The 57,671-nt window shown below is 40.0% G+C and carries 52 protein-coding genes and 2 pseudogenes (2 of these 54 cut by a window edge); 24 read left to right on the top strand and 30 right to left on the bottom strand.

What is annotated here, in order from left to right:
• Positions 1-2,008, bottom strand: the 5' portion of a protein-coding gene (locus tag I8751_RS22665; protein WP_214441353.1) for a thioredoxin domain-containing protein. It extends 71 nt beyond the left edge of the window; 2,008 of the gene's 2,079 nt are visible here — the first part of the coding sequence; it begins with the start codon at positions 2,006-2,008; its stop codon lies off the left edge, out of view.
• Between the two features lie 742 nt (positions 2,009-2,750).
• On the opposite strand from I8751_RS22665, the gene clpP reads away from it, so the two are divergent.
• Positions 2,751-3,362: an ATP-dependent Clp endopeptidase proteolytic subunit ClpP gene (gene clpP, locus I8751_RS22660; protein ID WP_214441352.1), complete on the top strand. Its 612-nt coding sequence runs from the start codon at positions 2,751-2,753 to the stop codon at positions 3,360-3,362.
• A 97-nt stretch (positions 3,363-3,459) separates the two neighbouring features.
• Here clpP and I8751_RS22655 read toward each other — a convergent pair whose 3' ends face one another.
• Entirely contained in the window at positions 3,460-4,320 is an 861-nt protein-coding gene (locus I8751_RS22655) for a hypothetical protein (RefSeq protein ID WP_214441351.1), read from the bottom strand.
• Positions 4,321-5,212: 892 nt separating this feature from the next.
• Here I8751_RS22655 and I8751_RS22650 point away from each other — a divergent pair.
• The 3 genes from I8751_RS22650 (at position 5,213) to I8751_RS22640 (ending at position 9,015) form a co-directional block, all read left to right on the top strand.
• Complete coding sequence (locus I8751_RS22650; RefSeq protein ID WP_214441350.1) at positions 5,213-7,567, top strand: ribonuclease R family protein; 2,355 nt, start codon at positions 5,213-5,215, stop codon at positions 7,565-7,567.
• A gap of 17 nt (positions 7,568-7,584) precedes the next feature.
• Positions 7,585-8,205, top strand: a complete 621-nt coding sequence (locus I8751_RS22645; RefSeq protein WP_214441349.1) for a flavin prenyltransferase UbiX — start codon at positions 7,585-7,587, stop codon at positions 8,203-8,205.
• Between the two features lie 93 nt (positions 8,206-8,298).
• Positions 8,299-9,015, top strand: a complete 717-nt coding sequence (locus I8751_RS22640) for a LapA family protein (protein ID WP_214441348.1) — start codon at positions 8,299-8,301, stop codon at positions 9,013-9,015.
• Positions 9,016-9,029: 14 nt separating this feature from the next.
• On the opposite strand, the gene I8751_RS22635 is transcribed toward I8751_RS22640, so the two are convergent.
• Positions 9,030-9,224: a hypothetical protein gene (locus I8751_RS22635; RefSeq protein ID WP_214441347.1), complete on the bottom strand. Its 195-nt coding sequence runs from the start codon at positions 9,222-9,224 to the stop codon at positions 9,030-9,032.
• 466 nt (positions 9,225-9,690) lie between these two features.
• On the opposite strand from I8751_RS22635, the gene I8751_RS22630 reads away from it, so the two are divergent.
• Entirely contained in the window at positions 9,691-11,256 is a 1,566-nt protein-coding gene (locus tag I8751_RS22630; protein ID WP_318780358.1) for a helix-turn-helix transcriptional regulator, read from the top strand.
• A 162-nt stretch (positions 11,257-11,418) separates the two neighbouring features.
• Positions 11,419-11,964 (top strand): shikimate kinase, encoded by a 546-nt coding sequence (locus I8751_RS22625; protein WP_214441346.1) that lies wholly within the window; start codon positions 11,419-11,421, stop codon positions 11,962-11,964.
• Between the two features lie 16 nt (positions 11,965-11,980).
• On the opposite strand, the gene I8751_RS22620 is transcribed toward I8751_RS22625, so the two are convergent.
• Positions 11,981-12,583 (bottom strand): Uma2 family endonuclease, encoded by a 603-nt coding sequence (locus tag I8751_RS22620; RefSeq protein WP_214441345.1) that lies wholly within the window; start codon positions 12,581-12,583, stop codon positions 11,981-11,983.
• Between the two features lie 126 nt (positions 12,584-12,709).
• Between I8751_RS22620 and I8751_RS22615 the strand changes: the two genes are divergently transcribed.
• The 4 genes from I8751_RS22615 (at position 12,710) to argB (ending at position 14,487) form a co-directional block, all read left to right on the top strand.
• Entirely contained in the window at positions 12,710-12,904 is a 195-nt protein-coding gene (locus I8751_RS22615; protein WP_214441344.1) for a type II toxin-antitoxin system HicB family antitoxin, read from the top strand.
• A gap of 2 nt (positions 12,905-12,906) precedes the next feature.
• Positions 12,907-13,119 (top strand): type II toxin-antitoxin system HicA family toxin, encoded by a 213-nt coding sequence (locus I8751_RS22610; protein WP_214441343.1) that lies wholly within the window; start codon positions 12,907-12,909, stop codon positions 13,117-13,119.
• Between the two features lie 75 nt (positions 13,120-13,194).
• Positions 13,195-13,470, top strand: a complete 276-nt coding sequence (locus I8751_RS22605) for a hypothetical protein (protein ID WP_214441342.1) — start codon at positions 13,195-13,197, stop codon at positions 13,468-13,470.
• A 114-nt stretch (positions 13,471-13,584) separates the two neighbouring features.
• Positions 13,585-14,487 carry an acetylglutamate kinase gene (gene argB / locus I8751_RS22600; protein WP_214441341.1) on the top strand — a complete coding sequence of 301 codons (903 nt, stop codon included), beginning with the start codon at positions 13,585-13,587 and terminating at the stop codon, positions 14,485-14,487.
• Between the two features lie 36 nt (positions 14,488-14,523).
• Here argB and I8751_RS22595 read toward each other — a convergent pair whose 3' ends face one another.
• From I8751_RS22595 to I8751_RS22580, 4 genes are all read right to left on the bottom strand, one after another.
• Positions 14,524-14,928 (bottom strand): hypothetical protein, encoded by a 405-nt coding sequence (locus tag I8751_RS22595; protein ID WP_214441340.1) that lies wholly within the window; start codon positions 14,926-14,928, stop codon positions 14,524-14,526.
• A 56-nt stretch (positions 14,929-14,984) separates the two neighbouring features.
• Positions 14,985-15,230: a regulatory protein SipA gene (gene sipA, locus I8751_RS22590; RefSeq protein WP_214441339.1), complete on the bottom strand. Its 246-nt coding sequence runs from the start codon at positions 15,228-15,230 to the stop codon at positions 14,985-14,987.
• Between the two features lie 158 nt (positions 15,231-15,388).
• Positions 15,389-15,568: a hypothetical protein gene (locus I8751_RS22585; RefSeq protein WP_214441338.1), complete on the bottom strand. Its 180-nt coding sequence runs from the start codon at positions 15,566-15,568 to the stop codon at positions 15,389-15,391.
• A 71-nt stretch (positions 15,569-15,639) separates the two neighbouring features.
• Positions 15,640-16,110, bottom strand: coding sequence for a Spy/CpxP family protein refolding chaperone (locus I8751_RS22580; protein WP_214441337.1), 471 nt, complete (start codon positions 16,108-16,110; stop codon positions 15,640-15,642).
• A gap of 262 nt (positions 16,111-16,372) precedes the next feature.
• Here I8751_RS22580 and I8751_RS22575 point away from each other — a divergent pair, with 262 nt between their 5' ends.
• Positions 16,373-17,575 (top strand): sensor histidine kinase, encoded by a 1,203-nt coding sequence (locus I8751_RS22575; RefSeq protein WP_214441336.1) that lies wholly within the window; start codon positions 16,373-16,375, stop codon positions 17,573-17,575.
• Entirely contained in the window at positions 17,575-18,231 is a 657-nt protein-coding gene (locus I8751_RS22570; RefSeq protein WP_214441335.1) for a response regulator, read from the top strand. The genes I8751_RS22575 and I8751_RS22570 overlap by 1 nt, the downstream gene beginning before the upstream one ends.
• 4 nt (positions 18,232-18,235) lie before the next feature.
• Here the strand turns inward: I8751_RS22570 and I8751_RS22565 are convergent, their stop codons facing one another.
• Positions 18,236-18,664, bottom strand: coding sequence for a nucleoside deaminase (locus tag I8751_RS22565; RefSeq protein ID WP_214441334.1), 429 nt, complete (start codon positions 18,662-18,664; stop codon positions 18,236-18,238).
• Between the two features lie 90 nt (positions 18,665-18,754).
• Between I8751_RS22565 and I8751_RS22560 the strand changes: the two are divergent.
• Positions 18,755-19,547 (top strand): annotated as a pseudogene (locus I8751_RS22560) (ion transporter).
• Between the two features lie 84 nt (positions 19,548-19,631).
• Here I8751_RS22560 and I8751_RS22555 read toward each other — a convergent pair.
• Both I8751_RS22555 and I8751_RS22550 read right to left on the bottom strand, forming a co-directional pair.
• Complete coding sequence (locus I8751_RS22555; protein WP_214441333.1) at positions 19,632-21,263, bottom strand: ArnT family glycosyltransferase; 1,632 nt, start codon at positions 21,261-21,263, stop codon at positions 19,632-19,634.
• 141 nt (positions 21,264-21,404) lie between these two features.
• Complete coding sequence (locus I8751_RS22550) at positions 21,405-24,011, bottom strand: MASE1 domain-containing protein (RefSeq protein WP_214441332.1); 2,607 nt, start codon at positions 24,009-24,011, stop codon at positions 21,405-21,407.
• Between the two features lie 61 nt (positions 24,012-24,072).
• Between I8751_RS22550 and I8751_RS22545 the strand changes: the two genes are divergently transcribed.
• Entirely contained in the window at positions 24,073-25,476 is a 1,404-nt protein-coding gene (locus tag I8751_RS22545) for an aromatic ring-hydroxylating dioxygenase subunit alpha (RefSeq protein WP_214441331.1), read from the top strand.
• Positions 25,477-25,708: 232 nt separating this feature from the next.
• On the opposite strand, the gene I8751_RS22540 is transcribed toward I8751_RS22545, so the two are convergent.
• The 3 genes from I8751_RS22540 to psb34 form a co-directional block, all read right to left on the bottom strand.
• Positions 25,709-26,482 (bottom strand): MlaE family ABC transporter permease, encoded by a 774-nt coding sequence (locus I8751_RS22540; protein ID WP_214441330.1) that lies wholly within the window; start codon positions 26,480-26,482, stop codon positions 25,709-25,711.
• Positions 26,483-26,668: 186 nt separating this feature from the next.
• A complete protein-coding gene (locus tag I8751_RS22535; RefSeq protein WP_214441329.1) occupies positions 26,669-27,397 on the bottom strand; it encodes a phytanoyl-CoA dioxygenase family protein in 729 nt (242 codons plus the stop codon).
• Positions 27,398-27,607: 210 nt separating this feature from the next.
• Positions 27,608-27,778 carry a photosystem II assembly protein Psb34 gene (gene psb34, locus I8751_RS22530; RefSeq protein ID WP_214441328.1) on the bottom strand — a complete coding sequence of 57 codons (171 nt, stop codon included), beginning with the start codon at positions 27,776-27,778 and terminating at the stop codon, positions 27,608-27,610.
• A gap of 693 nt (positions 27,779-28,471) precedes the next feature.
• On the opposite strand from psb34, the gene I8751_RS22525 reads away from it, so the two are divergent.
• From I8751_RS22525 to I8751_RS22515, 3 genes are all read left to right on the top strand, one after another.
• A complete protein-coding gene (locus I8751_RS22525; RefSeq protein ID WP_214441327.1) occupies positions 28,472-29,422 on the top strand; it encodes an ABC transporter ATP-binding protein in 951 nt (316 codons plus the stop codon).
• A 42-nt stretch (positions 29,423-29,464) separates the two neighbouring features.
• Positions 29,465-31,357, top strand: a complete 1,893-nt coding sequence (locus I8751_RS22520; protein WP_214441326.1) for an ABC transporter permease subunit — start codon at positions 29,465-29,467, stop codon at positions 31,355-31,357.
• 79 nt (positions 31,358-31,436) lie between these two features.
• Positions 31,437-33,140, top strand: a complete 1,704-nt coding sequence (locus I8751_RS22515) for a hypothetical protein (RefSeq protein ID WP_214441325.1) — start codon at positions 31,437-31,439, stop codon at positions 33,138-33,140.
• A gap of 123 nt (positions 33,141-33,263) precedes the next feature.
• Here the strand turns inward: I8751_RS22515 and I8751_RS22510 are convergent, their stop codons facing one another.
• From I8751_RS22510 to I8751_RS22480, 7 genes are all read right to left on the bottom strand, one after another.
• Entirely contained in the window at positions 33,264-33,680 is a 417-nt protein-coding gene (locus tag I8751_RS22510) for a PIN domain-containing protein (protein WP_214441324.1), read from the bottom strand.
• Entirely contained in the window at positions 33,677-33,982 is a 306-nt protein-coding gene (locus I8751_RS22505; RefSeq protein WP_214441323.1) for a ribbon-helix-helix protein, CopG family, read from the bottom strand. Before I8751_RS22505 ends, I8751_RS22510 begins: the two co-directional genes overlap by 4 nt.
• Positions 33,983-34,277: 295 nt before the next feature.
• A complete protein-coding gene (locus I8751_RS22500; protein ID WP_214441322.1) occupies positions 34,278-36,029 on the bottom strand; it encodes an ABC-three component system protein in 1,752 nt (583 codons plus the stop codon).
• The gene (locus tag I8751_RS22495) at positions 36,029-36,253 is read right to left on the bottom strand and encodes an ABC-three component system middle component 6 (RefSeq protein WP_214441321.1); all 225 of its coding nucleotides are present in this window, start codon (positions 36,251-36,253) and stop codon (positions 36,029-36,031) included. Before I8751_RS22495 ends, I8751_RS22500 begins: the two co-directional genes overlap by 1 nt.
• Positions 36,250-36,882: a hypothetical protein gene (locus tag I8751_RS22490; RefSeq protein WP_214441320.1), complete on the bottom strand. Its 633-nt coding sequence runs from the start codon at positions 36,880-36,882 to the stop codon at positions 36,250-36,252. Before I8751_RS22490 ends, I8751_RS22495 begins: the two co-directional genes overlap by 4 nt.
• A gap of 2 nt (positions 36,883-36,884) precedes the next feature.
• Complete coding sequence (locus tag I8751_RS22485) at positions 36,885-37,598, bottom strand: hypothetical protein (protein WP_214441319.1); 714 nt, start codon at positions 37,596-37,598, stop codon at positions 36,885-36,887.
• Between the two features lie 180 nt (positions 37,599-37,778).
• Positions 37,779-39,992, bottom strand: a complete 2,214-nt coding sequence (locus I8751_RS22480; protein WP_214441318.1) for a phosphoketolase family protein — start codon at positions 39,990-39,992, stop codon at positions 37,779-37,781.
• A gap of 196 nt (positions 39,993-40,188) precedes the next feature.
• On the opposite strand from I8751_RS22480, the gene I8751_RS22475 reads away from it, so the two are divergent.
• The 7 genes and pseudogenes from I8751_RS22475 to I8751_RS30290 all read left to right on the top strand — a co-directional run.
• Positions 40,189-41,559, top strand: a complete 1,371-nt coding sequence (locus I8751_RS22475; RefSeq protein WP_214441317.1) for a cytochrome P450 — start codon at positions 40,189-40,191, stop codon at positions 41,557-41,559.
• A 217-nt stretch (positions 41,560-41,776) separates the two neighbouring features.
• Positions 41,777-42,301, top strand: a complete 525-nt coding sequence (locus I8751_RS22470; RefSeq protein ID WP_214441316.1) for a copper amine oxidase N-terminal domain-containing protein — start codon at positions 41,777-41,779, stop codon at positions 42,299-42,301.
• A gap of 212 nt (positions 42,302-42,513) precedes the next feature.
• Positions 42,514-42,768, top strand: coding sequence for a DUF4212 domain-containing protein (locus tag I8751_RS22465; RefSeq protein ID WP_214441315.1), 255 nt, complete (start codon positions 42,514-42,516; stop codon positions 42,766-42,768).
• Positions 42,769-42,777: 9 nt separating this feature from the next.
• Positions 42,778-44,445: a sodium:solute symporter family protein gene (locus tag I8751_RS22460; RefSeq protein ID WP_214441314.1), complete on the top strand. Its 1,668-nt coding sequence runs from the start codon at positions 42,778-42,780 to the stop codon at positions 44,443-44,445.
• Between the two features lie 204 nt (positions 44,446-44,649).
• Positions 44,650-45,528: a tRNA pseudouridine(55) synthase TruB gene (truB, locus tag I8751_RS22455; RefSeq protein WP_214441483.1), complete on the top strand. Its 879-nt coding sequence runs from the start codon at positions 44,650-44,652 to the stop codon at positions 45,526-45,528.
• Between the two features lie 643 nt (positions 45,529-46,171).
• Positions 46,172-46,357 carry a CopG family transcriptional regulator gene (locus I8751_RS22450; protein ID WP_214441313.1) on the top strand — a complete coding sequence of 62 codons (186 nt, stop codon included), beginning with the start codon at positions 46,172-46,174 and terminating at the stop codon, positions 46,355-46,357.
• A 405-nt stretch (positions 46,358-46,762) separates the two neighbouring features.
• Positions 46,763-46,837 (top strand): annotated as a pseudogene (locus tag I8751_RS30290) (CopG family transcriptional regulator); the annotation flags it as partial.
• Positions 46,838-47,029: 192 nt separating this feature from the next.
• On the opposite strand, the gene I8751_RS22445 reads toward I8751_RS30290, so the two are convergent.
• The 9 genes from I8751_RS22445 to I8751_RS22405 all read right to left on the bottom strand — a co-directional run.
• Entirely contained in the window at positions 47,030-48,415 is a 1,386-nt protein-coding gene (locus I8751_RS22445; RefSeq protein ID WP_214441312.1) for a PP2C family protein-serine/threonine phosphatase, read from the bottom strand.
• Between the two features lie 992 nt (positions 48,416-49,407).
• Positions 49,408-51,108, bottom strand: coding sequence for a signal recognition particle-docking protein FtsY (gene ftsY / locus I8751_RS22440; RefSeq protein ID WP_214441311.1), 1,701 nt, complete (start codon positions 51,106-51,108; stop codon positions 49,408-49,410).
• A gap of 572 nt (positions 51,109-51,680) precedes the next feature.
• On the bottom strand, positions 51,681-52,310 hold the full coding sequence (gene nusB, locus I8751_RS22435) for a transcription antitermination factor NusB (protein ID WP_214441310.1): 630 nt from the start codon (positions 52,308-52,310) through the stop codon (positions 51,681-51,683).
• Positions 52,311-52,422: 112 nt separating this feature from the next.
• The gene (locus I8751_RS22430; RefSeq protein ID WP_214441309.1) at positions 52,423-53,199 is read right to left on the bottom strand and encodes a DUF502 domain-containing protein; all 777 of its coding nucleotides are present in this window, start codon (positions 53,197-53,199) and stop codon (positions 52,423-52,425) included.
• 464 nt (positions 53,200-53,663) lie between these two features.
• Positions 53,664-54,560 carry a glycosyltransferase family 2 protein gene (locus I8751_RS22425; RefSeq protein ID WP_214441308.1) on the bottom strand — a complete coding sequence of 299 codons (897 nt, stop codon included), beginning with the start codon at positions 54,558-54,560 and terminating at the stop codon, positions 53,664-53,666.
• Between the two features lie 96 nt (positions 54,561-54,656).
• Entirely contained in the window at positions 54,657-55,499 is an 843-nt protein-coding gene (gene hpsJ-B, locus I8751_RS22420) for a hormogonium polysaccharide biosynthesis protein HpsJ (protein WP_214441307.1), read from the bottom strand.
• Between the two features lie 286 nt (positions 55,500-55,785).
• Positions 55,786-56,433 (bottom strand): TIGR04282 family arsenosugar biosynthesis glycosyltransferase, encoded by a 648-nt coding sequence (locus I8751_RS22415; protein ID WP_214441306.1) that lies wholly within the window; start codon positions 56,431-56,433, stop codon positions 55,786-55,788.
• Positions 56,434-56,465: 32 nt separating this feature from the next.
• Positions 56,466-57,035 (bottom strand): type II secretion system protein, encoded by a 570-nt coding sequence (locus tag I8751_RS22410; RefSeq protein WP_214441305.1) that lies wholly within the window; start codon positions 57,033-57,035, stop codon positions 56,466-56,468.
• A gap of 37 nt (positions 57,036-57,072) precedes the next feature.
• A protein-coding gene (locus tag I8751_RS22405) for a glycosyltransferase (RefSeq protein WP_214441304.1) crosses the window boundary here: on the bottom strand, positions 57,073-57,671 show its 3' portion. The gene runs 400 nt beyond the window's last position; the window shows 599 of its 999 coding nt (coding positions 401-999); the start codon falls outside the window, past its right edge; the stop codon is at positions 57,073-57,075.

Below are 57,671 nucleotides of genomic sequence, written 5' to 3'. Positions count from 1 at the left end.
TCAAACCTTGACAAACTAAGGCAATGCTTCCTGCTGGTAAATTTGAGACGATACTAAACGCTGCTACAGGTAAATATTGAGGAATGAGAGATTTAATTTGCTCAATGGTACTACGAATTAAGGTAGAGTTACGATACCAATCTAAGGCGGTGAACAAGCTAGGACATGCTTGGGGAGCGCTATCCATGACACTGCTAAAAGCTTTTAAACCTTGTTCGGCTAAATCTAAGTAATGTAGATTATCGGTAAGTAAAGCTAGACGGACTAAATTAGCGATCGCGACTCCGTTGGCTGATGGTGTAGCATTATCTGCATAGCTACGCTCACGTACAATTAAATCTTGACTAGCATCACTGGAGGTATTGTAGTAGCCACCTAATTCTACACTCCAAAGAAATTCATCAAACTCATCTTGGAGAGCGATCGCTTGTTCTAACCAGTCTTTTTGGTCAGGACAACAAGCTTGTAAATCCAACAGCGCTTTAATAAATAAAGCGTAATCTTCTGACTGCGCCAGCACAGTTGCTTGGCCTTGATAATTAAGTCGATGGAAACGCCCATCAACAAATTGATGCTGCAAGATGAAAGTCGCTGCTCGTGCAGCTATTTCCACATACAAATGTTCTTGGAACACTCCAGCAGCTCTTGCTAACCCAGAAATCATCAAGCTATTCCAGGCCACAATCATTTTTGTATCTGTCACCGAAGGAATGCGACCTGGCCAGTCATGAGTTTTTGCTTCCTGATTGTTAGCAGCAGGAGGAAAAGTCTTCAGTACATTTGGTGCATCACCATAACGAGCAGTAAACAACTTGCTCAATGCGATTTCTAATGTTGCACTTAATTGTCCCGAATCACGTCTTTGGAGGACATTCTTACCTTCAAAGTTGCCATTAGGAGTTACTGTAAACTTTTGTTGTAATTCCGTTAGTTCCTCTGGCGTTAACAGTTGTTCTAGTTCGCTGTAACTCCAGACATAAAATGCTCCTTCTTCTGGCTCTACTGCGGTGGGGCTAAGAAAGCTATCGGCATCTTGAGCAGCATAAAAGTAACCTTCCGGGGCAGTCATCTCTCGTTGTAGCCATTCAACAGTACCCGCAACTGCTCGTTTAAACGCTGCTTCTTGAACTCCAGTACTCCATAAGTTCGCTAAATACTCAACAATCTGACCATTGTCATAGAGCATCTTTTCAAAGTGAGGCACTGTCCAAGTAGCGTCAACAGTATAACGATGAAAACCGCCGCCTACATGATCATAAATGCCTCCCAAGGCTAAATCTAGTCCCCTTTGAGTACAAATTTGCTTGCCATCATCCTGAAATTCCCGTTCCCAATCAGAGCCACGGAACAAAAACCGAGTTCCCCGCAGCGCTAATTCTGCATAAGGAATCATGGGAAAACTATTACCGTATTGATTCGGAGTAATTATGCTCGTGCTGGTTTTCCAGCCTTGCTTGAGCAATTCATTTGTTTGAGCTTCTTGAGTAGCACCGTTTTGCAATACCGCAGAAGTCAGTAGCGATTCGATAATCAAGGCTTTGCGTTGGCGCAAGTCCTCTTTTTCTGTATCGTAGTAGCGGCGAAGAGCTTGCAACACTTGCAAAAAACCGGGACGACCATAGCGGGGATCAATGGGAAAGTAAGTACCGGCGTAAAACGGTACTAAATCGTCAGGAGAAAGAAAAATGTTTAAAGGCCAACCTCCTTGACCACTCATCATCTGCAAAGCCTGCATGTAAATGCTGTCGAGGTCGGGTCTTTCTTCTCTATCTACTTTGATGGGCAAGAAATTAGCATTCATGTACTCGGCAATAGCTAAATTCGAGAAAGCCTCGCCTTCCATGACAGTACACCAGTGACAACTAGAGTAACCAATGGAGAGAAAGATGGGCTTATTTTGTGCCCTTGCAGTTGCGAGAGCTTCATCACACCAAGGCCACCAATCAATTGGGTTGTCGGCGTGTTTGCGGAGGTAGAGACTCTTAGCTTCAGCAAGGCGATTAGTCATGATTAGGATGCAGATAGTTGCCTTCTTAGCCCAGTCTACCCTGTTCCTCAAGGTGTTAGCCTAGATGTTTAAATACATGCACAAGAAACGCAACAAACAACTTATACTCTTGAGTCAAAAGTTTTTTTAGTTTTTTCGTGTAGAAAGATATTTTTACTTAAACGGTCGCCACAGAAAACTGACGAGCGTTGCAGGCGTTTCTTGGGTAGGTGATATTACTCTTGTCTGAATTCTGGAATGGTTTGGGCTAAGTCCTGCTATCAGATGGAGCAAGAAAGTAATGATGGCGGCTTGCACAAGTTTTTCGGGCATGGCAGGTCTCCCTTGGTTGATAGCATTGCAAGTAGGATGAACTACTGTAAATACACGCCGTACTATTGGTTTACCGGATTTTGAGATTAATAACCGGATAACTGATCACAAAAAAGCTAAATAAATGTTGAAAAAGTTACCAATAGCTGACGAAAATTTACTAGCACTTATGTAGTCATTGGTCTGGTCGCTAGGCTACCAAAATGGTGTAGCAAACCCCATTTTCAGGTTTGACGACGCTAGGGATTTCGTGATTGTTTTTTCCCTAACCAAATGAGCTTATTTCTTAAGACGCTTTTCCTTATAAAAAGTGCCCAGAGAGATTTATGCATCTGCCAAGTAGAGAATAAATTAGCTTACCTTGGGGAGAGGACAACAATCAGCCGTTGTCATAGATAAAATGGATGTAAAATAGCTACAAGCACGCTGCATGATTCCTATCGTCATTGAACAATCGGGTCGGGGCGAACGCGCCTTTGATATCTACTCACGCCTGTTGCGTGAGCGCATCATCTTTTTAGGACAACAGGTTGATAGCAATTTAGCTAACTTAATTGTTGCCCAACTACTGTTTTTAGATGCTGATGACTCGGAGAAAGACATTTACATGTACATCAATTCTCCTGGTGGTTCGGTAACTGCTGGTATGGGCATTTTCGACACGATGAAGCACATCCGTCCTGATGTTTGTACTATTTGTACCGGGCTAGCAGCAAGTATGGGAGCTTTTCTTCTCAGTGCTGGTGCTAAGGGTAAACGGATGAGTCTACCCCATTCTCGGATTATGATTCATCAACCTTTAGGTGGCGCTCAAGGACAAGCAACTGATATTGAAATTCAGGCGCGGGAAATTCTTTATCACAAACGTAAGCTAAACAGCTATTTAGCTGAACACACAGGTCAACCAATTGAGCGTATTGCTGAAGATACTGAACGCGACTTTTTTATGTCGCCAGAGGAAGCTAAAGATTATGGTTTGATTGACCAAGTGATTGACCGTCACGCTGCTGGTAGTCGTCCAGTAGTTGCTGCTGTCAGTTAGTATTCAATAAGTTCACTCCCAATACGATTCGTGTACGTGTGACCTTCATCCTAAAGGTGAAAGCTACACGAACCGTATTGCATCCACTCTGAACTCATTAAAATCCCGCTAGCGGGTCTGGTTGAGATTCCAAATATCTTAAGAAATCCAATAACTCTTCTTCACTCAGCAAAGAGCGTCCTAACTTACCATAGGTTTTTTTGAGATATTCCCTTCCCTGATCTTTCGTCCAACCTAAGCGCTCGATTTGAACATCGGTTTTTGCAATTACATCAGATAAATTTACTGGTTCATTTTTCTTCTTTTTTTTGCCTACCCCTGATAAAGTACTTACATTCTCTTGCTGATTGAAACTGCGGGGTGTAAACGGTGTGACATTACTAGGAGATGAAATTTCCGGAAAGAGTGGAATTTCTGACTGATTTTCAGAGGTCGTTTCCAAGTTTTCTCTTGGGGTTTCAAATTCTGATTCTTGATTGTTAGTTATAGGAAAGTTCTGATTTAAATCCTGGCTATAAGTATTGTTGTTGCTTGTTTTTAACGTATCATTTTCTACCAAATTTGGTTGGATATTTTGTTCACGAACAGGTGGTATGGATATTTCTTGGTTACTAGTTGACCACTGAGTACCGCTAAAATCCTCATCTGTTGCAGAAGCAAAGGTAGTCTCATTCAATCCTGCTGTTGTGTTCACGGCAGGATTTAGCTGTGCCTGGGATGTGGTTTTTGGAGAAAATACTGTTGCTGGTGGTGAACTAGTTATACCCAAAACTATTAGTGCCCTAGTTCTGGCTTGGTCTTCTGCCACTTCCACTGTTTCTGCCGCTGCCATACCTGTAGCGCGGGTTTCGCCTGCAATTTGCACGCTGGCCCGGACAATATATTTTCCTTGAAAAATTTCTACTAATTCGGATGTAAGACTGCCGTTGGGATACAATCTCTGGAATTGAGCCAACATAATAATGCCACCAATCTAAGTCTGCTGAATAATGGGTTGATGCTAACTGTCTGCCCCAGTGACAGATTGCCCCCCGTTTTTATATCTTCTTCCATCCCAGTTACAAAAAGGCTTTGCTGGATTTGCAACCACATTGGGAGATGACAAACCCTGCCCACAGTGTATCTATGGAGGTATTTTAATTCTAACTGTGTCCTGATTGTAGCAGTAGCGATATGTTGAGCCAATTTTGGACTTTTGCTGAAAAACTGTATTACTTTTTAAAATTTTCCGCGTCTTCGTATCCCCGCGTCAGTCCTAAACCGTCAATTTTGGGTCGGTCGAGTACTAGGTGGGCTCACCTTCAATGCTATACTGATTACCCAATTCTATATCCGGAACTATTTCCTAGAAGTACGCTCTAAATCTACAATAATGGAGATAAGGTTCGCCCTCACTGCTTGTTAAGCTGCTTATCTAATTGTTACCGATTCTACATGTGGCAAAATTAGGTTGATCAGCAGTTTCTCCTAGTTAAAGATCAGAGTCTAATGGCGTAAAAGTACCTTCAAGCTAGACAATCAAACACCTGTGGTTTCCCCTGATAGCGCTTTTGGGCAGCGTGGAGAGTTACACTAACCCAGGCTCTCAAAAACCCTTCGCGTAATTACCTAGTGGGGTAAAATTTCAATCAGGCGTACTGTTTCAGTTTGCTTAGGTGAAGAGACTTAAACGCAGGCAAACTCTGAGATTGTCGTGCAGTGAGAATTTCTAAGGTTGGTTTCCTTCTTTGGAATAGGAACCCTGCCTCAGGGCAAGTCGTTTCCAGCTAGTGTCTGTAAGCCATGAGGGTCTACAGGAAAGAACCAGATTAAACCAAAAATGATGTTTTGACCAAAGGTCGGTTCACTGCATGGAATTTTCAATCGCTACACTATTAGCCAATTTCACGGATGACAAATTGGTAGCTCGTAAAGTTTTAGAAAAGAAACTTGGTTGCGAGGACGAAAACAGTTTACAAAAACTTCACATTGCCTTAGAAGTACTGGAGAAAATTGGGCTTTTGGTGAAAGAACGGGGCAAGTATCGCCGCGTCACAGAAGAAGGCATGATCGAAGCCAAACTTCGGTGTTCTAGCAAAGGTTTTTGCTTTGCTATTCAAGATGTGGAAGGAGCCGAGGATATTTATATCCGCGAAAGTCACCTGAGTAATGCTTGGAATGGCGATCGCGTTTTGGTGAGAGTTCTCAAAGAAGGTAGTCGTCGCCGATCTCCAGAAGGAGAAGTCAAGCTCATTCTAGAACGTTCTAATCACACTTTATTAGCTCGCATCAAGCAGATAGAAGGTGGTTTTCGAGCAGTACCTTTGGATGATCGACTGCTGTTTGAACTGAAAATCCAAACCAACGGCATGAAATTAGAAGAAGCCCTCGATCACCTTGCCCATGTAGAAGTATTGCGTTACCCCTTAGCACAATATCCCCCATTGGGTCGGGTAGTGCAAATTCTCGGTAGTGATGCCGAAGCTGCTGCTGATATCGATTTAGTTACATGTAAACACGATCTTTCCCGTAATTTCCCAGACGCAGTTTTAGAAGCAGCAGCCAAATTACCGAAAAGACTACTAAAAGCCGATCTCAAAAACAAGTTAGATTTACGTAATTTATTTACCGTTACGATCGCTGGAGTCAACGGTGATCTCAAAGCAGTAGAAAATGCTTTGAGCTTAGAAACAACTGCCTCTGGTAATTGGCGTTTAGGCTTTCACATTGCCGATGTTTCTCATTATGTACAACCTGACGAACACCTAGATAGAGAAGCATTTAAACGGGGTAAATCAGTGTATTTGGGAGAACTAGTGCTGCCAATGCTACCTGAAACTGTAGCAGAACGCTGCGCCTTATTACCCGGAAGCGATCGCTTAGCTATTTCTTTTTTAATCACCATTGATCCCCAATCGGGAGAAGTGTTGGAGTGGGAAATTCAACCCAGTGTGATCAACGTAGACACTGCCCTTAGCAGGCAAAAAGCAGAAGCAATTCTCACCGATGAATCTCAAAATGCATCTGAGCAAGTAGTTCAACTGCTGCAAAATTTAGAAAAATTGCAAAAAGCAGTCAAACAGGTGCGTTTAGCTCGTGGAAGCTTGCAGTTGAATCTACCTTCTAGCCAAAATCCTTACCATGATGAGGGAATTTTGGGGGCTGTGGTGGTGAATGATTTACCAGTGCGATCGCTATTAACAGAATTGGTACTATTGGTTAACGAACTGATGGCTAACCACTTAAGCGCCTTAGGTATTCCTGCGATTTGGCGAGTTCAAGGCACACCCGATCCCGAAGATGTCCAGGAAATGCTGAAATTGGCCATCAACTTAGGTGTGGAACTGTCATTAGAACCAGAAGTAGAGATCCAGCCCCTGGATTATCAACACTTAACTAGGGCTTTTGCAGAATCTCCATCGGAGCAAGTGCTGACATATTTATTACAGGACACACTCAAACCATCTACGTACAGTACCACTAAAGGAATGCACTTTGGTTTGGCACTAGAGCAATACACTCACTGTAGTTCCCCCTTGCGGCGTTACCCAGATTTACTGATGCAGCGAGTGTACTATAGGCTGATAGAACACGGACGCGATCGCCGCAATACCCGTGTAAAAGAGCGAGTTAACCTGCGACACTCTTCTTCTCACACAGAAATTAACTGGAATGTTTTACCCCCAGAATTGCAACAAGAAATCCAAACTGACTTGAATCGGGTAATTATTCAGATTAACGATAGAGAAAAAGAAGTCCAAGAAGCTGAAGCCGATTTAGCTGGATTACAAAAAGCCCAACTCATGAAACAGCGCATTGGGCAGGTGTTTCAAGGGGTAATTACTGGTGTTCAATCTTATGGCTTCTTTGTGGAAATTGAAGTACCAGCAGCAGAAGCAAAAGCTGGTAGCAATCCTGGCGTACCTTTACGGGTGGAAGGACTGGTACATGTCAGTTCCCTCAAAGATGATTGGTATGAATACCGCGCCAGACAACAAGCACTCTTTGGCCGCAAAAATCGCGCTTCTTATAGACTAGGCGATCGTGTAGCTGTACAAGTTAAAAGCGTCGATTACTATCGCCAGCAAATTGATTTAGTCACTGTCGGTAGTGATGGTATTGCTAAAGGATCGACTGTCACTGATGTCAATGACGATGATGCATCAGACATCTACTTAGACGATATGGAGTCTGACGATTTAGAATCTTATGCTGACGATGAATAAACTTTGCTAATAATCGCGTGTCACATCATCCCAATCCCCTGATATTAGGCGTAACAGGTGCATCTGGTCTAATTTACGCTGTTCGCGCTCTCAAATATTTGCTCGCAGCTGATTATGAGATTGAACTAGTTGCCTCTAAATCAACATACATGGTTTGGCAAGCAGAACAGGATACTCGAATGCCAGCAGAACCAACTGCTCAAGAGCAATTCTGGCGGGAACAAGTTGGAGTCCCCGTTGGTGGGAAACTTAACTGTCATCCTTGGAGTGATGTCGGAGCTGGGATTGCTAGTGGTTCCTTTCGCACCTTGGGGATGATTATTATGCCGTGTAGCATGAGTACCGTGGCCAAGCTAGCAAATGGCTTGAGTTCCGACTTATTAGAACGAGCAGCAGATGTTCAACTTAAAGAAGGGCGCAAGCTGGTTATCGTTCCTCGTGAAACACCTTTTAGCCTGATTCATCTGCGAAACTTAACTACTTTGGCAGAAGCCGGAGTCAGAGTTGTACCTGCTATTCCTGCTTGGTATCACAATCCTCAAACCATTGAAGATTTAGTTGATTTTGTAGTAGCCCGTGCTTTAGATCAGCTGGATATTGATTGCATCCCTATTCAGCGTTGGCAAGGTCATCGTTAAAGTATGAAGTATGAAGTGTGAAGTATGAAGTAAAAATTTTCATCTATCATCCTTTATCCTTCATCCTTTATTCTTTATCCTTCATCCTTTTTTATGGCTGTAATTCGCTTAATTCTGTTAGTGGCTGTACTAGGAGGACTAACACTGTTGTTAGTTCAAAACTGGTCGCCTGTCCTACCGCTAGTGTTTTTGGGGATGCGGACTCAACCATTACCACTAGCAATGTGGATATTGTTCAGTATTGCCACTGGAGCTTTTACATCTGTACTAATCAGTGCCTTGTTCAAATTATCAAATTACTTTGGGGGACAGCAACGTCAAACTCCTTTAAAGTCGGGGACGGCTTCACCTCGTGCAAGAGCCGCCCGGCGGGAAGAACCTATACCTCCCCCTTCCAGTCCGCCACCGCGAGCTAGTAGAACAGAGTACGCTGCTAGTGATGCTAGTGAAGAATTTGACGATTGGGAAACAAGCAACAATACAGATGATGATTGGAACTTGGACGATAAGCCAACAGAAACGCCTACCCCTAATCCTAAAACTCAACCGTTTCAAGACTCTCAAACTTATGAACGTCAACAAGAACCCAAAAGTGGTTCTCAGTCTGGCTCAGTCTACTCCTACAGCTACCGCGAACCCAAAAATACTGCGGTAGGAAAAACAGAATCTGTCTACGATGCTGATTACCGGGTAATTATTCCCCCTTATCAACCACCAGCTAGTAATCAAGCTGATAATAGCGATGATGATGACTGGGAATTTTTTGAGGACGATGATTTTGAAGATGAAGACAAGCCCTCTCGTCCGTAAAGCTCTAATTATGGCTATCTTATACTACACCTTTCACGGGACTCTTGCCTGACTTTACCGTTCATAGCAGCTTCCTGCAAAGTCATGAAAGCATTTAAATCTTCCAAGTCATACGGGGTGGTCAACAGATGCCGTAGTTGGTTTTCTGCTTCAACCGTCAGATAACCAGTTGTCAAAGCTTGTTGCACAACGTCACGAATTCGAGTCATGGTTGATGCCTCTTACATACCACATTGATTGATTTGGTCTTACTCCGGTGGAATATGCAGTAGTTTTTGTGCTTAAGCCTTCAAGTTACCAAACCTTTTTTGGAAAATAATCAGAATTGAAGTCATTTTTTACACCTTCATTTGCAACATTTTGTTGATTGAAGCTTGCTATAGCGAAGTTTTAGAAGTTGATATACTGTGTAGTTAAAACACAGTATTATGTACAACTAAATCCGCCCACCAGAGTAAAGAGTCCTGTTAGTTTGTATTGACAGAATTTGTTCACTTAAAGTTTCAAACAAGCCTTATGAAATTTCCGTTAAGCCAACGATACCTAAGCAACAACTGCCAAGTCACCTAACGAAAGTTATTAAATTCGTTATAAATTCATCTTTTATTTATTCTGATTTCATTGAAGAATCGTTAGGATCTTGCCTGAGTTACAATAAATACATAAATAACGATAATGGCAGCAACTGATTCCAATCAAATAGAAGAGGAATTTATAGAGGCTAAAAGTAATTGGGAATTAGAAAAGTTATACATAGATTTAGCGTCAACTAAAGGAAAAGCCCTAACACCTGTAGAAAAAAAATTTCTCAGAGGTTTACTTTGTGGTTATAGCCCTGCTGAAATTGCCACTATAGTGTATCAAAGTCGTAGCAGTAGTACAGTAAGGGTTTATCTATCAAATGGGTTATATAAATACATAGAAGAACTGCTGAGTAACCAAATAGAACACTCAGTCAAGGTAAAAAATTGGAGTCGTGTGACTCATTTACTAGAAAAAGCAGGGTATAAAAAAGGAAGATTACAACTACAACCAGCAATTAACCCTAAAAAAACACTTCAAGAACCAGAAACTGATTTAGTAAAAATAAAATCAACCCAGATTCAAGATTGGGGTGAAGCAATAGATGTCAGTGTGTTTCACGGACGCAAAACAGAACTAGCAAAAATTCAAAAATGGATTGTGCAAGAACGCTGCCGCTTAGTGCTAGTCTTGGGTATGGTTGGCATTGGTAAAACCGCTTTTTCTGTCAAACTGGCACAAGAAATTCAAGATCAGTTTCAATATGTTATTTGGCGATCGCTACGTCTTGCCCCCTCCCTAGAGGAGATATTGAATCAGCTAATTAAGACTTTATCTCCACAACCAGAGACAAAAATTGCCAAAACAATAGAAAGCAAAATTTCCCAACTGATAGATTGCTTACGTTCTTCACGCTGTCTAATTGTCTTAGATCATTTTGACTCGATTTTGAACAGTAGCGACGAGTATGTACAAGTAGAAAATCATACTAACTACACTACCACCACAAGCATAAAAAATACTTCTAGCATTTCTCTACTTTCTCAGATTCAATATAGTCAAGGATATGAGATGTATGGAGAGTTGATTCGACGGGTAGGAGAGTTACAACATCAAAGTTGCTTAATATTAACGAGTCGGGAAAAAACTTCAGAGATTGCTGCTTTAGAGGGAGATCAACTACCTGTTCATTCTTTAAAATTGAATGGTTTAAATGAACAAGAAGGAATATTAGTTATCAAAGATAAAAGCTTAATTGGTGTGTCAAAAGAGACATCTAAATTATTGTTTGACTGGTATGCAGGCAACCCATTATTTTTAAAATTAATTGCTAGCGCTATTCAAGAACTATTTTTTGGCAATATTAATGAATTTATAGAACAGAAAATTGTAGTTTTTGGAGATATTAGAGCGAGTTTAGCTCAGCAATTCAATCGTTTGTCTCAACTAGAAAAGCATATACTTTATTTGTTAACAGTGAAGCAAGATCTTGTTTCCGTAAAGGAATTGCAACAGCATAATATACCGGGTTTATCGCCACGGCTATCGCAAAGATTAATACTAGAGTCTATAGAGTTATTACAAAGGCGATCTCTAATCGAGAAGGCTTCGCCTACGCTAATTGAAAGGCAGGCATCTAGCTTTTGCCTAAGCCATGTGTTGAGGGAATATATAATTGAACATTTAATAGAAGAAAATTTTAAATTAAGTGAAGAATAAGAAAACTATCTATTAAGCAATCATACAATTTTGGTTGCACAATTAAAAAATTACACCAGAGAAAGTCATATCAATGCGGAGATTTAAAGTAAAGTAAAGAGTTAGAAGTTAAGATAACTCATAACTCAGTACTCATAATTTATCACTGGAGTGAAGTGACTAGTGAGCAGTTTATTGCAAGGAGTCAACCTATACTTAATTGGAATGATGGGCGCTGGTAAGACTACAGTAGGACAGTTACTAGCAAAGCAATTAAGTTATGGATTTGTAGATACCGATAATGTAATTGCCCAAGCAGCAGGAAAATCTATCAATCAACTATTTGCCGAAGCAGGGGAAGCAGCATTTCGTCAGCTAGAAAGTGATGTACTAGCCCAAGTTTGTGCTTATACCAAGCTGACTATAGCCACAGGTGGGGGAATTGTGATGCGACAAGAAAACTGGAGTTACCTGCATCACGGTTTGATTGTGTGGCTAGATGTACCAGTGGAGCTACTCTACAACCGTTTGGCAGAAGATACCACAAGACCACTATTACAAGATGTTGACCCTAAAGGCAAACTGCGATCGCTCATAGAAGAACGCACACCACTTTATTCCCAAGCTGATCTCAAAATTACCGTGAATCATGAAGAAACACCGGAACAAATTGCTAACAGAGTCATGGAAATGATTCCGAGCGTACTTAAGCCACAAGTTTCTCATTAAGATAAAAGCGATCGCTTCACCAAATTTTGGTCATTCGTAGCACAAATCCCGGTAATTCTGGATCACCACTAACTACTTCGGGATGATCCCAAATTTCAGGTTCTTGATCAGGACGATAGATATAAACTTTTCGATTCTTTCGATCAATCAACCAGCCTAGTGATGCACCATTGTCGATATATTCTTGCATTTTGTCTTGTAATATGCTGAGGCGATCGCTAGCAGAGCGTAGCTCAATGACAAAGTTAGGACAAATTGGTGCAAAAGAAGCTTTTTGTGACTCAGTTAAAGCGTTCCATCGCTCCAGTTCAATCCAAGATGCATCAGGAGAACGCATAGCTCCATTAGGTAGCGTAAAACCTGTACTGGAATCAAAGCCAATCCCACTACCATCTTGTTCTGTCCAGTTTCCCAGTTGTGCGGCAATATTAAAGTTACGATTGCCTGTATCTGAAAAAGCTGGAGGCATGATGATTACTTCCCCATTAGCACTACGCTCAATTCGCAATTCTCGATTGACTTGGCATAACTCATAGAATTGCTCACTTGTCATCTGCACAAGGAAGGGAAAATTGACTGTTAAAGGTGTATTTTCAGTTTGAATTAACAGCGTCGTCATTTAAGTTTCCCTGGAAATAGAAATCTTAGGGGTAGCTTAATTCTAGAGTTTTGCAGAGTGCGATCGCACTGGGTACACAATTTTATTCCAGAATAAAATAAAGAAAACTGTAGTTAAAATGCAAATATGCGCTACAAAATTAGATTACAAAAGAGTGAGGAAGGATATGCTGTATGGTGTCCTGGTTTACCAGGATGCTGGTCTCAGGGTGAGACAGAAGAAGAGGCTTTAGAAAATATTAAGGATGCCATTCAAGCCTATTTAGAGGTGGTTGAGGAATTAACTCAGGATGCCGATGCTCGATATGTGGAAGTAGGGTAAAAATGCCGAAACTTCCGGGGATTAATCACCTGAGAGCTGTTAAAGCTTTGGAAAAAGTAGGATTTCAAGTTATTAGGCAAGGTAAACATATTACAATGACTGATGGTGAGCGTATCATCACCATTCCCAGAGCTAACCCAGTCAATGCCTATACGATGGCTGGAATCATTAAAGATGCGGGATTGGCAATTGAAGAGTTCAAACAACTTTTATAGTCTGCGATCGCCTTTTTCAAAACTCGACTAAATCGAGTAAATCAAGCCAATTCAATTAATGAAGGAGCTTGGTACATGAGAAACAAAACGTCAAATTTAAAAACTTGGTTGAGTTTGAGCGCTATCACGTTTTTAATCTTAATCATTATTTTTTTGGGACTACCAGCACTCTTCCTATTACTGCGCGTTCCTTCATTTGCAATTGGTGACGGTGCGTTATGGATTTTGCGCTGGAAAAATGAGGCAGATGGCTCTGGTATTAGTTTTAATCTACTACCTTTATTGATTATCGCCATTGTAGTTGGCTTGGTAGGACTAATTATTCGATCGCAGCGTGATCATCGCCGTTAATGAAAAAGCACAGAAGCAGAGTTTTTACAAAATATTTGACATGAGAGATTGTTACACGTTCCAAAGTCGTTCTACACTGACTGGATATATTTTAAGTTTTAACGGCTCCTTGTAATGGACAACGATTCTGAATACATCAGGCAAGCTGAAGCCACTCGTGTGCGTGTACTCAGCGAAGCATTACCTTACATTCAACAATTTGCCGGTCGCACAGTTGTTGTGAAATATGGTGGTGCCGCAATGAAAGATAGCGCCCTCAAAGACAAAGTTATGCGGGATATTGTCTTTTTATCCTGCGTCGGCTTGCGTCCCATCCTCGTACACGGGGGTGGCCCAGAAATTAATAGTTGGTTAAATAAACTGGGAATCGAAGCCCAATTTAAGAATGGTCTGCGAGTTACCGATGCCCCTACAATGGATGTGGTAGAAATGGTGTTAGTAGGTCGAGTTAATAAAGAAATTGTTTCTTTGATTAGCCGGGCTGGAGGCTTGGCAGTGGGGCTTTGCGGTAAAGATGGGAATTTAATTACAGCCCGTCCCCAAGATCAAGAAGGCATCGGCTTTGTAGGGGAAGTCAGCAATGTAAATATCAAAATATTGGAAACCCTTTCTAGCAGCGGCTATATTCCGGTAGTGTCTAGCGTCGCCGCAGACGATCAAGGGCAAGCTTACAACATTAACGCCGATACCATAGCTGGTGAAATTGCTGCTGCACTGGGTGCAGAAAAGTTAATTTTACTGACTGACACACAAGGCATTTTAAAAGATTACAAAGATCCATCTACCTTGATTCCGAAAGTAGATATTCGTGAAGCTCGTGAACTGATTGCAAGTGGTGTAGTTAGTGGGGGGATGATTCCGAAAGTAAATTGTTGTGTGCGATCGCTTGCTCAAGGAGTCAGTGCAGCCCACATTATCGATGGTCGCATTCCCCACGCTCTGCTACTAGAGATCTTTACAGATGTTGGTATTGGAACTATGATTTCCGGTTCCCAGTTTGCCCAAAAACGGGAATGAATGAGGTAGGTGGGCTATTTACCCACCTAAAAATTTTTAAGGATAAGTCAAAATAATCCGCGATCGGTGCCTCAATGGTCTGCCATGTCTGGAATTATTGATAATCACTGGATTAACTAACGTTGAGTCACGAATTACGGGATTAATTAAGGTTGGATTAATTAGCGTCGAATTTCTCACTTTTTGCCTGACGCGTGGATAGGAATAAGCGGGGTAATTAGTGCGACTTGGCATTAATCCTGTTGCTGGATCTACAGGCATAGGAGTAGGAATGGGACTACCGTAAATAAATGAACCAACGGCCGGCGAATTGCTAACTCCAGAAGCGCCATTAATCCAGATTGCAGACTGGGCATAAACTGGATAGCTCATAGCTGCGATCGTTGCCAGAGTTATTCCTACTCCCAGACAAGTCAGTGGCGAATGCTTGATTTTTAGCATATTGTACTCACCTGGATTTAATAAACTGAATTTTTATGAGTTCCCTCTTAATTTTATTATTGCTCCAAGTGAGATTCGGGAGGGGTTTCTGTGCTTTCGATGTATTGGCTATCTAGGAGAAACGCTCCTTTTGCAAAGCGAATACCCCAATATCCTCCAGGACGGCGGTCAAGAACTATACCCTCTTCGCCAATACGAATCACATCTGGGGGACGTAGCATGGGCATGGGATCTGCTGTTTTGACGTAGGGCGGTAGTGCCACAACACGGACTTTACTACCAATGGCGAATTCGTTGGACATGCTAAAAGAGCTAAGAGTTTTGATTAACTCATAACTCATAACTCCTAACTTTTACTAGGGGATGATATTAATTCGTAATTTTGTAGTCTTGTTGAAGAAGAGAGAAAAGGAAAGGAGATAAAATTTTATCTTCTTTCCCACCTTCTGCAAGAAGTCTATTAATTTTTGACCAGGAAAAATAATGCTTGCACATCAGTTAAAGGTAAGTGCCAAAGCAACTCTGGTTCCCAAGTATCTGGATTCAGCTGTGAATGATGACCACGTTGATATGCTTGCCATAGTCTATTCCAGCTGAATTTTTGTCGATAATTTAAATTTTTATGGAGGACTCGCAACATTCCTAGAGCCAACATAATATGAAATATTGGAATTTAGGAGGGTGAGTCGCTTCTCACCCTGGCTTTTTTGATTAGCGGGTTTGTTGACGTTGTTGACGGCGCTGTCTCATATTCTCTTGAAGTTCTTTGAGTTTAGCCTGCTGTTCAGGAGTCAGGATAGCTTGCATTTGTTGTTTGGATGATTCTTTAATTTGTCGCATTTGGGTTTTTTGCGCTTCAGTCAGATTCAGTTCACCCCAACCTTTACGTGAACGTTGACCTTGACCTGCTTGACGTTGAGCTTTTGCAGCTGCCAACTTCGCTTTTTGTTCTGGAGTGAGAATTGCCTCCATCTTGGCGCGAGTGTCGTTGCGAATTGACTGCATTTGGGCTTTTTGTGTGTCCGTGAGTTCTAAGCTTTGCCAAAAGCCTCTTTCTTTTTTGGGAGTTTGTGCAACTATCAAAGGTGAAGAGGAGCCTGTTTGTGCTTTAACTGTAAAGGGGATTGCAGTTAAAGTTAAGGCAATCGCTCCAGCTATCAATGACAATGACTTAAGTTTCATTTATGACCTTGGTCTTTTTCCTGGTTGGATGTCACCATCATAGAAACTTACATCCAGCAAATACATGAGGAGAAAGTCATGGTTATACCCATGACTTTGGTCATGATTCAGTCTGGCAAAATCTGATTCATAATTATGCATAAATTACAGTAAATATATAAACCTGTGGGCAATGTTGATATATTACAGTAAAAAATTTTTACTTTGTTCTAATTGTTTCAGAATAAGGCTGTAATCATTCCAAGTCTAAAATTTAAATAGTATGAGCCGTCCAATTCAAATTACAAATCATCCTTTTCGGTTTCTGCTTTATTTGGAGTGGATATTATTAGCGATCGCTGTTTTTTCTGCCGTACTACCGCCTTCGCCTCGCTTTTCTCCCAAGTTTCCCGAACTTACGATTTGTAGCCTAATTCTATTTGGCTTAATGGGTTTAAGATTACCTACTAGTAACAAGTTTAGTAAAATAATTTACACAGCTAGTGAGATTTTATTAATTTTAGTAACTGGAATTTTTGGCGGAAGAACTGCTCGACTATTTCCATTCTTATATATAATTTTAGTCACTCGTAGTTGTTTAATTTTTAAGTTACCGGGACGTTTATTAGTTACAGGATTATCATTTATCTTCTTTTTGCTAACACTGCAACATCGGTTTCCAAGGTTTCCTCTACGGCCTCAAGACCAAGAGAAATTTCGGTTTTTTAGTTTTAGTTTAGCTTTATTATTTGGTTTAAGTTTAGTTTTTGTATTACTTTTGATGAATGCAGTATTATCGGAACGACAAAGTCGAGAAGAATTAGCGATCGCTCACGAAAAACTGCGGCAATATGCTTTGCGAATTGAAAATCAAGCTACCCTAGAAGAACGTAACCGCATTGCTCGTGAAATTCATGATTCATTAGGGCATTCTTTAACTGCTTTAAATCTTCAATTAGAAACTGCTCTCAAACTATCTCAATGTAACCCAGCTAAGTCCCACAGCTTCTTGATGCAAGCTAAAGAATTAGGCTCAAAAGCATTACAAGATGTGCGACAGTCTGTTTCAACGATGCGTTCTAATCCTTTACAAGAACAATCTTTGACTCAGGCAATTCGTTTATTAGCAGAAGATTTTCATCGTTCAAATAGCATTCTACCAATTTGTCAAATTAGCCTTGTTCATCCTCTAGCTGCGGAAGTTAACACTGCTATATACCGGATTATTCAAGAATCATTGACGAATATTTCTAAATATGCAGAAGCTACAGAAATTAAGCTAGATATTATGATGACTAAAGGTAGTTTATATTTGATGATTCAAGATAATGGTAGAGGTTTTGATCTCCAGCAAAATACTACTGGTTTTGGATTACAAAGTATGCGCGATCGCACTTTAGCTCTAGGAGGTAAGTTTAATATTAATAGTACTCCTGGTTCTGGTTGTCAAATTATAGTTGATATTCCTTTATCAAGGTTGCTCTGATGATTAAAGTGTTGCTTGTAGATGACCAAAGTTTAATTCGTCAAGGCTTGAAAGCATTATTAGAACTGGAAGCAGATTTAGAAATAGTAGGAGAGGCAGAGAATGGTGAAATTGCGATTAGTTTAGTAGCACAATTACAACCAGATGTAGTATTGCTAGATATCAGAATGCCTATCATGGATGGAGTTGCAGCTACGCGAGAAATTCAAAAGCGGTTTGCTGGAGTTAAAGTTTTAATCCTTACAACTTTTGATGATGATGAATATGTAACAGCAGCTTTAAAAAATGGGGCAATGGGGTATTTATTGAAAGATACACCATCAGAAGAATTAGCTTTTGCTATTCGTGCAGTTTATAAAGGATATACACAACTAGGGCCAGGAATCGTCAAAAAACTTTTGACTCAGTTTCCCAATATGACACCAACTCAGTTACCACCTGTGCCACCTAATTTAGCGGAACTGACTCCCAGAGAAAAAGAAGTTTTGCGGTTAATTGCTACAGGTGCTAATAACCGAGAAATTGCTCAACAATTATATATCTCTGAGGGGACAGTAAAGAACCATGTCACCAATATTTTAAATAGATTAAATTTGCGCGATCGCACTCAAGCTGCTATTATTGCAAATACGTTTTTATCTTATTTAGACAGCTAAAATTTCACTCATTAAATAATTCTAAACATTCCTTTTTTAAAACGCCTTTCGTCACTTTTATGTTTCTAGATGATTTAGCAATTATCTCTTCACAAGATAAATCAATTTGTGATTGCTTGATCGAAATCAAATCTTTAATTGAAGTACCATAGATAATTTCTGATATACCCGTCCAAACACAAGCTGTTGCACACATCGGGCAAGGCTCTCCAGTTGTGTATATGCTATAACCTTCTAAAGAAGGGTTTTTGAGTTTAGCTGTTAAACTGCGAATGACATTAATTTCTGCATGAGCAGATGGATCACTATCTCGCCTCACTGTATTATGAGCTAATGCAACCACGTCATTATCTTTAACAATCACTGCACCATAAGGCGCATCACCTTTTTTTGCTTCTGTCAATGCTAAATGCATAAAATATTCGTGGTTCATACTGTCTGAGTGTTGATAAGGATAATGGTTAAGAATATCGCATTTATAGTGTGATTTCTGCAAATGTATTCAAATTATTTCTGGTGAAATATGTTACTGAGCAGAGAACAAACAGAATTTTACTTACAAGACTTAGAAACACCAGTGGGTAAAGCGATTAATTTAGCAATTGCCGCTTTAGTTTTACTATCATCAGGAATTTTTGTAGCAGAAACCTATAATATTCCTGACAATGTTCGCTTTCAGTTGCATATAATTGATACCGCTATTTTTATAATTTTTGCATTAGAGTACGCACTCCGCTTTTGGAGTGCAGAAAATAAAATTAAGTATATTTTTATTTAGTTTTTATGCAATTATTGATTTAATCGCAATTTTGCCATTTTTATTGGGAATAGTAGATATCACATTTATTCGTTTACTGCGATGGTTCAGAATTTTAAGATTAATTAGATTTATAGATAATAGATTTTTATTTGCCAAAATTAATACTGAAGATGGTGTTATTTTTGCGCGAATACTGTTTACATTATTCGCCATAGTTTTTATATATTCTGGCTTAATTTATCAAGTTGAGCATCCGGTCAACCCGCAAAACTTTAGTACATTTTTAGATGCATTCTATTTTTCTGTAGTCACAATGACAACAGTAGGGTTTGGCGATGTAATCCCGATTTCTAAATTAGGCCGCCTGTTGACAGTATTGATGATTTTCACAGGCATTGCCTTAATTCCTTGGCAAGTGGGAGATTTAATTAAGCGGTTAGTCAAGACCGTCAATCAGGTAGAAACTGTTTGTTCGGGTTGCGGTTTGGCTTTCCATGATATCGATGCTGGGTTTTGTAAAAGATGTGGCAGTAAATTACCAATTCGTAATTCGTAATTCGTAATTGAGACGCACAGAAAAAATACTACTGCTCAAATTTAGATGAAATTAACCGCCGATGTACACCGATAGTATTATTTGTCAAATCCCGTAAGACCGGGGGTAAGGCTTGAGAAGTGTCCTGGCTTGATAGACATAAATGACGTTGACTACTACTCCGCCTCGTCGAATTGGGATCGTTGCGATCTCAGTTAAACTACTAAAGTGATTTCGATAGCTATCCATCAAGTCTTTTCTCTGATTAAACGGGTTGGTAGTGATATACAGCGCATCTTTTCCCAGCCATTGAGTGGCTGCTGACCAAAAAGCAAAGCCACGCAAATCTTTGCCAATATCAAAGCAAGTAATTGGGATGTTAATTAGGGGTTCAAGAGACATCGCAATTGGCCCACCGATGTAATAGCGATTGGTAAATATAAAACTAGATTTTTCTAAAGCTGTACTTAGAACAGGAGATGCAGCAAAGCCACGCCGCAGTTGTTGAATATCAATTAATTCTGTCGAGGGGTCATCTTTGGGAGGCAAAAAACCTCCCATAAGGGCGTATTGACTAGGTTTTTGCATTATTCCCGTTGTCACTTGCAATAAAGCAATTAGTAAGATAGTGGCAACCATAATTCCTGAACCTAAAAGCCATCGCCGCACCCAAAGTCGAGATTGCTTCTCCCAAATGATTGCTTGTTGTCCTAACAGCAAAGTTATCCCCCAAAACCCTGGCATCGACCAAGCTGGAAGAATTTGCCGATATCCTCCGATGAGAGTAAACCCTAAAATTACAGGTAAGGATACCCATAAAATCAAGAGAGAAGAATCATGTAAGAATTTATCCGATTTTAGAGATTTCTGGGAAAAAACTTGAACTGTTCGAGTTAGCGTCGATCGCAAACTTACCCACCAAAGTGGTAATCCTATGGTTGGGAACAGGTAAGCTACTCCAGCTAAACAAACTAATATCACATTTAGCAGATTGTAGCCGCTTCTTGGCACTGCTCGCTCTGATTGAAAGCGAAATGATACCCAATCATGCTGAATATTCCAAAACAAAATAGGGAAGATGGTGATTACAAATAAGCCTAAGCTTAGCCATGCCCAAGGGGAGCGAAAAACACAGCGATAACGTGGATTTGTTAAACAAAAACCAACTAGTCCTAGTCCTAAAATAAAACCGTGATATTTACTCAGACAGGCTAATCCAACTAAAACACCCAGAATTGCTAAGCGATAACTAGGGACGTAGGCATTAGATGAATTTGGCTGCCGAAAAAGTTCAGTAGTTGCACAAAATAAACTAGCTGACCAAAAAAACATCAATGGGCTGTCAGGTAGACTGAGTATACCAAAGCCGACTTGAAAAATCGGGCTAATGGTAGCGATCGCTAAAGTTATTGTGGCAGCCTGGGGAGAGAATAGTCTTTTGCTAATTAAATACAACAGTAATAAACTACCTGTGTGTGCAATCAGCGCTCCCATGCGAATCGTAAACTGAGATACAACTCCAGTCAACCAAGGGCCAAAACCAGTTGTCAGCGCTACCAGTACAGGATGATCGAAATAACTCCAGTCCAGATGCAAGCTATAAAGATAGTAATAAGCTTCATCAAAAGTAGGATAAAGCCAAAAAGCAACAAAAGCTCGAAACAGTAGTCCTCCAACCAACAAACAAAGCACTAATTGATTAGTTTTTTCAGTCAACCATTTCTGAGCTATTTGCATTTACTTGCATTCCTACCTTTTTAATTAAAATTTGCTGCTAAAAAAGCAAAATTTTACCGTGTATGTACAATAAATCATAATCGTAACAATACACATAAATGATTGTATCGGCTGACAATATGGCGGGAGTATCCCAGAACTTTAGATGTTTAAAACTTGTGAGATTGCCTTTAACAATGTTTCCGACTCAATTGGTTTGACTAAATGCATCTGATACCCGGCTGCAAGTGCCTGTTTTTGGTTCAATTCTCCGGCATAAGCAGTTAGAGCGATCGCCGGGATTTTTCCTCCTCGCTCTGCTGGCATGGCTCGAATTAAACGCATCAGCATATAGCCATCTATTCCTGGCATTCCTATATCACTTAACAATAAATCAACTGGAGATTTTGCCATTAATTCCAAAGCATCGCCTGCGGATGCAACTGTAATAACAGATGCACCAAACTCTTCTAGCATCATTAACAGAAATTCACCTGTATCTGTGTCATCATCTACAACTAAAATGCACAACCCTGTCAAATTCAAATAATTAGTTTGTTTGACAATATTTTTACTTGTCTGGAGCAGATTGGACATCAGCGGTAATCTGACTGTAAATGTTGCCCCCATTCCTTCCCCTAGACTTTCTGCTTTGACAGATCCACCATGCAATTCGGTAAGATTACGAGCAATAGCTAGTCCTAACCCCAGCCCTCCAAATTGTCGAGTTATTGTGCCATCAGCTTGACGAAAATAATCAAATACGTATGGTAAAAATTCTACACTAATGCCTTTGCCAGTATCTTGGACTTGAATTTCGGCAAACTTTTCAATACGTCCTAAGCGCACATTCACTTGCCCTCCTGGTGGTGTGAATTTGACTGCATTAGAAAGTAAATTCCATAAAATTTGTTGTAAGCGAGCTGCATCCCCTGCAACCATTCCGACATCTAACTCCAAGAAGGTGTGAATTTGAATATTTTTTGCCTCTACTACTAGCTGAACAGTTTCTAATGCCCCTTCTATGATGTTAATTAAATTGATAGGCTGAATATTTAAGGTTATTTTCCCTTGCTGAATGCGAGAAACATCCAGCAAGTCTTCAATCAGTTGAATTTGTAATTTAGCATTGCGCTCAATGGCTTCTAGCCCACGTATTAGTGTTGCTCCTTCAAAATTACGGCTTCTTAATAGCGTTGCCCAACCTAAAATAGGGTTCAGTGGAGTCCGCAATTCATGGGATAGGACTGCGAGGAATTGATCCTTAAGTCGGTTAGCCATTTCAGCTTCACTACGTGCAGTCTGCTCTAAAATCAGTAGATGTTCGCGCTCTACTTCCACTTGCTTGCGCTCAGTGATGTTTCTAAAAAAGATGCCTAGACCATCTTCAGCAGGATAGGCGTGGATTTCAAACCACTTGTTCAACGGTTCACATAATGCCTCAAAGTGGACAGATACTTTTTGTGCGATCGCGCGACGATATTCCCACTCATACTTTGTATCCTTAGCTTGAGGCCACTGTTCCCAAAAATTTGTTCCTAAAATATATTCTGGTTCTACTCCATTAATTTTTGCTGCTTGTCTATTAACATAAGTAATTTGCCAATCTCGATTGACAGCGATAAATGCATCCGTCATGCTTTCTAAAATATTGTCTAGCCGACTGCTAAGGGCTTGTTCGCGCTTTAGTAACTCGTCTTTGTCTTGATGAGATTCTTCGAGATGAGCGTTAGCCTCAACAAGTGAATCATTAAGTTGGATAAGTTTTTCAGATAATTCTGCGCGAGCTTGATATTCTCCTAATCGCACTCTTGCTACAGCTAATGTTACTTGAATTCTGGCTCTTTCTGTAATGGCAGTTCCTACCAGCAACCCGACAGCACACTGCACTAATAAACTCAGTTTGTGAACGTGTAAAACTTCTGGTTGGACTGGGAACCTTGGCAAGGACATAGCATTGGGATAGACAACCAAGTAAAAGAACAGTGTTACCAGTACGCAAACACTAGAAGTCAACATCCCGCTAGTGACACCAAAGCGAGTTGCAGCCCAGATAACGGGCACAAAGCTCAAAAATGATAATTGTTGGAACTTAAAATTTGATTGGTAAGTTTCCGAAACAGTGAGAATTGCTGTGGCTACACACAACAGTAGTATTGCGCTTACTTCTATTAAAAGCCGACGAGAGGTGGGGAAACTAAGACAGTTAGATGAAGAGTTTGATGGTTCTGAATTAGTTAACCAACCCCAAAATTGCAAATGCGGTGTGAGGACTAAAAGGGCAGTAGGGGTAATTGCCATAATTCCTATAGCATTACCCAACCACCAATGAGGAATGTTTTGAGTCAAACTAGAAGCAGACATGTTGCCTATGGCTACCCAAGTCAAACTACCAACCGTAGCTAAGGTAGCTGAAGCTACTAAAGGCACACTCATAGTAAAAAAATTAGCATCTCTAAGGTTATTTAGTGTGAGGGAACCTCGCCAGAGACGACGGTAGAGTAACCAAGCTATTAAAGGTTCAATAACATCGACGAAACCAACCATTCGCTCCCAGCTATGCAATCCCCAAAACGGTGCCATAAGGAACGATGCCAACCCTGTCAAAATAATACCAGAGCGACCAAACCAAAAAGTCAGGGCGATCGCCACACCTGATGGAGGAAACCATAGAGATACTCCCGGCTGAACTTGGTAAATCAGCGCCATCCCATGAGCCATGATTAGGGCTATTAGCCCCACTAATAAGATAATTAGCGATCGCTGCATAGATGCAATTTTACTAAAGATACAATTAAGAGAGTGCAATAAAGATTTGTAAACTAAAAGAATGTTGGATACAGAGCCTATTGTAGGCAATATTTCTGTAGAGAAAATTTACCCTGGTGGCAGTGACCCTCATTGTTTCGATTGGCAAGAAGCATGGTATCCCGTCCACTACGTTGAAGATTTAGATAAATCAAAACCAACTCCTTTGACAGTGTTGGGCAAAGACATTGTAATTTGGTGGGATAGGCAAGCAAAATCCTGGAAGATATTTTTAGACCAGTGTCCTCATCGCTTAGCACCACTCTCAGAAGGTAGAATTAACAACGATGGGTTATTAGAGTGTCCATACCACGGCTGGTCATTCTCTGGAGATGGTAGTTGCCAGCGTATTCCTCAGCAACCTATAGGTGGAACAGCAGAAACTTCTTTACGAGCATGTGCAGTATTATTACCTACATCTGAACGGCAAGGATTACTGTTTGTTTATGTCGGCAACCCAGAAAATGCTGCAAAAACAACAGTTCCTATTATTGAGCCTTTAGAAGAATCGCCTGATGGCTGGGTTGTCATTAATACATTTAGAGATGTACCTTACGATGCACTGACACTTTTAGAAAATATACTTGACCCCAGTCATGTAGCTTTCACACATCACCAAACTGTAGGAAATAGGGCCAATGCAACTGCTTTAGGACTAGAAGTAATTGAATCTGGAAAACATGGATTCAAAGGCATTTGGCAGCAAGGTATAAAACCAGGACAGTCGGGAGAACTATCGACAACTTTTGTCGCTCCTTGTTTAATGTGGCATGATATCAACTCTGAACGGGGCAGAATTTTAACTGTTGTTTATGCAACGCCAATTCGTAAAGGTGAATGTCGTTTATTTGCTCGTTTTCCTTTCAAATTCCCCTCTAAACTTCCGGGGCTATTTATTAAGTTGAGACCACGCTGGTACTATCACATTGGACAAAACGGTGTTTTAGAAGATGATCAAATTTTCCTCCACTATCAAGAACGTTATTTAGCAGCCAAAGGAGGTAGCCCTAACTTTGCTAAGGCTTTCTATTTACCTACAAAAGCAGATAGTTTTGTTTTTGAATTGCACCAATGGGTTAACCAATACAATGCTGAACCATTTCCAGGAGAAAGTTTACCACCAATATTACCTAAAAATAAGCTGCTAGAAAGGTATAACTCACATACAAGAAATTGTGCCAGTTGTAGAGCTGCACTTGCTAAAATTCAACAATTGAGGTTTTGGTGTGGAACTATAGCAGTAGTTGCTTTGATCAGCACTCCAATTTTGGCATTCTTGTTCCATACAACGTCCCTTTTATTAGTGGTGATTGAAACATTAACACCTCTGACCTTCGGGATTGCATGGTTGGGGTTGAGTAGGCTTCAAAAACAGTTCTATGATGGACGACCTATACCGTTGCGTAATCTGCCAGAACAAAATTAAAATCTCATGTGGTTTGAGAATTTATGCCCCAATACGATCCAATTAAGCCAAAAAACCTCCTGTAGAGACGCGATAAATCGCGTCTGATAAGACGAATTATCTATACCAATAACCTTTAACCCAAGCGTATTGATTTATGCCCAAGTTTATGTAATAATTTTTGAATTTTAAAATCCTCAAATCAAATTCATAGAAGATTCAAATCATTAATGTTTGAGTGAAAAACTTGGGCTTAAAGCGGAGGATGTTCAAAGAGCAATAAAGATAGAAAGAAATCTATGATGAAAATTGATACCCAAGTAGTAACTACTGCTTTTGTTGCTGACTCTCCGACTTCTTTAGCTCCTCCTTTGGTAGTTAAACCCCAACTACAGCCGATAACAGCAACTAAAGCTCCAAAAATAAACCCTTTTAACACAACAATAGACAAATCTGATGGATCTAAAAAATCTCTGACTGACTCTAAAAATGTCTCTGGAAGAATTTTGTAAAATTGTGCTGCGGCAAAAACGCCGCCAACGAGTCCCATAAGTAAAGCAAAAATCATCATTATTGGCATCATCATACAGCAAGCAATTACTCTAGGAAGTACTAGGTAATCAATTGGATCTGTTTTGAGCATATAAAGTGCATCAATTTGCTCTGTAACCCGCATTGCACCTATTTCTGCCGCAAAAGCAGAGCCTACTTGCCCAGCAATAATACTAGCAGTCAAAATTGGTGCTAATTCTCTGCAAAAAGCTAAAGCAAAAGCACCTCCCACAGCACTGACAGCACCAAATCTGACTAGTTCTCTAGCCGTCTGAATAGTAAAAATCATCCCTGCAAAAACATTGACTAGGAGAACTGGAGAAATAGAACCTGGCCCCACAGTCACCATGTGTTCTAAAATTTTGTGTGAGCAAGTTTTCCCTTGCAGTAAATGTAGCCAGACTTGACCAAAGAGTAGCACTGCGGCAAAACAGCGTACTATCCACAATTGTTCTAAATTTCCTTTTGGTTGCAATTTTACCGCCCTTGAGACTGAATGTTTTGTACCTTAACTTCACTTAGGTACACTTTGGGAAACTCTAGAAGTTTTCTCTAAAATTTCAGGCTGTAGCGAAAAAATATTCTTATTTTCCAAATTTTTTGCTACTTTTTTGTTTGTAAAGTTTATGTTGACTCTTGGCAATATTTTTGGACGTTTCCTCTAGGGAAAGACTCCTGGTGTTCTGAGAATTTTTTGCTGAGAAGCGGTCAAGTTGGGATAATCATCAAGATTATAGTAGTATCTAGCCCATGCAGATGAGTAAGGGGAATATTTGTAAAATAATGTCTGGCGATCGCCTAATCCCCGCCACGGGAGAGTACCATGAGTTAAAGCCTCAGTAAATATAATGGCGCTACCTGCTTTAACAGAAATTGCCTGTACGCACTCACAGGGAAATTCTAAATTTTTCCATTTCTGCGGTAGAGGTAGATTGCTCTTGTGACTACCAGGAATGCAGCCAAATCCTCCATCACCAGGATGCACATCATTTAGCTCGTAGGCGACAGTGGTCAAGCCATTATACATCCTGCCATTTTGGAATAAATAATACTGGCAGGGATCGTAGGGAGTTCCGCCTCCGTGTAGGTGAGCGCCAATAGGCCCAATACCTTGACGAATGATGTGAATATAGTCATGATCCAGGCGAAACTGTTCTCCCAATAACTCAGATAAATAAGGTGTAATCTGCGGATGATCGATTAGTTCTTGATAAGGCTTGCCCCAAGATAGCAGACCATCAAAACGTAAAAATGTCGCTCCTGGATGATCTTGGAGTTCAATTTGCTGATCCAAAAGTGCCTGAATTGCTTTAATTTGCTCACTATTCAGAACATTCTCGATAATTAAGAATCCTTGTAGGTCAAACAGATAGCGTTCAAACTCAGTCATGATAGTTATCGCTTGATGAAAGTAGACAATTGGGAACCTTCGACTAGTTACTAACTAGTTCAAAAGGCAACAATTGCAATATCTACGCAACTTTATCAAGAAAATAATGTTTTTTAAAAATCAATAAAAAACCTCGGTTGGCAGCCGAGGTTTAAGGGAGAAGTACGAATGACAATGAGATTAAGCGATACCGAGGGAAAAATTTACATCCTAGCTAACACCCAAGGCAACTAAAACTAGTGCCGTAATGAACAAAGTAGCAACTGCACCTAGAAAAGCATAGTGGCGTTGCTGCTCAGTGTCAGGATAGGCCGCATAGTAAAGTTGGGGTTCAGTAGCGTAGTTATTTAAAATACCTTCTTCGTTAGTGGTTGTATACATAATGCTTTGCTGGTTTTTATTAACTTATGTAACTTAATTTAACAAAATTGTTACAATTCGTCAATATGACTTGACACGAAATAGTAAATGAGTCTAATAAAAATTACTTATCTCAGATAACATCTTGTGAATAGCTAGCGATCGCTAATTAATTCCTACTTTTTATACCAATCCCTAAAAATCTTTATAAGTACTTGCTATGTCATCCTTGACACCATCCATTAGGAGTAATTTTTAACTGGTGTCAGTTAATAAACTGTCACGCATTAAATGTTCAATTTTGTCCCAAAAGAGATATTGTTAATAATGCAAGGAGTGATACCATCTCACTTAATGTTTGTTACAAGTTATTCTCGTAATGCTTTTCGTTAGAAGTGTATTGCAGATTTCAAATGTTACATCAAGTCAGTGATTTGGTATAGAGTTATACGAAAAAGCACTTGAGTGGGCAAAACCTCAGGTGCTTTTTCGTCCCTCTAAACAACTTTGTATCCTATAAAGAAGAGTTAATATAGGCTCTAAAAACCTTGATTTTATAGTGTTCCACGTCAATCAAAGTTTGTAGATGCTGCTGTAGGTTTCCGCAGGTGATAAATTTATCCTCAACTCAGTTTCAATTTCCGAAACGACACAGACAAAAACTGTAGAGAGAGGTTAAGTTAACTGTTAATCACAAGCCGCACTTGAGCAGCGATGGTAAAAGAATTAGCAATTTCTACCCGTGGACTAACTAAACAATTTGAACGGCACATTGCCGTTAACGATGTTGATTTAGAGATCCAAGTGGGTGAAGTATACGGACTGATTGGGCCGAATGGCGCGGGTAAAACAACTCTCATCCGCATGTTGGCAGCAGCTGAAGAACCAACTACGGGTGAGATTTATATTAATGGCGATCGGTTACGTCGTGACAAAAGTAACACGACTCTCAAGCGTCGCCTTGGCTACTTACCCGACGACTATCCCTTATATGAGGATTTAACAGTATGGGATTACCTAGATTACTTTGCGCGTCTGTATCGCTTGCGAGAACCACGCCGTACTCAACGCCTGCATGAAGTTTTAGAACTTATACAACTCGGTAATAAACGTCATAGTTTAATTTCTACTTTGTCGCGGGGGATGAAACAGCGCTTAAGTTTAGCGCGAACTATTATCCATGAACCAATTTTACTGCTACTAGATGAGCCAGTGTCAGGACTTGACCCCATCGCCAGGATGCAGTTTCGAGAAATCATCAAGGCATTGCAAGAAGCCGGGATGACAATCTTGATTTCCTCCCATGTTCTTAGCGACTTAGCGGAACTTTGTACTTCCGTAGGAATTATGGAACTTGGTTTTTTGGTAGAAAGTGCTTCCCTAAAACAACTTTACCAGCGTCTTTCTCGCCAGCAAATTTTGTTATCAACCCTAGGAAATCTAGAAACGCTTTTAAGCGAACTAAAACATCATCCTTTGGTGGAAGAGTGGGAAGTAATACCCACAAAAAATAGTGTGCGGATCAACTTTTCTGGCAAAGAAGAAGATAGCGCTGAATTATTGCGATCGCTGATTACATCTGGCATTACCGTAAGCGATTTTCACTGTACTCAAGAAGATCTAGAAACTATTTTCTTGAAGTTAGGACACAAACAAGCATCTTAATAAGTCAATAATTTCCACTTTCCCTCTTTGGAGATTTTTTCTATGATGGTCAATTTAATAGACAAAATTGGCGACTGGAACCCGCAATTATTACGGGAACTCAAAGGTCGCCTCAAGGCTTTTAATGTTTTAGTTGCCGTCGTCATTTCATTAGTTGCTCAACTGGGAATTTTTTTATATCAGTTTGGTGATTTCCCCAGTGGAAAATACTCAATGTCTGGGCCATATTGTAACTTGAGTTCAGGTTATTTACAGCAACAAAACTCAGTTTCTCAGCTAATTAATCAAGTTCAGCAGAAAATTAATTTATATAGTGGTAATAAAAATTATGACTTGGCAAAGCTGCAAGAACTGAAAACACAATTGAGGTCTTTGAATTTAGAATCAACTAATCTTAATAAAATTTTATATCAGCAATATTGCCCTTCAGAACAAATAAATATGCCATTGTGGTGGCAAGATCACTGGAGATACATATTTTTAAGCCTGAGTGTGATGTTTGTATTCACGCTATTAGTTGCTGGAGTTTATTTATTAATCAATAACTTAGCTCAAGAAGAACGTCGCGGTACACTGAATTTTATCCGCTTGAGTCCACAGTCAGAAGTGAGTATTTTGACTGGCAAAATGCTAGGAGTGCCGATTGTTATTTATCTCATAGTTTTAGCAGCATTACCTTTGCATTTATGGGCTGGAATTTCTGCCAAAATTGCCTTAAGTGCGATCTTTAGTTTTTATATAGTTCTGGTTGCTAGCTGTACTTTCTTTTATAGTGCTGCACTACTATTTGGTTTAATTAGTCATTGGGTTAGTGGGTTTCAACCTTGGATAGCTAGTGGTGCAGTTTTAATATTTTTGTCCATAACCATGAACTTAGCATCGGATAACTTGAACTTCTACAATGCAGCTACTTTTTTGAGGCTACTAAGTCCCTTTGACATGATGAGTTATCTGTTTGGAAACTTGTTTCGTCAATATAATCAATCATCATTAAATGAATTACAGTTTTTCTATTTACCGCTAGGTAAAAATATTATTGGTCTGATTGGCTTACATTTATTTAATTATGGTGTGGGAATTTATTGGACTTGGCAAGCATTGAAGCGTCGCTTCCGTAATCCAGATGCAGCAATTTTCAGCAAAGGTCAAAGTTATTTATTAGTAGCTTGTTGTCAAGTGATGTTTTGGGGATTCACACTACAATATCACAAAAATTATTGTCTTTCTAATAGAACTGTAAACTCTGCTAATTGTTATTACGATTTAAATAAACAGATAGAAGACAATTTTGTTTTTATCGCACTATTTAATTTAGTGTTAATATTAGCTTTACTAATAGTTTTGTCACCTCACCGTCAAGACATCCAAGATTGGGCGCGATATCAATACCAAAAAATTTCTAGTCGTTCTTGGTGGAGAAATTTGATTTTGGCTGACAAAAGTCCTGCATTAGTCGCAATGGGAATTAATCTGGCGATCGCAACTACACCATTAGTAGTTTGGATTATACTTGCACCCATTTTGAACATTCACCATAACGACAGCATTGATTGGGTTAATGACATTGGGAGAATGAAAGCGATTTTAGCAGTGGCTTTATTTATTAGCTTAATGATGATTTACGCCACCTTAGCCCAGCTAATACTGTTAATGAAAACTCCTAAGCGTTCTGCTTTGGCAATTGCTACTATAGGTGCATTGCTATTCTTACCAGCAATGTTTCTTCAACTATTAGGTGTTGCACCCAATAAAAATTCCATTGCGTGGCTGTTTTCGACTTTTCCTTGGGCTGGTATTGAACACTCCGCAGCCACAACGGTTTTTATGGCACTTTTAGCCGAGTTAAGTGTTTTTGCATTATTAAATTTCCAATTGACAAAGCAGGTTAAGTTAGCAGGAGAGTCTGCAACAAAAGCATTATTGACAGGAAATTAGTCAGATCCCCGACTTCTCAAAGAAGTCGGGGATCCGAACCCCTGGATTCCCTAAATACTAATTTTAGAGAGTGATAACTATGAAGCCTAATTGGATGAATTTACTAGGAGATTGGAACCCTCAACTGTTGCGAGAATTTAAAGGGCGACTGAAAACCCGCAATCTCATATTGTCAACTGCTATCTCGCTGCTGGGTCAATTTGTAGTATTCATGTATTTTCAAACCCAGCTACCAACCAAGACCAATCTTTTATATAATTACTCCCACAGATATTGCACAGGTAAGTCTCTATATGATGCAAAAAAATGCCTAGGTGATGAATTCGGTAACGTTATTATTAACTGGCAATTGTGGTCTTTAGATGCATTTACATTGCTGAGTATCATTGGTTGCTTTACGCTTTTAGTTGCAGGTACTTATTTACTTATCAGCGATTTAGCTAATGAAGAACGGCATGATACACTCAATTTTATTCGCCTTAGCCCTCAATCACCCCATAGCATTTTATGGGGAAAAATGTTAGGTGTTCCTATACTCTTGTATGCTGCGGTATTGGTCGCAGTTCCTCTGCATTTGTGGTTAGGGTTAGTTGCCAATATTCCCCTGATGATGATTTTAAGTTTCTACGCGATCGCGATCGCTGCTAGTCTTTTCTACTATAGTGGAGCATTATTATTTGGGTTAGTTGGTTCTTGGTTGGGCAGTTTTCAAGCTTGGTTGGGAAGTAGTGCTGTTTTAGGCTTTCTCATGTTCACTAAGCAAGCAATAGTCCCTGACGTATCAGCTAATACTCCATTTGTTGTATTGAGGTTGATGAACCCCTATTACTTAATTCCCCACCCTGAAGTTAGTTCTATATTTGCACCAAATAATCCCAATTTTATTAACTTTCATTGGTTTGGTATACCACTAGGATCGGTTTTTTTTATTACAGTTTGCTTTGCTATTTTGGTTTACTTCATAGGAGCATACTTTATCTGGCAATCTTTGCAGCGTTGCTTTCGTGATCCTAATGCTACTATGTTGAGCAAAAAGCAAAGTTATTTATTAACTACTTGTTTTACAGTTATTACTCTAGGATGCGCGAATTGGCAAAAATTAAATGTGGGTAGTTATTATAGCTCACACACGATATTTGAAAATTTGGCGTGCTTATTGTTTTTGAATTTGTGGCTATTTTTATATCTAATTGCTGCACTCAATCCTCATCGTCAAATACTACAAGATTGGGCACGTTACAGACATATTTATAACTACAAGGCAGGGCATCGCAGCAATTTAATCAGGGATTTAATTTGGGGTGAAAAAAGTCCGGGGACTTTAGCGATCGCAATTAATGCCATGATTGCTATTACCTGTTTAAGTGTGTTTATTTTAATTTCTGGGATCAATACAGGTAATGAAATTAAAGCTTTTACATCTCTATTCTTCTGTGGTAGTTTAGCTGTAATCTATGCAGTCATTGCTCAACTACTATTGTTAATGAAAAATCAGCATCGCCTATTTTGGGCTACTGGTGCAGTTGGTGCAGCAATTGTATTACCAGTAATAATTTTAGCGATGTTGTTTTCTAATCCTGGAAACAACTCTTTTCTGTGGCTATTTTCGGTAGCTGCGCCGCTTATTGCTTTGTACCCTTCAGGCGAATATACATCAACAATGGCTCCTTTTTTAGCAATTCTGGGTCACTGTGGTATTTTGGGTTTATTGGTATTTCAGCTAACACGGAAACTAAGAAAAGTCGGAGAGTCTGCAACTAAAGCACTACTAGTAGAAAATTAGGAAAACCTATACAGCGTATTTCACGTAAATGAAGTACACGGGTAGGGGCACAACATGTTGTGTCCCTACTCATTTAATTTAGTTCAGGTGATAAATTTAAGGTTAGGTTATAGCTTTGGTGAGTTACTCAGAAAGAATTTTTAAGAACTCTTCTGGCAAGATTCCTGGTACTGAAGAAGCTACAAAATCGGATATATTTCGTGTTACGATTATTTCTAACCTTGCAGCCATTGCTGCTGCACTTGTTACCGCATCTTCAAAATCTTTAATTGGACTTTGCAAAGCTTGGTGAATTACTTCATCGTTAACGCTAGCAATGTGAATGTGTTGTAATAAGTTTTCTATTAATTTACGTGCTGCTTCGCTACCAATTTGGCGGCGTAAAATATAGAAAATATTTGTAATGGCGTGTCCTGAAACAAAGCCTTGCACCTGTTTTGTGATGACTGTATTTAATGCTTGCGCTGAGGTGACAACAAAAGGTTGACGCTGTGCTAAGATATCAAGCAAAACATCGCTGTCAAATAATACCCGTTTCAACTATATTTCCCCTCTAGATAATTAACATAACTTTCTTCAGTATTTTCTGATTCTAAGCTAATTACACCTATGAAACTTTGAGTCCAGGGGTCAAGTTCAGATAAAGATTCTAAGGTTTGGTTAGGAGAAATAGAAGGTAAAGTTTGTTCTTTTTCTGTTACCATCACTTGCATTAAGGTGATGGCTTGACGCAAAACTTCACTTTTATTTGTACCTATTTTCTTGGCTAGTTCTTCTAGGATGTGATTTAGTTCTGGTGATAACTCTAAGGTGAGGTGAATCTTTTCAGGTGTATCAGTCATAGTTCTATTTCTATGTCATCTCTTATTTACATAATAGCTGCTGATATTAAGGTGGGTGAGGCGCACCAGTTAATCTGGTAAATACATTCATTTATATTTTTTAATTTATGCAATAATATATGCTTGTGTTATGAGAAAGTCTCCGTTGTAATGTCGTAGTTAGGGATACCTTTATGAACACAAACATAATATTTTTTGACTAGCGATTTTAGATATAAATTTATTTTCTAGTGAATATTCAATTTCTTACCCTCTCCACACATAGAATATTTAAGATTTTAGTATATGTTGTTACCTAAAAACTAATACCTAATAGCCCTCCCTCTTCACTTTCATCTGTAAGTTTAAGTCTCACAAAAGAATCAAAATTAAAATCAAGTGGAAACTCTGAGCGTGGAACCATATCTGAATTTAATGTACAGATATATTGAAAACCAAGTCTTCTGGACTCTATATCAGCTAGTTGTAAAGCAAGAGCCACTTGTCTCTCATCCACACCATCGAAAATTGTACTGTCATGAATTAATATACGCGGTGAAGGGTCACGCTCTGACCAAAGTTGCGCCAACATTAAGTCATAACAAAATATTTTCATCTTATCAATCCCTTCACTACCATCACGTCTAATTTCTACTCGGAAACTAAAGCCATTGCTTCCTACATCAATAACAAGTGTTCCTGGAACGTCGTAAAGAAATCTAGAGTTAATGCTGAATAGATTAATAGCACGTTCTGCTTGCTCATTCCGTTCTCCATAGTCACGACGTGCGCGTTGTAGTAACTGTTCTTTTTCAATTTTTAAGGTACTTTTTTGCTCCTCAAATTGTTTTAATTCTTCGATGCGTTTATTAATTTCATTGAGATTAGCTACATCATCAAGATAAATTTCTTGTAGCATTGTGTATTCTTCTAAAGCTCCATGCGTCTTTAGCACTTCCAAAAGTTCGGCACGCTCATTAGTTTTCTCTCTAATAAAACTTTCTCTAGAGGATATTTGCTTTCTAATACGTTGAATTTCACTTACTAAAAACTCCCTACGATTCTCTATTAGTCTGCGATGAAATAGTTCTACTTCTTCTAGTCTTCTAATTACTAAACCTGGTAACTCAACACCTGCATTTTCATATATACGAACAACCTGATCTGGTCTGGGTTCATCCTCCGAGTCAAGACTAGATTGATAAAACTCCAGTAATTTATTTTCAATAATTTTTTTATTTGTTACTTCGTGAATTTGTGAGGTTAAACGGTTAGCAGTTGCCTCTAATTCATGGTATTGGGACGCTACCCTAAAATTGTTAAGAGTTTCTTTTCTTTCACGTAATTGTGCTTCTACTTGAACCTTTAAAGCTTCAAGCTCACCTAGAGAACCAAAAATTGCAATTGCAACTCCAGGTTCTGTATCTTTTTTAAGTTTTTTAATATCTGCGATTAATTTCTGTTTATCTTTTAAAAGTTGTAAATCTCTTGCCTCTTCCCAAGCAAGACCTAATAAAAAAGCATTATTAACTTGCTTATCCCATCCAGGTTGCTTTGGATGATGCTCGAATGGTGTAGAAAATGCATCTCTTCCCCGACGGATAAAGTAAGAAATTAGTCCTCTAAAAGTAGGTTTATATTTTTTAGCTTCATTATCACTAGTTAATCCAAATGTTAGATTTCCCAAAACAGTCTTCCAATCTTCCAAACTGAGAACTTTTTGATCTTCTTGTTCTCTTGGCTGAATAGGCCAGTTAGCAGTATCTCCATGAATTACTACCTGAGACCTATCGTCAGTATTTCTTGTAACAGTGATAATTTGATTTGCAAGTGTAAGCTCTAAACTAAAAGCCCAACCACGAAGAGTTCTAGAACCAAGCCCTTTGGCAGTTGGAATCGTGCCTCCAAGACAAAAGTGAATAATTTCAATGAGAGTAGATTTACCCAATCCATTACGAGAATCTCTTCTGCCAGAGTCTTCTGTACGATCTGCTAAAACTACGTTAAAGCCAGGTCTAAACTCTACTGTTTTGAATGATGCATGATTACAACGAACAGCATGAATCATCAGTGACACCTATGAAGTAATCCTGCATTCATCTCAATTGCTCCTATAGCGTATAGGAGATCAAGAGTTAAAACAAAACGTTCAAATGTGGCAACTTCTGGCATGGTAGCAACAGCACTCCAAAGTGATGAAACTGTTCTTGGTTGGTACAATTGTTCTAATATTTTAGCACCTACCCCTAATAGAGAGTGACTGGTAGAAATATGTTTTGTAGGAAGAATCATCGCTCGAACACCTCGCACTTCTCAAAGAGATAGTACAGCACTGCTAAACCAGCAGCTCGTAGGTCATAATCTAGACTACGATTGCAAGAAAACTCATGCAAAGCATCCAATAGAGCATTTCCCTTTAATCCTGTTGCTCGAAGATTGTGGTACTCTCTAGCAAATCCTGCCTTTAGTTTTTCTGGAAAATCAGGAATTACATTAACCATATTCTCAACAAATTTGCCAACCATTCTTGCTTGGATAACACCGCTCGTCAGTCTAGATTGAGCAGAGCCAGTCAGTTCGTTTTTAGACATTTTGATAACTACTGGAACAACAGTATAGCTTTCATCAAATTCTACGGGCATACTAAGGATTCCGTTAGTCACCATATCCAACTCTCTAAATGTAATGTTTGCCATTGCATTAACAAGTAAATTTTGCTCTTGTTGAGAATTTGATAAAGAATCAAGATCGTTTCTATATTCCTTAATTCTACCTTTTACTTCCTTAATCTGCTTTTTTAATTTTGTTTTTGGTTGTACTTCTTGAGTAAGGCGTAAATCATCTTCTAACTCCTTGAGTAGCATATATTCTTCATCTATATGTTCTTTTAAATCTTGTTTTCGTTGCTGATGCAAATCCACAATTACTCTCCTTTAAATCGCATCATCAACGCTTGCAAAGCAGCTTTTAAATTTATTCCTGTTCCTAGTTCTAATTCACCTTCATAGTCCAAAATAAAAGGAATAATAGGTATACCAACTTTCAATCTGTGTTTGACATCTAATTCAGGGGCATTGATTACTTCCGCTAAGGCTGCTTGGCTAGGAGGTAAAGCAGTACCGTTTTGTTGTAATATAGTTAAATTTTGCTGTATTCCTTGTAAAATAAGCTGCATTTCTCTCTCTGGTATTTGGTCAGTTTCTATTGCATCTAAAACAGTAGAAATCATAACCATTTGAGATTGATCTAATTGTTCGGTTATGGCTGCAATTATGTTCTGTTCACCAGCGTTATAACGAGCTAATAGTCCTTGACGCAAGTGATTAATGTTTTCATAGATAGCCTTCTGCCCAGCAGATAATCTATTTAATCTGGTGTTCATTTGTTGCAACTCGATAGCTACATTCTGCATTTGTACATTTGATACACCAGTTATCTGCGCTCGCAGTTCATCGTATTCATTCTGATAACGATTAGCCGATTCGCGCAATTGCTTAATTTCTCTTGTGTACTTAGCCTTACGACGTGGATCATCTTCATACCGCAAGAAATCTTCATACTCTTTGAGTAAATCCTGGTCTTGTTTAATGTTGTCTTCTAAATGTTGGAGTCTCAGATTGAAATTTGAAGCCATCATTGTCTAAGAGTTATTACGCTATTTTAAGTATGAAAAATACTGTAGCACTTGAGACGTAAAAATAGGAAAATCCTGAATTATCATAGTCAAATTCAAGAATAATCTCAGTATTTAAAATGTAAAAAATCCCTACCCTCTTTTAAAATGGGCAGGGATATAATATATCAATTACATAGAATATTAATGCACTAACTCGATCGCGCGCTTAGTCAAAGCTTCCGCAGTCAAACCGTTAAAAGCCATCAACTCGCCTGCACTGGCTGTAGTTTCCCCACGCTTCCAAGCAAAGGTATCTCGCTTACAGTTACTGCGTAACATAATTGGTTCTAACATCGCTGCTGCACCACCAGTTACACCAATTAATGCATGACCATCAAATAATTCTGCAAATTTGGCATCATCCATAAAACCGCCATCGGGTTCAGAACAAGTATCCCATGCAGTATCATCAGGACGATATAAACGGCGAGGATTAATAATAGAAACTATCTTTACACCAATGCCTTCAGTTTCTAAAAAAGCAGCCGCTTCAAATACTGGCATTAATGTCATATCGCCAATCACTGCAAATACAACTTGCCGATCCCCAGCAACTTCTTGCAACAAAACTGCACCATCACGCAGCCCTTTACGAGTTTGTTCTAAGGTAGTACGAATTGGTAAAGGTGACTTACTTGCAGTAATGACAATTCCCTTATTCTTAGTTGTCAATGCCCAATCATAACAAGCTTGAATACTGTTAGCATCGGGGGGAAATAATGGAAAGACATTGCCATTTCTCATTAATGAAGCAAAGTAAGCTTCAATTTCTGGACGTTGGTGAGTCCAACCGTTACGTCCTTGTTCTAAAGCCCCAGCAGTAAATAAAGTAATTGTTGAAGGTGTAGGACGGCGTAATTCTGCCATTGCTTGAACCACAGTTTGCCAAATTGGTAAACCGTTGACAGCAAAAGATTCGTAAGAACACCACAGAGTTCTCGCACCCATTAGCGCCAAACCAGCGGCTAAACCTGCACAAGCATCTTCACTCAATGGTTCGTAAACTTGTCCGCCTGGGGCTTGGTTATATAAGTCGTCAGTTGTAGGGTGAATAATTTTGAGTGCTTGGTTGATGTTGGCAATTCCCGATGCTTCGTTACCGTCGGCGTTGGTAACTAAGAAGTTACTATCTTTTTTGCCTACAATTCCTACCAATCTTCCCATCGCTGTTGTGGAAACTTTAGGATCACCACCTATGGCGTATTCTTCTAACGGTAATTCGCCTAAGTCTGGCAATGATAGTTCAAATTCTGTAACCACAGTCTTCGCCGCCGGGCCACCACCAGCGCGTTCTGCATTAGTCCGCACTAGTTCCCAAGCTTCTAACGACAAAGCGCGTCCTTGCAATGCACTGATGATGTGAGGAGCATCCAGCGTATCTTTAGGATAGAGGTTGTGAGATTTGGAACCCCGCGCGTGAACTCCTGCACCTTTGAGTTGTTTAATAATAAAAACAGTAAGTTTGCCGTTAAGGGCAGAATGGGCTGCTTTATCTATACCAACCAGTACAGCTTTGGTAAAGGCTAGCCGTTGTTCAAAAGAAAAGGCGGTACTATCAACGTAATCTCCTGGTTGGTTTTGATCATCAAAGTCTTTGGCATCCACTAATATGACTTCCGCAAAACCGTTACCTTGCCAGTATGCTTTCATCTGTTCATTAGTTTTCAGAGAAACCATGCTGTGATGTTCTTGGCTAAAACCATTCCACACCAGCACTGGCAAAAAGTTGGTAGCATCGGGATAAGCAGTGTTGAAATGTGCGATCGCACTCACAATATAAGGTTCACCCAATCCACCATCACCAATGGTAAAGGGGAATAACTTATCTTTGTGTAGCAGTGCAGCTGCCATTGCAAAGTGTTGTCCTTGTCCCAATGGCCCCGCAGGTGCAAGAATACCAGGTATGTAACCAGAAAGATGTCCTAAAAGACCGTGCTTTTCGCGGAAGCGATCGCGCAATTGCTGGACTGTAAAAATTCCCATATCCTCTAAAGAGCGATCGAGGAACATGGCACTATAGAATCCGGGGGCGTGGTGTCCGACTTCCGTGATAATGTTCTTATGTCCCAGCATGACAAGACCTGCATAAGCTTCTGCTTGGCTGGCAAATCCGCCTGGATGTCCAGAGGCCTTACTACCAGTGACTTGTAACGTTAGGTAGCGGAGGGCATCGGCAGCAAGCAAAGTTTGATACACAGCAGCAGGGTCTGCGGCATCTGCGATCGCTACTTTACCCGACTCTATAGCAGGTGTTGCTCCATAAGTTGCAAAATTTGGTAACGCTTCACCAAAATATTGAATGCCTTGACAAAAATTAGGAAGCGCTGAAGATGCTTTTGAAGTCATTGCTGTCATGCTGAGTACCTTATAAGAATAGGAGAAATTGTAGATGCTCGTTGAATTTAACAAAAATTTTACATCTTTCGGGTTGTAACGGTTTATTGCTTTTTTGCAACGTCAGCATAAGTAGCTTTAATTGAAGTTAAAAGAAATTTAATTTTTTTATCTAAGTTTCACTGGCAAAAAAGAATTAATTCAGCAAATCAAGTTTATGAAACTACCAAATGGCCCGCAGTACCCAGCACTAGTACAGATGCTTCAGTGGATCATCAGCCCCATGTCTTTTATGGAAGCTTGTGCCCAGCGCTATGGCGATATTTTCACAATCCAATTAAATGGGCCGGTGGTGTTTGTTAGCAATCCCCAAGCCCTCCAGCAAATGCTAGCTAGCGATACTAAGGAGTTTGCAGCCCCCAGCGATCGCAACACTGCTTTTGAACCAATGCTAGGAAAAAATTCTCTAATCACAATCAGTGGTGAAGTACATCGGCGACACAGACAGTTATTGATGCCTCCGCTTCACGGTGACAGAATGCGAACCTATGGACAAGTAATTAACAATGTCACAGAGCAAGTCATTTCCCTGTGGCAAATAGACAAACCCTTCTGTGTACGTTCTGCTATGCAGCTTATTACCATGCGCGTAATCATGCAAGCTGTATTTGGACTATACGAAGGCCCAAGGGCGCAAGAACTAGAGGAGATTTTAGCTGCCATGCTAAATGAAACTTCTCCTTTTAGAGTTATTCAACTTTATTTTCCTGCTCTACAAAAAGATTTTGGGCCAAAAAGTTCTTGGGGAAAATTTCTGCGTCGCCGAGAACGAGTTCACCAACTGCTAAATGCAGAAATTCAGGAACGTCGAGACCAACCAGATCCGTCACGCACAGATATTCTCAGCTTACTCATGGCAGCCCGTGATGAAGCAGGCCAGCCCATGACAGATGCAGAGTTGCGCGATGAATTGATGACTTTGTTAGTAGCAGGCCACGAAACCACAGCCACTGCTCTGACTTGGGCATTGTACTGGATTCATAAATCTCCCTCAGTGCGCGAAAAGCTGCTGCAAGAACTAGATAGTTTAGGTGATAATCCAGACTCTAATAGTGTTTTTAAAGCACCCTATCTCAATGCTGTTTACTGCGAGACTTTGCGAATTTACCCAGTGGGTATGCTGACTTTTCCACGGATAGTCAAAACACCCGTATCACTGTGCGGTTATGAACTTGAACCAAATACAGTTGTCATGGGTTCAATATATTTAACCCACCAAAGGGAGGATTTATATCCACAACATCAACAGTTTAAACCAGAACGCTTTTTAGAACGTCAATTTTCTCCTTACGAATATTTGCCCTTTGGAGGTGGTGTCAGACGCTGTATTGGTATGGCATTCGCCCAGTTTGAAATGAAAGTTGTACTCGCAAAAATTCTTACGAGTCAAGAATTGGCGCTAGTTGATCATCGTGATGTGCCACCTAAACGCCGTGGTTTGGTAACAGCTCCAGCTCGTCCTATCCAGATGGTTGTGAAAAGTCAGCATAAACCGAAGTCTCGTACTTTAGAGACAAGCACTATCTAACTCAATATCTAAATACTGTGTGGGGTTGATAGTTGCATTCAGTCAGCTTTCAACTCTCACACATGTAGTAGTGGTTACATTCATTAATATAAAATTATGTCGTTGATCTAAGTAGGTCGGTGTGAATATTTATTGTTGTGGCAAGGCAGGAGGCAGTAGTGAAGAGGATTTTAGTCTAGCTTACCTTTATTAACATAGTTTTGAGGAAGTGAACACAATGAAAAAACTGATCTTAGTTGCTGTCTTAGCCACTTTAACTGTAGTGACACCTGCCCATGCACAAATGGACTGGCTGACCCCACACCTTGAGACACAGCGTTGGAACAGGCGTAAACCCAGCACACGCAAGCCCAGCACCCGCAAAGCTCCCGAACGGTATCCTGAAGTGCGGGTCAACGGACAACTACTTAAAAGTTCTGTCGCGCCGGTCGAAGTGAATGGGCAAACCTTCGTCCCATTTCGAGATATATTTGAGGCATTAGGCGCAACAGTCACTTACAACAGGCAAAAGCGCCTGATTACGGCGAAGCGCGGCTCGTCCACGGTGCAACTTTCACTGCCTGGCAGTACGGCTAAAATGGAAGGTAATAGACAGAATTTCGATAGGGGCGAGATGCCGTTCTTTCACAGGGGTGTCGTAATGGTACCGCTACGCATGGTTTCTAAAACAATGGGTGTTCAAATCAAGTATGTTCAACGCCCAACTGTCTCGCTTATCTCCATCACTAACGGGGTTCCCTGAAACGATGAGCTTGACGTTCTAACCGACAGTATTAAGAGGCTATGCATCCAAAAATAAGGGCGTTGCGTTAATCAAAACACAACGCCCTTGCCGCACTATGAGCTATTTTTGCTACCTGTACTTCAATAATATTTACTAAATAATTAAAAGTAATTAGACAGAAAAATAGCGGCTTATTGATATTATTTTTGATGCACTCATTATAAAAAACAATGGATGAAGATCAGCGTCGCTCTTACTGGCGTGCTAATACTGCTTTAATTCGTAACCTTTTAATTGTCTGGGCATTGGTTTCTATCGTTTTTAGTATTTTACTGGTTCAACTATTGAACGGGGTACGTTTTTTCGGCGTACCCTTTGGCTTTTGGATGGCACAACAAGGCTCAATCCTGGTATTTGTTGCTTTGATTTTCATTTATGCGTTTCAAATGGACAAATTAGACCGCAAATATAATATCAAGAAGTGAGGAAAAACCGTGTCAGTTGAAATTTGGACTCTTTTGTTGGTTGGACTCTCCTTCGTTGTTTACATTTATATTGGTTGGCAATCACGAGTCAAAAATAGTAAAGACTTTTTTATCGCAGGACAGGGAATACCGGCAATTGCTAATGGTGCAGCCACAGCGGCTGACTGGATGTCCGCAGCTTCGTTTATTTCAATGGCGGGGCTGATTTCTTTTTTAGGGTATGACGGCTCTATTTATCTGATGGGTTGGACTGGTGGCTATGTGCTGTTGGCATTGTTGTTGGCTCCTTACCTGCGGAAGTTTGGTAAGTATACAGTGCCAGATTTTGTGGGCGATCGCTACTACTCGAATGTTGCTCGTTTAGTAGCAGTTGTTGCAGCTATTTTTGTCTCGCTTACTTACGTTGCTGGGCAAATGCGGGGCGTGGGCATTGTTTTTAGCCGTTTCTTACAAGTTGACATTAATACTGGTGTGATCATCGGTATGGTGATCGTCGGCTTTTTCTCCGTGTTGGGCGGGATGAAAGGCATTACCTGGACACAGGTAGCACAATACTGTGTGTTAATTGTTGCTTATTTAATTCCGGCAATTGCGATCGCTTGGTTGCTCACAGGTAATCCTATTCCTCAATTAGCATTTACCTTTAGTGATGTTGCCGACAAACTCAATCAAGTCCAAGTTGATTTAGGGTTTAAGGAATATACTCAGCCATTCGCGAACAAGTCCATGCTCGATGTGCTGTTCACAACTGTTGCTTTGATGGTCGGTACTGCTGGCTTACCCCACATTATTGTCCGGTTTTATACAGTTCCCAGTGTACGGGCTGCCCGTTTTTCTGCTGGTTGGGCACTATTATTTATTGCCATTCTTTATACCACAGCTCCCGCCCTCTCGATGTTTGCCCGCTATAACCTCATCGATTCTCTGCACAATCATACGGTTGCAGAAGTGCAGCAGCTAGACTGGGCAACTAAGTGGGAAAAAACTGGATTGCTAGCCTTTGAGGACAAAAATAAGGATGGCCGTCTCCAGTTAACCCCAAGTAAAGACACCAACGAAATTACGATTGATCGGGATATTATCGTGCTTTCTACCCCAGAAGTAGCTAAACTTGCTCCTTGGGTAATCGCTTTGGTAGCAGCTGGGGGATTAGCAGCAGCTTTGTCTACAGCATCCGGTCTATTGTTGGTAATTTCTAGTTCTGTAGCTCACGATATTTACTACCGCATTATAGATTCCACAGCCTCGGAACAAAAACGGGTGTTTGTCGGGCGGATTATGGTTGGTTTGTCCCTTGTTCTTGCCGGCTATTTTGGGGTGAACCCGCCGGGATTTGTAAGTGAAGTGGTGGCTTTTGCTTTTGGTTTAGCAGCTGCTAGTTTCTTCCCGGTAATTTTCTTGGGTATTTTCGACAAGCGCACCAATTCCCAAGGAGCGATCGCTGGGATGTTGACTGGTTTAATTTTTACCATAGTCTACATTATCGGCGTTAAGTTTGGGGGTATGCAACCTTGGTTTTTTGGAGTTTCTCCAGAAGGAATTGGTACTCTAGGTATGCTGCTTAATTTAGTAGTTACCTTGGTAGTTTCTCGCCTTACCCCACCCCCACCGGCAGAAATTCAAGCAATGGTAGAAGACCTCCGCACTCCAACTATTGAAGAATCGGTACTTGAGTAAAGAAGGTAGTGGACACAGGGGCAGGGAGCAGAGGAAAATAATAATGCCCCCTTCTCCTGACGGAGACGCTACGCGAACGGGTGACGTTCGCAAGCTCACTCTAAGCGAAGCTATGCCGCAGGCTTTACGCTGCGCTAACGCAGTCGCCTGCGAACCATGCTCAATGCCCCATGCTCAATGCCCCTTACGGGCATAGATTTAACTGTGCAAGGTTTTCTCAACTTAAACAAACCATTAGACTGGACTTCTCATGACTGCGTAGCACGAGTTCGAAAACTTTTGCGCCTCAAACGTGTGGGACATGCAGGAACCTTAGACCCATCTGCTACCGGAGTGCTGCCAATAGCACTTGGTAAAGCTACAAGATTATTGCAATATCTGCCAGAAAACAAAGCTTATAAAGCCACTATCCGGCTAGGTATACGTACCACAACCGATGATTTACAGGGTGAAATTATTAATTCTCAGCCTTGTGCTGGATTAAGCTTCGCAGAGATAAAAACTGCCCTGTCAAAATTTGCGGGCAAAATTGAGCAAATACCACCAATTTACAGCGCCATTCAAGTACAGGGAAAACGTCTTTACGATCTAGCACGGCGAGGTGAAACAGTAGAAGTACCAGTCAGAATAGTGGAAATTTTCAGCATAGAAATTTTGGATTGGCGAGAAGGAGATTTCCCTGAATTGGATATTGCGATCGCCTGTGGTAGTGGTACATATATTAGAGCGATCGCCCGCGATTTAGGTACAGATTTAGAAACTGGTGGAACTCTTGCCGCTTTAACCCGTACCCAAAGTAGCGGTTTTGACTTAGCAGACAGTCTCACCTTCAACGATTTAGAAACTAAACTGCAAGCCGGAATCTTTCAACCTATTGCTCCTGATACTGCCTTACAGCATCTACCATTTGTGAATTTACCAGCAACATCAGCACAAAAATGGTGTCAGGGGCAGCGAATTTCCCTAACTCTGGATCTTTGCGGGATGGTGAGAGTTTATGAACAAGAAACTCGCTTTTTGGGTGTTGGACAAATACAAGGTGAAGTCTTGATTCCTCAAATGGTTTTCGAGCCGATTTCGTAATTTATTTTGCAATATATCGTTTCCCAAACAATTCAGGTATACCAAAATCTTGTTTGCTAGGCTTGGTAGCTTTGAAAACCTACCTCACAAAAGCAGGAATCGCTACAATACATCAAGCAATTAAGATACCATTATCAATTTAGTATTTTTATTTATGCGGTTTGATGCTGCTATATTAATGTAATTAAAGCTTATGGTAACAATTTAGTGGTGTAGAAAGCGATCGCCTACTCTTGTAATGCTATGTTTTTCATTGCGCTACTGCTTTATACAATCACAGAAAAACTAAAAGGGCTTAAGTCCAATCTCAAAATCTCGATTTTCCCTGGTAAAGGTGTTCATGAATTGGCAATCTTGAGTAAAGAAAGACTTATTTTGTCCAATTCCAAAAAAACGTGACATTTACAAACTTTTTCTTCTCATACTTAGCTTGCTTTACCGCAGGAGTAGAGAATGAAAAACAATGTAACTTAAAGCTTATCAAATATTTCCTTTTATAAAGGAGAAGTTTGGGAGCAGTAACTTTTATGGGTATTGAACTCTAGGCATAACGAATTAATTCTATTCGTTAGCAGATCACGTTAAAAAGAATAGGAATTTTACTTTCACTTGAAAGTTTGCAAACACTAGAGCTTATCAATCAATGAATAAGACCGCCACCCGTAGATTTTCTATTTTTGCAACTCCCAGTAAAAAATGGGTAGTCCAGCAAATCGTCATAGATTTAACATCAAGCGAAGCCGAAAGCTTGGAACAATATTGTGAACAAACAGGCAAAGCCTCAGGGGATGTGATTCGAGAACTCATTCGTGAGTTGCCTGTAAGCTGACTTTGCCAGCTAAGTTTGAAAAGCCAGAAATCCCCATTTTGCTTTGCAAAATAAAGCATTCAACGTGAGCCTTTAGAGGCTTATGCTTAGTCAACATTGAAAAGAGATCAGTTAAAAAAATGCCCAACCGACAGTTACGAAGGTTGGGCATTTTTTTTGTTAGGCGTAGCACAACAAGGTTCAGTTAAAAAATTTATCCGTTGAAGCAGACAGTGGGAACAGGGGATGCAGGGGAAGCAGAGGGGGAGATTGAAAGGTCTTATTCCGAAGGAGATTCAGCACCGTACTGAATAAAAGCCATCAAATTAAAAACTTGGTGATAAGACCACAAATGTAGGTTACTTGCCAATTCTGAGGGTAAAATCAGGGTTTGAAGTTATAGTTACATGATTTACTTGTTTCAGCATGAATAAAAAATGGGCAGTCAAGCGAATTACTGTGAATCTGACATCAAATGAAGCCAAAACCCTTGAAAAGTATAGCAAAAATATTCATAAAATTTTAATCGCGAAATTTATTTGCTTACTTTAAAACTAGCAATTATTTATCGCGAATTTTTATTTTGTCTACAGTTCAACTCCAGATATTCTTAATGTATTTATTTTAAATAAAAATATTTTAATCTCAGCTTATCCAAAAGATAGAAATCTTTTAATCAAGGTATTTTAATAACTATTGAATTTGTAAAACAACTAGTGTCATATCATCAGTATTTTGCTGACCATTACCGATGAATTGCTGAACTTGGTCAAATAAGTAATCTACAATCTCTTGTGGCCCATTGTAGTAGCTACAAGCTGCACTGAAGGCGGTAACGAAGTTTTCTTCATCAAAGCGATCGCCACTAGCCGCAGCAGCATCAGTTAGACCATCTGTATAATAAATAACTGTATCTCCCGCTTCTAGCTGTGCCTGGGCATTCTCATATTGGCTGTTAGCATCTAAACCAATCAACATTCCGAGGGTATCCAACCGAGTAATAGTTTTTGTGGCTGCGTGCCACCACAAAGGAGGATTATGAGCCGCATTACTGTAGGATAAAATCCGGGTTTGGGGATTATATTCTGAATAAAACAACGTTACAAAGCGGTGGGAATTTTCCAAATCCGCATACATGACTCGATTCAAATTTTGAAGAATTCCAGCGGGAGAATTACCATGCAATACTTCTCCTTTCAGCATTCCCCGCATCATTGTCATTATTAAACCTGCGGGTACACCTTTACCCATGACATCCCCAATTACCAAACCCCAACGGCCAACTTCTTGAACAATTCTGCTGCTTAGTTGAATTTGATTGTGATTAGTGGGAATAAAATCGTAGTAGTCTCCGCCGACGCGATTTGCTGGTTTGCAACGTGCAGCCAAAACTGCACCCGGAATAATAGGACATTGACGAGGTAGTAGTCGCCGTTGAATTTCTGCCCCAATTTCTAATTCTTGATCTAAACGTTCCTTCTTCCTCAGTTCTACTGCTAATTCATCATTTTCAATTGCTACCGCTGTTTGATCTGCGACTAACCGGACTAATTTTTGCCTAGTATCTGTCCAGCTATATTCTGGATCACGGCTCAAGACGTATAGCCACCCTCGTTCTGTATGTTTCACCAAAATAGCTGTGCCAAAGATTTGCACGTCTGGCCCCAAGTACTGATGCATCTGATCGTCCAAAATCCCTGTAGTAGTTGCTAAAGGGGGGATACTTGACGAAAGGGTGATTTGACTACTAGCTGTTTCTAAAGCTTTGCGGATGTTCTTCCGCTGACGACTGTCCTGCCAATGTAACTGCTCTAGCCTAACTTGACCGTTAGGTTTATAAAGAAACAGGGCGCTGCCGTCTGCATCTGTTACTCTTGTTGCCATCAATGGAATCAGCTCCAAAAACTGATTTAAATTATTAAAGCTTCTGAGGGCAAATCCTAAAGAACTCAGCAAATCTTGGATTTTATTCTGTTCTCGGTGCAGTCGCGCCACGAGTTCTTTCAGTGCCACGACTGGTGTGACATCCGTCGTGGCACTAGTATTACTATCAGTGGGTTGAGAGGGCAGTTGAGACACAGTACAGTTATTATTGCGCTTAACAGCAGCAGATATAGATTACTTATAAACTCTTTGTTTTTGGTATTGCTAAATCATATTGGGACAAAATTTGTCACTTTAGCAAGAGTAAAAAGACGTAGGATATGACTTGATACAAGTATTGCATTTGCTTGTTACATTTCTAGATAAATTAGGGTAAATTCTAACAACTTATTTTTAGTGATAAATTCCTGGCACAAGTCAGCAATTCTTCTCAACATCTAGAAAGTTACTCCATTTTCCATAATTTAATCAGCAAATAATACTTCTTTTGGTATAGATATATTCTCTGACCGTAAAATAATTTCGCTATATTTTATGAGTGTTTAATCAAGCTGATAAGATCATAGTCCGGTCAGATAAGGGTATTCTCGGAGATAAGCTTAAAGGAAGAAAAGCTAACAATCCTATCCAAAGCTGAAAATCAGCAAATTTTCAGATGCACTTTAGCTTACTCAATAAATAACTATAAAGCTAATGACATCCGGTTAAGGAAAAATATTCCTCAAAATCTTTAACTTTAAAATTCAACAAAGAGTTGTGGTCAGACTGTCATATTTACAACATTTAATTTCGTGTTAGATAATATTTTTAGGCCATTCTGTAAGTGAATACTGAGAATAATTTCAATAGTATTGCTTCAATTTACTAACACCAACTGATATTTTGAGGATGGTGATTTAGATGTCTTAAGTCCAGCTTTTTGAAAGTAAGAGGTTTTCCACAGCTCATAAATTTAGCAGTCTCCATGTTTTTGGCACTACATCTAATGGCTTTGTTGGGAGTTGAAAAAAATGACGTTAAAGTCAGATTTTAGCAAAATCTAGCATATTTGATCGCAAAGCAACAGTTTTAGGACTTAGGTTTTTACCAATATTGGATTTCTACTTAATCGCAGTCATAATACCAGATGACTAAATCCTAAAATACTTTGGTTTTCTCAGAAAAGAGCTTAACTGAAAAATGTCAAATTAACCACTCAAGAGAGCTTCGACAAACTCGTAGCTAGAAAAAGGACGTAGGTCTTCAATTCCTTCGCCAGCACCAATAAAGCGAATGGGTAAACCAAGTTGCTGTACGACAGCAAGAGCAACACCTCCTTTGGCAGTGCCATCCAGCTTAGTTAGCACCACACCGCTGAGTTGAGCAGCTTGAGAGAAAACTTCAGCTTGCCGCAAGCCATTTTGACCCAAAGTCGCATCTAAAACCAACAAAGATTCGATTTTGGCATTGGGGGCTTTTTTGTCGATAATCCGGCGAATTTTACTGAGTTCATCCATTAAATTTTTCTTATTTTGCAGTCGTCCAGCAGTATCTACCAAAAGTAACTCAGTTTCTCGTGCTTGGGCGGCGGCGATCGCATCGAACACCACAGCAGCCGGATCTGTATTCTTACCAGGATTAGAAATTACTTCTACGCCACTTCTAGTGCCCCAAACCTTCACCTGTTCTACGGCAGCAGCTCGGAAGGTGTCTGCTGCGCCAATCAGGCATTTGTAGCCTGATTTTTGTGCTAGGTGGGAAATTTTGCCAATGGTAGTGGTTTTACCAGCGCCATTAACCCCAGTAATTAACCAAATATTGAGAGTTTCTTTGTCTGGAGCAAAGCTAGATTTGTAGGATTCCTTCAGTGGCCGATCCAACATATCCCGCAAGATTTCTTTCAAGAAGGCGATCGCCTCTTCTGGTGGAGTGACTTCGGCTCGTAGTTTTTTCTGTAGCTCACTAATGATGTAATCTGTAGCTTCTACACCCACATCAGCTTGCAAAAGTGCAGCCTCAATTTCTGCTACCGCAGCTTGGTTTAAAGGCCCTTGCCCGACGATCGCCTTCAATTGATTTAGAATGTTACGACGGGTTTTATCTAACCCTTGCCGTAGCTTCTTTAGCCAGTTAATTTCTTCAATAGAAACGTCTTCTGGTCGCCTACCTTGGGCTGCCAAAACTTCCGTTGACCACATAAATCCTTCATCAAAAGCCAATCCAGGAAATGCCTCTGCTGTTTCTGAGGTGGTAGTTGTCGATGCTACAGCAGGTGACACTACTTCTGGTTCTTGTACTTCAATCGCACTGGCTATTAGTCGTTCTTGCTTTGCTTGCCGTTCTGCTGCGGCTCTTTCTAAAAAAGATAGATTTGCTGGTAATTCAGTAATAGATGGCGATTCTGCCTCGTCTATTGTTAATTCTGAATTAGGCGTTACTGGCTCCTCAGTAATTTCTGCCACCGAATCAACCTCAGCCGTAAATACAGGCTGTTCCTCAGTTATATCTGCTGCTTCTGGCTGTGTTGTTGCAATTACTTCCGCAGTTGTTTCAGCAACAGTTGCAGCTATCTTTGCAGGTTGTGCCGTTTCATGGGCTTCAGTTACTACCGTAACTGCTTCTTGTGGTTGTGCGGTTTCTACCGCTTCAGTTTTTGGTGATTGGTCAATTTCTGAGTCAGGTTGAGTTTCTACTTGTGGGGATTGTTGTTTTTGCTGGATATTTTTGTATGCAGCTTTAGCAAACGCCAACAAATCTGCTGCTGATTCTTGTGCAGTTTCTGTCGTTGGGTTTGCAGTTTCGACTGGTTCTGGTTGGGGTTCTTTTGCTGGAGGAGTTTCTCCTTGTGCGTTTTCAGAGGGGGTGTTAGAGGAATCGTTGTATTGACGACGGAACCAATTAAAAACCATTGCAGCTAGCGGTATTAGTTGTTATATAGATTATGAGTTATAAGTTTAATTTAAATCTTCCCTCTTTCCTGGGGTAAAAACCTCCGGGTTATCCTCACCTCTTATGCAGCAGGGGAGTAAGAGAGAAGTGTGATCTTCTCCCTTGGGAAGAGGTTAGCAATGAAGAAGGGAAAAGGGGAAGGGGTAAAGGAACCCCATATTTAAAAACAGGGGTTTCAAGCATAGACGCTGATATAGAGTCGCACTACGTTTCCTCCTAAATCTTCTTTTAATATTCTCCAGATTTAAAAATAGGGGCTTTATACCATCTGAGGAAAAGTTTTAAATTTAATTCCTTTACCCCTTATACCATTTCACTAAAAATATGATATGACTGTAAAGCCTGAAAACTTTGCTGCATCTAAGTTCTTTAATTGCGAATTGCGATCTTCGCAGCGTAAAGCCTGCGGCATAGCTACGCTTAGAGCGACGAAGGAGCGTCATTGCGAATTGGTATTACCCCTTACCTTTTACCCCCTCTTGGTAACGGACTTCCCCAAGACCATTCTGCTTTACGAATTACGAATTATGAATTATGCAGTCTTTTTTTGATCTGTGACTCGGCGCAGAACACCGTTAATAAACCGATGACCTTCGTCTCCACTGTAGCGTTTGGCTAGCAACACAGCTTCATTAATAACCACGCTATCTGGAAGTTCTAAAAATAGCATTTCTCCTACAGCTATGCGGAGGATGTCTTTATCGATTTGAGCAAGGCGAGTGACTTGCCAATCTACTAAAGCAGAAGCTATGCGTTCATCGATCGCAACTCGCTCTTCGTTGACCATTTTGACAAGCTGGATGGCATATCTGCCAACTTCCCTATCTTGATTGGCTAGCTGAATTAATTCTGGAAATTCAACTGCTGCACCTAGTTGATTGATTGCCGTTTGAGTACATTCAATCGCCTCTTTGAGCATAGTTCTAGCACTATTAAGATCTGAAGCACGAGTTTCGCTAGTTAAAAGGCGATCGTTGCTGCGTTGTAGTTCAGCAGCGGCATTATCTAAGCTATCTTGCACCTCTGATCTGAGGGTGCGTACTGTTGCTAACACTAACTTGGGTAGATGTTCTTCAGTTAATTTTTTAGGATTTATGGGCAACTGGCTGAGACTTAACAGCGCTAATTCACGAGCAATTTGCTGGGGTTTTCGGTCTTGCATAGAAGTAAGTGTCTAAGCACTAAATTAAAGGGTTAGGAGTTAATACATTTTGGCAGAGTCAGACAACCATATTATCTATATTGTTGGTGAATTTACCGGATTGAGTTGAAGTTTAAATTTCTTCTACAGGAATGATGGGGCGTTTGGTTTCTAGGGTGGGTGTTTCTAGATTGTGTTCTTTAGAAGAAATAATTAACGAAGGTAGGGATGTGTTCGGAGCAACAATACCACCAGAAACTACTACTTTAAAAGCGTCCTCTACCGACATGGATAGGTTTACTACTTCGTCCTCTGGAACTATTGCATACCATCCTGTAGTTGGGTTTGGAGTGGTAGGAACAAAGATACTTAGCATCGGGCGAGACATCTGAGCTTGGATATCACTACTAATTGCACCCGTTACAAAAGCGATCGCCCACATTCCACGCCGGGGATACTCTACTAAAATTACCCGACGAAACCTATTATTAGAATCTTTTAGTAGTGTTTCTAAAAGTTGTTTTAGGGTTTTGTATACCTGACCAGCTAAGGGAATTGCTTGCAATAACCGTTCACCAAAATCTAGTAACCACCGCCCAGCAATATTTCGAGCCATCAACCCAATTAAGAGAATACTCAGTAGTGGTACGGCTAGTCCTACTGCTAAATTAAGTATATTTACTAGTATTGGATGTAGCCCATCAAAAGGATTTAGTTGTTTGGGAATCTGGGTAAGGAAATTGATGACCCAACTGGCAATAGTAATTGTTAGCCAGATAGTGGTTGCTAGCGGAATTATCACCAACAAACCAGCAATCAGGTCATTTTTTAAATCCTGTTTTAAGCGATTAATTCCCAAGCCCGTATTCTCCTTTTCTAGGCTAGTGGAACGTTTGTTATTGGTATTCATAACCAGCAGATTTGTCCATTTATGAAGACATGACTTGTGGCATTTTCTACCCCAAGCTTTTACCCAAAACTGCAAGCATCTGGGTCAATACCATGAAAATACACACTAACTGCTGAAAAACCAGCTATTTTTCTACAATCGCGCATATTGACACTTATCAACCAAAATGATGGCTGGCTTATCTTTGAGAATGTTACTTTTCTTTGTACGACTTGTAAATGATTGTTGCAAGTCTTTGGGATATTACTAATCTTACCGCGCTCCATCAAAAGCTGCCTATGATTCCCAAAGCACTACAGGGTCGACAGATGATTGGTTTTGACTAGTAAATCAACTGCACTTAAGGAGGAGTGACTTTTCTGAAAAAGTTATGTTAAGAATGTTAATTTATCATCCGCACTAAAATAATTCAGGCTCAATAAGTAGTCTGGATAAAAAATGTTTGGTGGATATTTTTATTTTGCTTAAACTGCATCAACTTTTGTGGTTGTTGAAGCCGTGTTATGTACTTCCACGCCCGGAGATATTTTTGCTTCTAAATTAGAGGTTGGTAGGTGCTGCATTTCCCAAACTTTCAGTAAAATCAGGTATTCATAAAATGCCTGCAATGTACACCAAGCCATACCAGCACGTCCATCTAGGCAGCCACCTAAGATAAAATACATATATAAAAAGCGTAGTAAAGGTCTAGCGGGTAAACGCAACGACAAATCCTTGAGGGCGCGTCGTCTTTCGACTTCCGACTTGCCTAGGAACAAATCTCGCCAGTTAACTTTACCTTGTTGTAATTGATATAAAGTTTCCTTGGCTTCATCTGTAGAATAACGGTTATGTTTCTCAATCCAGCGGCTCAAACCTTTACTAGACGTGTAATGAGGATAGGTTTCCTTTAAAAAACTGGTGACACCTTCACAAACTTCCCGTTCAGTATGACCGTAGTCTGTAAACCAGACTTTACCGTGACGGAACAAACGCATTTGGTAACGAGGATATTGGGTACTGTAGCGAATCCAATGATTCATGAACATTACACGTTCAGCAACGTAGTAGCCAATGTAGTCTGAATTTTGACTTGCCTGTACGCATTCAGCAAACAATTCTGGTGTCATGCGTTCATCGGCTTCGAGAATATAGACCCACCCGTATTTTGGGGGTATAGATTCTAGCATCCAAGTGCGTTGTTGTCCGTGGCTTTCAAATGGGTGTTGGACAACGCGTACAGGATAACGACTAGCAATTTCTACAGTGCGATCGCTACTGCATGAATCCACAACAATAATGTCATCTGACAGCATCGCCGACTCAATACAAGCAGCAATATCTAATTCTTCGTTATATGTGAGTATGTAAATTGAGAACATTTCTAAGTTTTAGTTAATAGTTAATAGTAAAGTTAGGAGTGAGGAATGAGGAGTTATGAGTTTAGTTTTCCCCATTGCTCCCGACTCCCCTGAGAATTAACGTGCGGTTGCTTTACGTCCACTACTTTGTAAGCCACCCATACCCCGTAATCCTGTCCAGCCGATAATAATGTAACCGATAGACAACAGCAGACTGCTAATACCAATCCGTAAACCAGATTTCCAAGCGTTGTCTTTAGCTTGTTTTTCAGCTTCTTCCTTACGCTGACGAATTTGACTCAATCTTTGATTTGCCAATCCTTGAGGATCTGTTTGCTGGGCAATAAATTTGTCAAGTTCTTGGGGATTTGCTTTAAATTTCTTGAGTAATTCTTTTTGCGCTTGAGGAATTTGAGGGTTATTAAGCGCTTGTTGATATTTTTGATCATCTTTTAGCAGTTCGCTAAACTGAGATCTCGCTTGGTTTCGCAGTTGTTCTAACTGAGCTTTTCCTTGGTCGTTGTTGAGTTGGGCTTGAAATTGGGATAGTTGGTTTTTAAGCTGATTTTCTGCCTGCTCAGCATCTTGGTTAATTTGATTTACTGTTTGAGCGCTAGCTTGACGCACATTGTTGAGGTGCAGGGGAAAAATCAGCAAGAAGATTAAACCTAAAATACTGGATAGTATGAGGGCGGGAAATCTTAAGTCTACGGGTTGTGGGCGATCGCCATCACTAGTAGCTTCATTCATCCAATAGCCAACGAATAACATCCCTAAACCGACTAGAGGCACAATTCCTCTATCAACTAGTGCTGTTGCTAGATTGATTTGCCATGCTCTATCAGTTGGCTGGAAAGGTAATAAAAGAATCAAAAAGTCAAGCAAAAAGGACAAAATTAAGATGATTCCCACCACCTTTAGTGTGAGGGCAGCGTTCAAAGAGGCAAAACGTTTAGTCATAGTTGTTTAAACTTGTGGTAGATCAGAGTAATTGTCCTATTTAAAGTTACTTGAATATTGTTCCCATGACTCTGCCTATTCCATTAACTAACCTGTTGTATGGAAAAAAGCAGATGCAATACTGGTTAAAATTTTCTGCCTTTTCGTTTGAAACTACACCACGGTAGCATTTGTTATCTTGGGTGTCTTCAGGAAATTCTAGGTGTTTCAATATACGAAGGTAGTTATGGGTTAAGAGTTGAAGAAGCTAAAAATAGCAAAAGTGGACACGTTGAGTTTGTTTACTTCATGTCTTAACTTGGTTCTGAGCAACTCGTTCCCAAATCGGCAGATCCTCTGGAAAATCAACATCAGCTAAAGGAGGCAAGTATACAAGTGATAGATTAAGTTCCTCAGCAATGTCCACAGTTTGTTGCAATACTTGAGAGGTTCCCCAGTCGATGTTAACGAATAATTCTGGGATGAGGCGACGCAAACCAATCAAATAGTAGCCACCATCAATGGCTGGGCCAAGCACTAAATTACAGGTATGTAGTTGTTCAAAGGCTTTGGTAAGAATCTGGCAATTTACTTCAGGGCAATCAATACCGATAATAATTACTTGTTCTTTTCCAGATTGAAAGGCATCGAAAAGCGATCGCGCCATCCGCGAACCTAAATCCCCTTCACCTTGGGAATGGTAAACTAAATCAAGCCCCAGCCAATTTTGCATTAACTGCAAATCACCACCACTAAACCGCACTTCTAAAGATATATCAGTTGCTTTTTGTAATTCTTTAACCTGAGATATTGTATGTTCAGTCATTTCTCGTTGCAGATGAGCAGCGCCAACAGCGCCCAAAGCGGGTATGAGTCGGGTTTTTGTCTTTCCTGATTCTGGATAGCGAGTGAAAATAATTAGGTGCTGCTTGAGACTTTTGGATGGTTTCAGCACACAATACCTTAATTTTAGTTACCTAAAATATCTTAATAGCAATAGTCACCGTCGCTATTAGCTCTAGTATGTTCTTTTGCGGTTCGCATTGCTCCTAAAAGTGTGGAGATATAGACACAACGTTTAGCTTTACCACCATATTTGCTAGATAACGTGATTCGTCTGAATACATTAACGTTACCTCTGTAGTCAAATTGAAGTTTGCGTATTCCATTTGACAATGGCAAAGTTGTTTCAGGATCAAGAAACACATGGGAATCTAGATTGTTCCAATAAAAACCCGATGGGTTAACTGTAGCAGGATGAACTGCCCATTGAATAATACCGTTTTGCTCACGAAAACTGGCTTGCCAAGTCAATTTTTCTTTGGTAGCCTGACTTTGGGCTTGACGCATAGCAAGGTAAACTTGATTTTGTGCCGTATTAAGCTGCTGAATATTAACAAAAGCCAGCCAGTTAGGTATTGCCAAAGCAGCTAATGTACCAATCATCATCACAATTACTAACATCTCTACTAACGTGAAACCGCTATTAGAGCAATTTTTAAAACAATTATTTTTATTAATTAAATGTTCTTTAGGTACAGATTTATCTGCGTCCATCTGTGTTTATCTGCGGTTAATTATTTATTCCTATACCTCATCCAGATGTTGAGGAAAACTCAAGTTTATTCGATTCTGTTTTTAAGCTTGTAAGTAACGCTGTAGATAAAGTAGCAGGCAAAAACAAAATGATAATGATTTTAAATAACAATTTGACAGTAAAGCTTATCCGCTGAAGTCTCGAAGCATCGTTAAGAAAATACTTCCATAAAAATAAAGCAGCAATTACACCTTTACGACGATAATATGGTTTTTGGAGAGCTTTGCAAGTTAGATATTTATAGAGATTTGCTAGGCTTAGATACCAAATGTTTTTATCTATTGATGGTCTGGCTTTATAGGCATGTTCCAGCACTTGTAGACAAGCTTGTTCTTGCCTGACAAGATTAGTAGACAATGAACTAGCACTAACTCGATATAAAATGTGTACAGATGGTACACCTACGAAATTATATTGGGCAGCTAATCGTAACCACATATCCCAATCTTGAGCAGCTTTGAGTGATTCATCAAACCCATCTAACTCAATTAAAGCTTCTCTATAAATCAACGGATTGGAACCATTCTCTAAAAAGTTATTTACCAGTAATTTTTCATAAATATCTCCATTATAAATGTTATGTGTACCTGAAAATA

Origin of the sequence: Atlanticothrix silvestris CENA357 (assembly GCF_016056295.1) — a bacterium.
Classification (GTDB): domain Bacteria; phylum Cyanobacteriota; class Cyanobacteriia; order Cyanobacteriales; family Nostocaceae; genus Atlanticothrix; species Atlanticothrix silvestris.
Note: the sequence above shows the minus strand (reverse complement) of the source record. Positions and strands in the feature narration are given on the sequence as shown.

Coding starts and splice junctions, on each gene's coding strand:
- I8751_RS22565 (WP_214441334.1), bottom strand. CDS start 18,664: ATGAACCACGAATATTTTATGCATTTAGCATTGACAGAAGCAAAAAAA.
- nusB (WP_214441310.1), bottom strand. CDS start 52,310: ATGCAAGACCGAAAACCCCAGCAAATTGCTCGTGAATTAGCGCTGTTA.
- I8751_RS22500 (WP_214441322.1), bottom strand. CDS start 36,029: ATGATTCATGCTGTTCGTTGTAATCATGCATCATTCAAAACAGTAGAG.
- I8751_RS22465 (WP_214441315.1), top strand. CDS start 42,514: ATGGATGAAGATCAGCGTCGCTCTTACTGGCGTGCTAATACTGCTTTA.
- sipA (WP_214441339.1), bottom strand. CDS start 15,230: ATGTCCAACGAATTCGCCATTGGTAGTAAAGTCCGTGTTGTGGCACTA.
- I8751_RS22525 (WP_214441327.1), top strand. CDS start 28,472: ATGGTAAAAGAATTAGCAATTTCTACCCGTGGACTAACTAAACAATTT.
- I8751_RS22635 (WP_214441347.1), bottom strand. CDS start 9,224: ATGACTCGAATTCGTGACGTTGTGCAACAAGCTTTGACAACTGGTTAT.
- I8751_RS22450 (WP_214441313.1), top strand. CDS start 46,172: ATGAATAAGACCGCCACCCGTAGATTTTCTATTTTTGCAACTCCCAGT.
- I8751_RS22585 (WP_214441338.1), bottom strand. CDS start 15,568: ATGTTGCGAGTCCTCCATAAAAATTTAAATTATCGACAAAAATTCAGC.
- I8751_RS22595 (WP_214441340.1), bottom strand. CDS start 14,928: ATGCTAAAAATCAAGCATTCGCCACTGACTTGTCTGGGAGTAGGAATA.
- I8751_RS22555 (WP_214441333.1), bottom strand. CDS start 21,263: ATGCAAATAGCTCAGAAATGGTTGACTGAAAAAACTAATCAATTAGTG.
- I8751_RS22575 (WP_214441336.1), top strand. CDS start 16,373: ATGAGCCGTCCAATTCAAATTACAAATCATCCTTTTCGGTTTCTGCTT.
- I8751_RS22515 (WP_214441325.1), top strand. CDS start 31,437: ATGAAGCCTAATTGGATGAATTTACTAGGAGATTGGAACCCTCAACTG.
- I8751_RS22615 (WP_214441344.1), top strand. CDS start 12,710: ATGCGCTACAAAATTAGATTACAAAAGAGTGAGGAAGGATATGCTGTA.
- I8751_RS22610 (WP_214441343.1), top strand. CDS start 12,907: ATGCCGAAACTTCCGGGGATTAATCACCTGAGAGCTGTTAAAGCTTTG.
- ftsY (WP_214441311.1), bottom strand. CDS start 51,108: ATGGTTTTTAATTGGTTCCGTCGTCAATACAACGATTCCTCTAACACC.
- I8751_RS22650 (WP_214441350.1), top strand. CDS start 5,213: ATGGAATTTTCAATCGCTACACTATTAGCCAATTTCACGGATGACAAA.
- I8751_RS22535 (WP_214441329.1), bottom strand. CDS start 27,397: ATGACTGAGTTTGAACGCTATCTGTTTGACCTACAAGGATTCTTAATT.
- I8751_RS22545 (WP_214441331.1), top strand. CDS start 24,073: ATGTTGGATACAGAGCCTATTGTAGGCAATATTTCTGTAGAGAAAATT.
- I8751_RS22480 (WP_214441318.1), bottom strand. CDS start 39,992: ATGACAGCAATGACTTCAAAAGCATCTTCAGCGCTTCCTAATTTTTGT.
- clpP (WP_214441352.1), top strand. CDS start 2,751: ATGATTCCTATCGTCATTGAACAATCGGGTCGGGGCGAACGCGCCTTT.
- psb34 (WP_214441328.1), bottom strand. CDS start 27,778: ATGTATACAACCACTAACGAAGAAGGTATTTTAAATAACTACGCTACT.
- I8751_RS22495 (WP_214441321.1), bottom strand. CDS start 36,253: ATGATTCTTCCTACAAAACATATTTCTACCAGTCACTCTCTATTAGGG.
- I8751_RS22410 (WP_214441305.1), bottom strand. CDS start 57,035: ATGGACGCAGATAAATCTGTACCTAAAGAACATTTAATTAATAAAAAT.
- argB (WP_214441341.1), top strand. CDS start 13,585: ATGGACAACGATTCTGAATACATCAGGCAAGCTGAAGCCACTCGTGTG.
- I8751_RS22505 (WP_214441323.1), bottom strand. CDS start 33,982: ATGACTGATACACCTGAAAAGATTCACCTCACCTTAGAGTTATCACCA.
- I8751_RS22430 (WP_214441309.1), bottom strand. CDS start 53,199: ATGAATACCAATAACAAACGTTCCACTAGCCTAGAAAAGGAGAATACG.
- I8751_RS22570 (WP_214441335.1), top strand. CDS start 17,575: ATGATTAAAGTGTTGCTTGTAGATGACCAAAGTTTAATTCGTCAAGGC.
- I8751_RS22620 (WP_214441345.1), bottom strand. CDS start 12,583: ATGACGACGCTGTTAATTCAAACTGAAAATACACCTTTAACAGTCAAT.
- I8751_RS22605 (WP_214441342.1), top strand. CDS start 13,195: ATGAGAAACAAAACGTCAAATTTAAAAACTTGGTTGAGTTTGAGCGCT.
- I8751_RS22470 (WP_214441316.1), top strand. CDS start 41,777: ATGAAAAAACTGATCTTAGTTGCTGTCTTAGCCACTTTAACTGTAGTG.
- I8751_RS22580 (WP_214441337.1), bottom strand. CDS start 16,110: ATGAAACTTAAGTCATTGTCATTGATAGCTGGAGCGATTGCCTTAACT.
- I8751_RS22475 (WP_214441317.1), top strand. CDS start 40,189: ATGAAACTACCAAATGGCCCGCAGTACCCAGCACTAGTACAGATGCTT.
- I8751_RS22425 (WP_214441308.1), bottom strand. CDS start 54,560: ATGTTCTCAATTTACATACTCACATATAACGAAGAATTAGATATTGCT.
- I8751_RS22640 (WP_214441348.1), top strand. CDS start 8,299: ATGGCTGTAATTCGCTTAATTCTGTTAGTGGCTGTACTAGGAGGACTA.
- I8751_RS22520 (WP_214441326.1), top strand. CDS start 29,465: ATGATGGTCAATTTAATAGACAAAATTGGCGACTGGAACCCGCAATTA.
- I8751_RS22630 (WP_318780358.1), top strand. CDS start 9,691: ATGGCAGCAACTGATTCCAATCAAATAGAAGAGGAATTTATAGAGGCT.
- I8751_RS22655 (WP_214441351.1), bottom strand. CDS start 4,320: ATGTTGGCTCAATTCCAGAGATTGTATCCCAACGGCAGTCTTACATCC.
- I8751_RS22485 (WP_214441319.1), bottom strand. CDS start 37,598: ATGATGGCTTCAAATTTCAATCTGAGACTCCAACATTTAGAAGACAAC.
- I8751_RS22550 (WP_214441332.1), bottom strand. CDS start 24,011: ATGCAGCGATCGCTAATTATCTTATTAGTGGGGCTAATAGCCCTAATC.
- hpsJ-B (WP_214441307.1), bottom strand. CDS start 55,499: ATGACTAAACGTTTTGCCTCTTTGAACGCTGCCCTCACACTAAAGGTG.